The organism is uncultured Piscinibacter sp. (assembly GCF_937952055.1).
Lineage (GTDB): Bacteria > Pseudomonadota > Gammaproteobacteria > Burkholderiales > Burkholderiaceae_C > Piscinibacter.
Map to the genome: position 1 here is coordinate 57067 of NZ_CALFYO010000020.1, position 57671 is coordinate 114737.

Sequence of the window (57671 nt, forward strand, 5' to 3'; positions counted from 1 at the left end):
TTGTCGTTCGCAGCGCCGCCTAGGGGCCTCCTGACCAACGCAGCCGCTTGACGAAGTATGCGAGCTCCGTGAGCTCGTGCACTTCTTCGCTGCTCGCGACGAGCACGAACGCATCGGCATAGAAGCATGCAAAGTTGTTGCCTGGCCTGACGCTGCTGGGAAAGCCCCCCGCTCTCGTACCCTTCTGCACGTACGGCGGCTCCTCGGGCCTGCCAACTCCTAGCTGCGCGACCAACCTCAAAGCTGGTGCCGCGCCGAGACGGGTCGAGCGGTCGCCAGTTCTAAAGCAAACCCAGGTCGGCCTGCGCCTGGGCCACCTTTCGAGCGGCCGCCTCAAGCTGTGGGGTGAGGGTCACCAACTGACTAGCTGCACGTTGTCGGAACTGCTGAAGCTCGCCGGGACCAGCCACCAAGGTTCGCTCAAGCGCAATGCGCTTGGCCGCGAACTTCGCGCGCACGGCATCCCGGTCGCTCTGGGAGACGGCCGCTGCAGGGTTGAACTGAAACTGCCGCTCGCAGCTGCGTCTCCAGTCAACGACGGCGCGCGTCAGGCTCTCACCGAACCCTCGAACCTGCATGACTTGGCTCCGGCTGACGTCTGCAGCGGTCTCAATGCCAAACGAGCGCAGCGCCGCCTTGCGGGCCGGACCAACGCCAGGGATATTCGCCCGGTCGATGAAGCAAGTGTTCAGGAACCTCTCCTTCTGCCGCTCCTGGGCGGTGGCATGCAATCGACTCAGCTCGTCTTGTTCGGCGCGAGGCAGGCCCTCGAGCTCGTCTTTCATCTTGGCCAACTCCGCGCGGCGCGCATGAAACCCCTCTGGTCCAGCTTCCTTCTTGGCGCGGGCTACCAGGCGGTCGTACTCCTGCTCGGCGGCGTCCGCGAAGCTCTTTCGGGCTGCACGTTCTTCGTTGCGCTTAGCGGAGCCGGCTCCTCCTGCCATCACCCATCCCGCCCATCCCACCAGCAAGCCAAGGACCCACCCGCCAGGGGCCGCGAAGGCGATGGCCACGGCGATGGCGACCGCTACTAGCCTGTAGAACGTCACCGCGCCTTCCCCAGGAATGCCGGCCGGCAGCGGCTTCGCCGTCACAGTGAAGCTGCCCGGAGTGGGAAGATTGAGGGTCGCCGGCGGTGGCACGGCTTGAATCAGCCCCCAGACCTGAGTCAGGACAAAACCAGACGAGGTCGGCGTGAAGGTGGCACCGAGGTCGACGAAGTAGACGACGCCCTGCTTCTCCAGCGCGCACCAAGGACAGGTGCCCAAATGGTCCGGATAGACGTGCATCGCCGACGAACTGCACTTCTTGAGTCTGCTGCGGACGCTATCGAGGGCAGCCACCCACTGATGTGCCGAGGGTCGAGCCCCTGAGGCTCCTTTCTCGGTGAACGCGAGATGGAACATCGACTCCATCGCATCCGGGAGCATAGACACGGGGATGGAGCGCGGCGGCGGACTGAATCCGCGCGACTGGTTGTCCCGGGCATAGGCATACCGGAAGTGCTTGATGTCGGTCTCAAGCGCATCTCCGACGCCGTTGCGAAGCGGCACGCCGGAGTATGGATGGCGGCCACCAAACAGGACGTGGAATATCAGCAGAGCCAGTCCGAAGTTGTCGTGATTCGTCGTTCGGATGAAGCCGTCGAAGGACGACAGAGACTGCAGCTCTGGGGGCGTGAAGTGCGAGACGCCGACCTCGCACAGGTGCATCGTGCCGCGTGCGTTCACCTGGAACGAGTCGCTGTCGATGAGCACTACCTTGCTGTCGCGCCCGACCATGAAGCTGTTCTGGTTCACGTCGCCAATGACGTGACCATGACTATGGATAGTCTCAAAAGACGCGGCGACGTTCCGCGCCACGTATAGCAGGAAGTCCCAGGCCGCCTTCGGATAGTCCTGCCGGCGGTGTGCCGGGCTGTAGACCATGTGAATGGGGTCCTTGTTGGACACCTTGGGCATCAGAAACCCGATGACTGGACCACCACGGCTGGGGTGTAGCGTCTCCTGTGGCCAAGCGACGTAGTTGAGGAGCTGGGAGTCGGCGGTCGACGCCATGAAACTGAGCTTGGCCTGCTTCTTCCCGTCTGGCGCCTTGTGATACAGCTTGGCAACTTGGTTGGAGAGGGCAGGAGCTTCGAAGACCGAACCTTCGCCACCTTTGCCAAGTTCGCGTCCGATTTCCACTGCGGTACCGCGTGACGTGTACAGCGTTCTCGGCATATCCGGTTCAAGCCCTCCAGAGGGCCAACGCGAGTGTCTTGTCGTCGTCGGTACGCTCGTTTACCGGCTGACTGCCAAGGAACTTGACCAAGAGTCCCTGCAGTTGGTCTTCCTGCTCCGCGGTGGCCTTCGCCATGCCGTTGAAGAAGGGCGAGAAGAACGGCTCGTGCGGCGTATTGGTCGCCATGTTCAGCGCGAGTCGCTGGACGCCGTCAGTGAAAGCTGCAACCTTGAGCGCGCGGTCGGGATAAGACTTCGTAGCCAGCACGGTCACCGCGTCCTCGTCGGTGACGAAGTGAGTCATGTTGGCGTACTCGCCAGACATTGGTACCACGGCGACTTCAAGCCCGGCTCCGGTGTCGACGACAACGCCACCATCGCCCACCTGCAGTACCAGCGTGCCGGTCGACGTAGACAGAACACCCAGGAACGTGCAGGCAAAGTCTCTTGCTTTGAGCCTTTCAATCTCTGCGGCAGCGTAGATTCGCTCTCGAACGGCGAGAACGATGTCGGTGGCAAGGGTGTCTCCGAGCCCGAACTCACCTTGCTTGACCTTCTTCGCGATGAGTGCTGCGGCGGCCTCGATAGCCAGCTCCGCGCCCTCGCCTCCTTTGGCAGCACTGCCCGCTCCATCCGCCACGAAGAGCGATAGAAGCGGCTGGCCGTCAGCCAACTGGTCGACCTGGGCCCAGCAGCTGTCTTGGCAAGGCGTTCCGGTATGCGCGTGGGAGGTGCCTACCTCGGAGGCGTAGACAAGTCGCCAAGTCACACCGAAGCCCAGCCCTTCGGAGCCTCAAGAGGAACTTCGGTACCCGGGGTCGAGCGCGACACCGAGCGCAGAGAGCTCGAGAGCCAGCTGAAGAGCTCGCGGAACTTCAGACCCTGCAGGGATAGCGGCTCGCGCGTGCTGATTTTCCGCAGGGTATCCATGTCAGCGCCCTGAACGCCAATGGCGAAGAATGCGAACTTCTTCGAAGTTTCGCCTTCGCGGATGGCTTCCGCAGCCGTCGTCCAAGCGTCGGTCGGCTTGCCATCTGTAATGAGGAACACCCAGGGGCGGTAGTAGGAGACGCCATTGGCGCGGTAGTCGCGCTTGCGGTCTTCCACCATGGCGAGGGCCTGCAGAATTGCGGCCCCAGTCGGGGTGTCACCTTGGCACTGCAGTGTCGATGGGTAGAACGTAGACGCGCTCGTGAAGGGAATTTCTACCTTGACTGGACCGAACGTCACGATTCCAACCTCGACACGCTTCATCGCTAAGGCGTCCGCAGAAAGTTCGTCGCGGAACGTGGCGAGACCAGCGTTCAGTTCGTCCATTGGGCGCCCATTCATCGAACCTGAGACATCAAGGAGCAGGACGCACGGGCAGCGCGGCTCCGGATTGCTGGCGAAGTCGTTGGTCTCAAAGGAAATCTGTTCGCTCACGGACTCTCCCTAGTAAGTACGGGGTGTTGCTGAAAGTTTATCGGTGCAGCTCACTGCAAAGATGCTGCACTGTCTAGCAGTGACTTGAGAGCGGTTCTACTCCTCTACATGGGTGTCGTCCGCTTGCCTCGCCGGTAGTCCCACGGTGGAGTGGGCGATGGGTCACGCCAGAGCCCGATGCGATGCTGTTTCGCATCGGTCTGCGCCTCGGCGTATAGCTGGCGGTCCAGGGGCCGCTGCTCCTTGGCGTAGTTGGCGTAGTGCCAAGCTAATCCTGACGAAATCTGGGCGAGGTTGATATCTCTGCCCTCGACGAGCACCTTACCGACCAACCGGCCGTAGCGGTCTCGTTTGTGCCACTCGACGGCGACTTGCCGACGGTACGCTATGGCGGACAACCCTTCCTTGGAGCGGTGCCCGGAGGGCTGCCCCTTTTCAGGGGCGTCGATACCCGAGAGTCGAATCCTGTGCTGGACCTTCTCCGCATCCAGAACGGTCAAGGTGTCGCCGTCTTGAATACCGACAACCACGCCCACTAGGGTGCTTGCGAACGACGGGCCTGCGGCGACAAGAAAGAGCGCCGCGCAGATGCTTCGCGCCGCGGCACCGAACCCGTTCCAACGACGACAAACACTTGCGCTAGTCATCTCTCAGCGGCCTCCGAACAGCTTCTTGAGAATGTCCCAAACACTGAAGGTGGTACGTGAATACACCCGGTTGTATGCGGCCCGTTTTGGGTTGGTCAGCCAACCCCAGCCCCGAGGCGCTTTGAAGCCCAGGCTATGGCGGACAAACCTCGCCGAAGAAGTGCGTGCGGCAATCACCTTCTTCAGCGATGGCTTGCGCATTCCGAACTTCATTGCGGCCTCCTTCTGATTTGCTCTTGCCTTCTACCAACTACTGAGGAGCAACCTCACCACGGATGATGCCAAATGCTGAGATGCGGAGCAGTTCGACCTTGTTCGCCAATGCTCCCTATGAGCCTTGGAGGAGGCGCTAGCCCACCGTGGCTTTGGAATGAGATTCGAGGCATTCGATGTACGAATCGTCGATTGCTTCAAAGGAGTCTGGCGCGAGCCATGCGGCACCCCCAGCCGCGAGCGCACTCGAATACCCCCAAGACGCCACTCGTCGACATACTGCGGCGTCGCCAACCAGCCCGGCCTGAGCTCCAAGCTCTGCAATGTCGTCTGCACGGAAACTGAGCCGAGCCAGCCACCTCTCAAGGTGCTGCTTTCCCGCCAACGTGTCGGACTTGCTACGGTTGCAGCTGGGGTGGGCGAGCACAAAGTTGTGCGCAAGGTCGCGCGGGTACTGCGAGAAGGGAATGAAGTGGTCAACGTTGGCTGAGGTCAGACTCCCTCTGCAATAGAAGCAGTGCGCACCGTCAAGGCGCCGCAATCCTTCAGCCATCGTCGAAAGTGACTGCCTCGAAGTCGAGAACAAGAACTCTTCGAGGTCATCGGCTTCGCCAAGCATGCTGTGGTTGCGGCGATTGCCCTTGACGTGCGCCAACCAGTGCGCACGTGCGAGTTGCTGAATGAGTGGCTGGAAGCGACGCAGGCAGTACATGACCCCGGGCTTCAGGCGCACCCTTCCCGGCGCAGGACGGTTATACAAGAACTCGTCGGTGGCTCCCCCGAAGTTCTGGAGGTGGGTCAGCGGCAGGGCGGACACAGTGTGCGTCACTTTACTGAGGAGGGCTGGGTATGAGGAATGCCGGGCTGCGACTTGTGGAGAAGTTGCAGAAACCCGTGCTCGAAACTCCCCGATAGCCGAGATGACCGCAGCTTGTGGCCCGTTGTTCTGCACCAGCACACCTGGCTCCGAACCTACCCGTCCCTGACCGTAGGGAGTGACGTGCCTCCAGTAGAGGTCAAGGAATCGTTCTCCCAACTGCCTTGTCAGAAGCACGAGCTCGGAGCCATCGTCCCGTCCAAGCTCTACGGCAAGGTCAGCCAGCGCAATGAGCAGTGCGAACTTGTACGTGGCCGTGAAATCCCCCTCTGCAAACAAGCGTTGCAGCTTGGCGAGGAAAGCCAGCTGCGCATCAGCTGACGGAGGCGAAGTCGCCGTCACGATTCACTCTTGGTCCAGTAGTCCGCCTTCTCCGGAATCACCCAGCGCACGCCACCGCGCGGGTCTACACGGTCTCCCCTGTACCGAGGAATCAGGTGGATATGGAGGTGGAGGACCGTTTGACCGGCAGCGACGCCGTCGTTGATGCCAATGTTGAATGCATCCGGTGCGTGCTTGCGTGTCACCTCGTCCCTCGCCTTGTCCAGCAAAGAAAGAAGTCCAAGTCGCTCCGCTTCCGTGGCGTCGAAGAAGGAGGCAACGTGCCTCTTGGGGATGACAAGGCTGTGCCCGGCGGATACCGGGAAGCCGTCGAGTATCCAAACCGCGTGGTCATTCTCGGCGCAGACGCGCTCACGAGGAAGCGTGCAGAAGACGCACTGGCTCTTCGTGCTCATGCGACAACCTTACGAAACGAGGCGCGATAGTCAATCGGCTCAAGATTGAGCTGCCGGGAAACATCACCGCGCAGCATGTACAAGGCTGGCGATTGTCGAAACTGGAAAACTCGGTAGAGGAAGAACGCCTCGCCGGCCTCCTTCGAGAACTCGAGCTCGTTGCGGCTGATGATGAAGGATGAGGCGTGCGTTCCGTTGGTCGTTTTGACCTCGATGTACCGGGGCTGGCTAGGTGCGTCATAGGACAGGATGTCGTAGCCGGCCCCATCTCCTAGCCGGTCGGACACCCACTCAAGGCGTTCAAACAGTTCGCCCAGGCGAGCATCGACCAGCCGCTTGTGCTCGAAGTCGATGACCCACTCCTCGCCGGCGCGCCCGAGCTTCCTGTTGACCTCGTCACGGCTGGCGAAATCCACCTTTCTCGGCAGGCGCACGCGCGGTCCGACGAGTTCAACGGCTGCGACTGCCTCAATCGGCGGTGGGTCTACTACTACGGCGCGGTAGGTCCTCTCGGCAGGAGTCTTGACCTCTTCCAGCGAGTCGACCAGTCTGCCGACGAGCTCCGCGTTGCCGAGGACGAACGACTGCACCGCCTTTCGTAGAAGTAGCTGTGCATTGCTTCGGGGCTTGTAGCCCGAGATGTAGGGTAGCCCCAATCCAAGCAGCACAGCGCTGATGTTCTGGTGTTTTAGTTCGACGGACGCCTTACTTCGGCCTCGAAGACTCTGCCGCAGTGCCGCATTGAACTCGGTCTTCTTGTAGGTCTCCTGGTTTGCCTCGAGGCGAAGCATCTCGAAGTACGACGCTACGGTCGCCTCGACTTCCTCGGCAGACCAGTCCTCGCCGGTGCGCACGACCTCGAAGCCCAGACTCTGAAGCTTCGGGACGACCGTGGCTTCACCACCAGAAAAGTCTTCAGCCTTCAGTGGGCCATCCTGAGGAAACTGGTGGCCGTACGCTGCTCCGACGATAGCCTTGGAGTCACAGAGTTCACCGGTCCTTGGGTCTCGCACCAAAAAATCTCGCGACTTGCCGAAGCCGTAGCGCTCGAGGAACGCCGTTCGCCCGGTCGCCACGAACTCGTCCAGCGCCGCTTGCACCGCTGCCGGACTCTGGAGGTGGGACAGACTCTTAGCCAACTTGTTCTCTCAAGCGGCACCTACCGCTAGCTCTCCAGGCGCGCCCAAGCCGCAAATGCTGTTCGTTTGAATCTGTCTCATGTGCGCTTAGGGGTGGAATCTCCGGCCGGGTACTTCACCGCGTTTGCTGCGAGCTTCGCCGCTACGGCTTCGTTAAGGTCGACGCCCAGCACCGACGACAACCTGACCAAGAAGAGCAGGACGTCCGCCAGTTCGTCTCGTACTGCACGAGCCGTCCTCGGGTCCTGTCCGACTGACTTGGACTGCTCTTCGGTCAACCATTGGAAAAGCTCGACGAGCTCTCCCACCTCACCAGTGAGCGCCATCGCCAAGTTCTTCGGCGAGTGGTACTGGTTCCAGTCCCGCTCGTCGGCAAACTTCTGCAGGGCCGCCTCTAGCGCCGACACGTCGATAAATCGAGTCTCGTCATTCATGGTGGTCATTCAAGTCGGCTCTGGAAGAACTTGCGAGTGCCCTCGTCCATGAAGTGTACGTAGCAGCCCTTGATGCCCCGCGTGAAGAGCACTCGATACGTGTTTTTCACCAAGTCCACAAACCGGTCTCCGCTCTTCTTGACGACCGAGTCGAAGGAGTGCTTCTTGTCCCCCACCCAGATGTTCTTCTCCCAGTCGTACCGCAGGTCCGGTCCGAAGATGATGCCGACGTAGTCGAACTCGAAACCCTGTGCGGTGTAGACGCAACCCACCTGTTCCAGACCGCCTGGGTCCGACGCCCAGAAGTTGGACTTTGGGATGCCCGCACCGAGATGTCCTGCGTCCGGCTTGGCGTTCCAAGGCATGGCCCAAGTACCGACTTGGACGTCCTTGACCAGGCTGCCGTCGCCGTTCGGGTTAGACCAGGGCCAGCAAAAGCCTGCCACCAGTCGCGCGCTGCCTTCGGCTGCCTTCTGGCGGATGGCATACTCGAGTTCTTGGACCGAGTCCATCACTCTGAACTCGTAGACGTCCTCACGCTTCCAGAGCACGTTTGCCGTCCGGCGAATGTCCAGCGTGTTGTCGACCCAGTTGATGAAGCCATCGGAACCACTACAGCGGAACTGAGCGTCGAGCTCGTACTCGAGCAGCTTTGCTCCGGCGCGCTTGGCCGCCTCACGGATGAGGTCCGAGCTGCCAACTTCGCCTGGCCGAACAATCTGCCGGTCATCAATGAAGAAGACGCTGACCCGCGCGATGTGCACGAGCTCGTCAACTTGGGGCAGTCCTGACCAGTCGCTCGCCTTCGTGAAGCGGTCCTTGCTGCTTTCACGTATGCGATGCGCCTCGTCCAGAACCAAAGCGTCGAACTGGTTCGGAGGCAACTCACCCTTCTTGTTGACGTTGAAGTAGCCAAACTGAGCTGCTGCCCGAGTGCCGACCACTCTTCGCATGTTCTCGGTGAATGCCTTTGAGCCGGTGAGGTGCATTGTCTTCAGGCCCTCGCCCGAGAGCCGACCGAGCAGATGCAGCGCGATGACCGACTTCCCAGTGCCCGGGCCGCCGCGGACCAGAACTACCGTCTTCTTCAGCTTAGACGTCTTGGCGCCTTCCCTTACCTCAGCCAGCACCTTGGCAAAGACAACCTGTTGGCTGTCCAGCAACACATAAGCCTTCTGGTCCTGCACGACCTTTGCCGTGTGCTCCAGGAGCTTCTTGCTCGGCGCGAACTTGCTTTTGAGGACCTTTTCCAGGACGGCCTCACCGCGTCCCGCCCGGAGGTGGTCCCCCATAAAGGTGATGAGGTCATCCTGCTTGTCGCCTGTGAAGGCCGGGTACTGCTTCAGCACTGTAGAGTGCCGTGAAGCAAAGATTTCGTTCTCGGGGCTGTAGGAGAGGTTGTGCAGGAACGCGCAGGACCGTAGGCCGACCTCGCCTCGCCCGAAGACCGAGTGCATGTCCCGCAGGTACTCCTCGTACTGCCCCACCTGTCGAGAGGGGTGCAGGATGTCCTTCTTGCTGCCCGCCACCCATGTCGTCACACAGTCTTCGGCGTTCGACTCCTCGACGTCGCTCCACTGCTTGAGCTCGACGATGACGGAGTAAGGCTGCCCGCCGTCGTCATGTCCGGTGACCATGCAGTCCAGTCGCCGGCTCGACAGGGGCAACTGGTACTCGAGCAAGACGCCATGGTCGAGGAAGTCCCCCTGCTGTAGGGTGAAGGCCATCCGGAAGAGAGAGTTCTGCCAAGACTGCACCTCTTGGAGGGATGGCTTGTAGTGGAAGGCGTCGAGAAAGGCACGCTCCAGCTTGCTGGCGATGCCGTTCCTTGTGGCGTCGGAGATGAAGTCTCTCGATGTTCCGGTGTAGAGCTGCATGGGTCCAGGTGGTGTGCGCTACTCGACACGGGCGACGATAACCGGCGGAACTTGGCTGTCGAATCCGAATACCGCGAACGCCGACTGAACGTGGCTCGCATGTGGCCCCGCAAGTTCGCCAGGAGCCAAGACATGGCCGTTGGCGCCCGGCAGGTTCCACGCTACGGCTCTCATTGCGATGACGTCCGCCGAGTGTGATGACTTCTTGCCCTTCTCCTTGAAAGACACGAAGGCTTCGAACAGGCGCACATCTCTCATCAGCCCGGAGTCCAACATTCCACGGACAAGGTACGCGGCTGCGACAGTAACCTGGCAGCCTAGGCCAGCGTACCAGTATCGGTGCCCTGTCTCGTCCTTCTCCATCGAGCGACCCTCCGGGTTGCCCGCAGAATTAAAGGCGACGCTGAGTGGAGCCTCGATGACGAGATTCATGGGACGAGCGACCTCACTGCCCAGCTTGGCCAGCTCTGCCTTGAGTTCACTGAAGGTGAGTTCCCTCGGCTCTCCGTCGTGCACGAGTAGACCTCCGGTCTTCCCTTCGCGCGCGAAGCCCACATCGACGAAGACCCAGGTCCCAGTGTCGCGGCCGATGTCACCGATTGAGCCGGCTCGAAGGTGTGGCATCTCTTCGTCTCGACTCGAAGCGACGGCGCTCAGGCGACCGACCTCACGTGGATGTGCACGAAGCCTGAGGGGTCCGTGACCTCCTTGACTTCCACGTAGCTCTGCTTGCGGACCAGTTCGCTCAGCTTTGTAAAGCCATAGTTGCGTGCGTCGAACGAGGCGTTGTTCTTGCCGATGAAGGACCCAACCGCCGACAGGGTCGCCCATCCACTGTCACGAGCGGTCTCCTTGATGGCGTGGGTCAACAACTCCTTTAGGTCCGGAATGTTGGCCACTTGCAGGGGAACTGCCGCCTCGGCGGGTCGCTTGAGGACCTCGAGGAAAATGAATCGGTCGCAGGCGGCGATGAAGGCCTCCGGCGCCTTGCGTTCGCCAAGCCCTATGACCATCTTGCCCGCTTCTCTGAGCCGGGTCGCTAGGCGAGTGAAGTCACTGTCACTCGAGACTAAGCAGAAGCCGTCGACGTTACCCGCATACAGCAGGTCCATCGCGTCGATGATGAACGCCGAGTCCGTCGAGTTCTTGCCCTTCGTGTAGGCAAACTGCTGCATCGGCTGGATGGCAAGCTTGTGGAGTTGCTCCTTCCAGCCAACAAGGTTCTGAGTGGTCCAGTCGCCATACGCTCGCTTGACGGTTGCGGTGCCGTACTTGGCGACTTCCTCCAGCAGTTCCTTGGCCACCGCGGCAGAGGCGTTGTCTGCATCAATCAGAACCGCCATTCGGGTCGTCTCAGTGCTTGCCATTCCCTTGCCCTCCTCGTCTGTTCCTCGGTTCGAAGCTGCCTGCCAAGAGCTGACTGGGCGTCAACTGAACAAGAGCCGCCTTCGGATGGCTGTCGCCTGGAGACCTGCACAGTGTCCTGAACTGTACCCACGGAGGTCGCCATCTAGGGTCCCGTGCGGTCGCCCGAATACGTCGCTCCACTTCACCGCCGCCCCACAGCAAATAGTCGAGGACTTGACGCGGGGTTCGCGCTGCGTCTTCCGTGCGCGCCTCCCACAACTGTTCGGCATGAAGCCCAACCTTCAAATCCGGGGTCTGCTGAGTCTGCGACAAGCCTATTGGGCGTTCACACGCTTACCGCCGTAGTCGATGACGGCGTGAATGCCAAGCGGTTCATGCACTGCGAGCAAACGGTTCCGGGGCGAAGGGCAAGAGCCGGAAATGTCGGGCATGACTGAGCTTCTGAACTGCGACATGTCGACGGTACGTACACCGGACAGCCACCCCGTAGCCCCATTGGCCTGATTCGCTATGGTGCCACCCAGTCTCCCCAAGCCTCGTAGACCATGACCATTGCCAACGTGTCGAGTTCGCAGTACCGGCGCAGTGCCGCTGCCACCCGGTCGACCTCCAGGGCGTCAGTCTCCTCGAACTGAATCCGTGCCCATGCGGTAGTCGCTGCGCCGCCCTCGGCGAGTTGCATGTCCTCATCCGCGTCCAAGCCGTCCAGTACCTCTGGGGGCAGGTCGTCGAACACCGGCGGTAGCAGCGAATATGGGTTAACGGGAACACCGTCGACCGCCTGCCACCACTGCCAGTCCTTGAAGTTCTTGCTCTTAATGCCGTGGGCTGCGCCGTACATCGGAAGGCCGTAGCGCTCGCGCAGATACGGCGATGAGGTCAGTACTGCCGGCAGGACCTTCTTCAGCGATGAGCTGCCCTTGGTCCCAGGGTGGAAAAAGGACCTCTTGGCCAAGTCGCACAGGTCGTACATTGCCCTCGCCCCTTCGCGGCCCCCGGTCTCGCGCGTCACGCTCTCTAGGAACGTCTTCAGGTCAGCAGCGTCGGCTGGTGGCGCTGGGTCGTTCTCAAGTTCTTCAAGGATGGAACGAAGAGTTGTGTTCTCGTGAGCGGTCCACATGAAAATGGTGCCCTTGTCCCCGACCGCCTTTCTAAGCTCCCGCGTGAACTCGTAGTTCGGCGAGACTCCGCGCGCCAAGCTGAGGTACTCGTTGGCGTGCGCGACCGTTCCATCGCGGTCGACCCGGTGGTGTGAGAACTGGAAGGCGATGTTGGAGTACGGCCTCTGCCCCATGTAGAACGGAATCGCGACCCGCGCCGTCTCGAAGTCGATGAAGTGCAGCGGATAGTCCCAGGTGGCCATCTCGGCGCGCATGCGGTCGCGGTCAATGAAGAACTCGCCACCGCCCGGCCACTGCCCGCTCACCTGCATCCAGTGGCGCTGGCTGGTGCTCAGGCCGTCATCTCCTTCCTTGTAGCCGAGGTGCTCCTTGGTCACGTCGGGCAGGCGAAGGACACCTTGCTCGATGAGCGTCTCTTTCTTGCGGAAGTTCCAGATATCTAGAACGGTCCCTGCGTCCACATCTGCGCGCGACCAGCCCTTGGCGTCGTGCCAGCATTCATGAAAGCCGCTAGCCAGCGGGTCGTTTGCTTCGGCCCGGAACTCACACTTGGCGCAGTGGGCACCGATGACAGGGGGAACCTTGCGGTCGTCGGCATAGTGCGCCGCCCAGAGTGCTGCGACGTCGCCGAACGCCCCACTGATGCCTGGGGCGGAAAGCGGTTGCGCGTGCAGTTCGTCAACATAGGCGTCGACGTTCACCGCTGTCAGGATGGGCGCGCCGATGGATTCGTGGGTCGTACCAGGCCGGACCAAGATTCGTTGTCGCCCGTTGGTATCACGCTGAATCTTGAAGCACTGGTTCAGGCCGGCCACGGTACTGACCTTCGATACGTCGGCCATCATCAGGTGAGACCGGATGCGCCAGCCCGGATGAGCCTGGGCTAGCACGAAGCGCTGAAAGGCTATGTCCTGCAGGTACGGCAGCATGTCCTTGACCCAACCGCCGCGCTTGCCCTTGAAGGCGAACGGGTCCCTGCTGTCGAATGACTTGGCCTTGACCTCGATGAGTTCAATGTCTTCGCCGACCTTTCGCAGGATGTCGACTCGCACCAGGTACGGGCCGTGGCCGATGGCCGCCTCATACAGGGTCACGGCGTGCTGCTGCAGCAGCTCGGCCGTCTGCGCCAGCGCCTCGGCGTTTCCGGCTGCGGTGACCTCAATGCCGCCGGGATGCATGACCTTGGCCAGTTCACCGACCTGAAAGCCGCCCTCGGCCAGGGCAGCCAGAAACTCGTCGTCGAGCTTCTTGTTAGCGTAATGTCTGGCCTTGCCTGTGTAAAAGAGCTTGGTCGGGCACTCCAGTGCAAGGGTGAACCGGGACTTGGTCAGGTAGCGAGTACTCGGCAAGGTCAACGTCCTTCAGTCACTCAGAGCTCGAAAGCGATTGGCTATCCTCGGACCCGGTGCCGGACGTAGCCGCCAGGCGCGCCCAGCCACATCGGTCTCAAGGGCACCTCTTTCCGCAGGGCTGATGGCCTCAATACCCACATACGCCTTAAGGCAACAGACGTTTGCCTAGGACGTCCCGGCAGAGGTGGTCATCAATCACCACGAAGTCTCGGCGTCGATGACTCGCCACCGAAACCGGGGTTGGATGACCGTAGCCGGTGTGGGTGCCGGCTGAGAAGAACGCCTTCGACTGCAGGGGGTGCCGGGGCGCGACGACCTGAGCCGCACTCGCCTCGTCACCATGATGAGGAACGACGACCGCGTCGAAGCGGTCAAGCGCCATCGACACGATTGCTCTGTTGCCGTCCTCCGCCATCCGCTCGTAGACGTAGTCGCCCGGCAGAAGCCCTCTCCCTCCCTCGCAATACACAGCGGTCACCAAGCACTCACCGTTCTTGTCGCTGGCGGTCGGCTTGCTCCTGCGCACATCGAGCCAGTTCCGAGAGTTCAGGTTGAAGACATGGTCCTCTACGCCGACAACCTTGGGCTTCACCGCTGGTGCAGAAAAGGCCAATGCCGGCTCTCCTGCGGGCAGAAATACGCTTCGCACCTTGGCCAGAACGGCGGCATCCCAGTCTAGAAGTCGCCAATGGTCCGAATCCGGGTGAGAAAGAATCGCCGCTGCCTCCTCCAACTCGGAAACAAGTGGGCCCAGTTCGTTGACGAACGGCTTGCCGTCATCGTGCAGACCGGCCAGATACTGCTTGCGGCGCACCGGCGTCCCAGCGCCAGCGTCGAGGATGTAGCCCGTGCGGGACCCATGAAAGACCGAGCACATGCCCTGCCCCACATGGAACGTGGTCAGGCTGCACTGAGCCTGTTCTGCGATAGCAGGCAAGAGAGCAACAGAACTTGCCGCTGCAATCGGCGCCACCTTGGCCCCCTCGACCGGGCTGATATCCCGCACTCGGATGTAGCTTGGGTCAGCCGCCTGGAAGGCCGGGTAGGCGTAGCTGCTGGAGAACTCACGGACCACCTCATACTCAACCTTAAACCATCGGTCTCGCGGAAGCGCATCCTCTAGGTCAGTGAAATGCAGTCCGTTCCCTCGCCAATTGCCGTACATAGCCCAGAAGGGAGGTGGACCAATCTCTCCGATGTCTCGCCAGTCAATGTCAATGACAAACGTTCGGCATCCCCATGACGAGTTGTAGCTCGCACTCTCGAATGCCGACCTGTCAACGCCGATGAGTCGCACACAATTGCGGTACGGTGGATAGTCCTTGACCGCCCACAAGGACTCCAGCTGCGCAAAGAGCTGGCCTTCCGGAATGCCCCATTCCCCGTCATTCATCTCACGAGCCCCGTTTCTGCCAACTGCATGAAGCCACGGTCTGGTGCGAAGCCAGCCGACCTCGGGCCATGCATCGCATTACCTCAAGTTCGATTCTGGACAGTTGCTACGTCAGGTCGAACTCGACCCAACGTAGGCGAGGCTCGTCAGACCCTGAAGTCGCAGACCCCCATCGCACACCCTGCACGCACCCTGTCGGCGTCCGAAACGGCGCATTGCTTCCTGTCAGCCAACCGTCATCAGCCCTGACTACTCGGTCCCCGCACAGCCGCTCAAGAGCCGCGAGGATGCCGTGGTAAGGCATCTCGCCCCACTTCACCTTCTTTGCATCCGCCTCGTTGGTGGGGATGAAGGCCGACAGGTCGGGGTTCGTCATCAATTCCAGGCCCTTGTCCTGCAGCGTTGCATTCTGGCTGCCGTGGTGCCCGACCTTGTAATAGACGGTCCTTGCCAACAGGTCAGGCCCGGTGACCACAGCACCGTCCTTGAAGGTCCAAGTTGTATCCTGCCAGCTAAGCCAGTTCCCCACCTGAGCGTCCGCTGCGAAGAGAAAGACGCGCTGGGTATCCACGAACTCGAACGCAAGAACAAGACTCGTGTTGTTGGTCTTGCTGTCAAGCTGCAGCGCCAGTTCGCCGCTCGACGTCAGCCAGTCATGGTCGATTCGCCGCCAGGCCTGGTCGGTTTCGTTCGGGTCCACAAGCTTCTTGCGCCGCCTCGAGCTGACGGCAGGCGCAGCAGAGGTCATCGGGCCGAAGTAGTGGTCGCGGGCAAACGCTTGAATCGGGTTCTCCCCTGACTGGGCCCCTGGTGCCGCGAGGTCGCCAAGGTCACTGCCCGTGGAAGCCTCGAACGGTGCCGCAGCGTCCTCTACAAGGTACTCGCTGCCTTGCGCCGCCATCGCACTCGACAGCGAGTACGCGATGCGGGAACCATTCGCCTTGTCGGCAACCTTGTACATCTCGCCTGCACGCTCAAGGATGCGCAGGTAGTTCTCATCCCTTGACGGGGCCAAGACGTAGATGCGCAGGCTCGGCAGACCCTTGATGGCCAGAGGCGGTTGGGCGGGTTCGAGGTATCGGATGCCTTTGGTCGCCATCGCCTCGGCACACTTCCGAAAGGCCCGCACCCGCTCACCCTTCGCGCCGAAGCTGAAGCCCAGAAGCGAGTCCAGACCGTCTCGAAGCGCCTGCATCCCAGGACTCAAGCCTTGTGCCGAACTCAGCGCGTGACTTGCTCCTGAAAGAGCGCTCAAGGCCTGTTGCGTGAACTTGTCGAGTGCCTGCGCTTGCGGGTCCGACTCCGACTCGGTCCATGCCATCCAGAGCTCGCCGATGGTGATGTTTGCGAACCGATTCGGCCCCGGGGAGAAGGCCGAGTTGTGGTCCGTATGCTCGTGAGTCAGAACGAGGACGTCGATGTGCCCTCCCGTCGTGGTCTCGATATCCGCAACGATGGCGTCGACAATCTTGGAGCCGCCCGTGATGGACGTGTGGATACCGCAGTCGATGAGCATCCAGTACGGCTTGCCGTCGCTCTTCGTGAACCTGAGCAGATGGCAATCTCCGATGCCTTGACAGTAGTGCCGAACGGTGAAGCCTGACGGCGTAGTTTTGGCAACCATGTCAGCACCTCCCGTGACCGCTATGCAGCAGCGCAAAGGGCTCGGCCCGACTGTCGTCAAGGTATAGAGCCCTCAGCGATGACGCAGCGGGAGAACTCGCCATTCGGCGCTGTCGCTCGAGACGTGACGCGCTGCCGCTGTTCTTCACAATGGCATACCGGACCTCGCACCGCCCCGGTCGGGGGTCGAGTATCAGGGTCGCCCCACCGCGAAACCACATCTGCGGACCGTTCGGGTCCTTCGGATTAACTGGCACTCGGCGCCTCTGAAGGACGGTGGCGACCACCTCGACGTGAAAGCTTCCATCCGGTGCAACCCGTCGCGACGGTCTGATGCTCGGTACGTCAAACGTCGTCTGGCCAGCGGCCGCCTCCTTGTTGACCTCTCCCGTGATGCTGTAACGAGGCACCCCGGGTAGCAGGCCGAACTGGGCATGCACGTCTTCGCGCTCAGCGAGCAGCTTCCTCATCGCCATGAAGAACAGCCACCGGTTCTTCTCATTGAGTTGGAACACCTTCGACCGGTCAAGCGCCCGGTCCCAGCCAAAGTCGAGGTCCTTGACCAGCGGACCGAGCCAGTCGGGTTTTGGGTCTTCGAGCGTTTGCCAGGCCAACGTCTCTTCGGACACGGTTCGAACGTCGCGCGGCAGCAGGTCGCGCCTGCGGAAGGCCTCCATGAACGCCAGCCGATAGTGGTACTTGTCGTTTGCCACCAGGTCGATGTCTGCGGTGATGAGGGCCCGCAGATATTCGCCAAAGGTGATGTCGACGGCGGGACAGTAGTCCAGGGCGCGAATGCACATCCTCAGCACATGCCGCGCGGTCTTGCAGGCCTCTTCGGTGAGCCGATTGACCAGGTCAGGGTGTAGTGCGCCAGCTGGCAGTACGCCAGTGCCGTTCGTCGCGATTCGAATGAGGTCCGCCGTCCGGTTGTCGACGATGCTCAGGAAGGCCTGATAGACCGCCGACACCAGAATGGAGCCGCGCGCATGCACGTCCATCGTCTTGGCATAGCTGAGCGCGCCAATCTCCTTACCCAGGTAGTCGCGGAGCGGTCCTCCGCGCGCCGTCCCTTCGCCAAACTGCTGGGCCAGCGAGCCGAGCAACTTGGCGGCATCCAGTCTTCCGCGCGCACGCGCAATCTGAAAGCGTATCAGTTCGGGGATGGCAAAGTGCTGGAAGATGGCCACGATGTCCGCGAAGGCCTCGTGGAAGGCAGGCACATCGGGATTCGATGCCTCCTGAAACTTGCGATGCAGGCCATCCAGCAGTGCATGCGACATCTCGTGGGCAATGATGTCGCTCGACAGGCACGTGAAGACCATCGAACCGTTCGGCGTGGAGTCCTCTGGCGTCGACGTGGCCCGGAAGTACCCGAACAGCAGAGCCACCTTGTCCGGGCTGTAGTACGCGTTGTCGGTGCGCAGGGCGTGCGGATAGATGCGCAGGCGAGGAACTTCGTAGGCCTTCGGGACTGTCTTGCCGTCCTTCTCGAAGGTGCTCCAGCGGGGCGCCCACAGCACCTTGCGGCCGAGCGCTTCCTCGAAGTTGCCAATCGTCCGCATCGCAACGGCATAAACCATCTGCTGGTGGAACTCGGGGTTACCTTCCGAGGGCGGCCATCCGTCCTGGGCCAGCAGTTTGGGTTCGTTGAGGTTGACGGGGTCGTACAGCCGGTTCGAGGCTGGGTCAACGTCCACGACTTCGAGATACTCCCCAACCGGACCAGGCGCCAAGTTCTCTTCCCATGGGATGCTCAGTACGGTCTCGTTCACCGCGACCGACGCCAGCGACTTGGCGATAGACGGGTCAAGCGCGTACACACGCAGTCGGCGAGGCGGAGGCGGCAGTACCTTCGGCTTGCGCTTGACGGACCGACTGGCCACGGCAGTCGGCACGGTTCCAGCTGCGACCTGCGTCCTGCCCAGTTGCCGCTCCAGAAACACCCGTAGCGGCGCGGAGGGATTCCCGGCATCCAGAGCAGCTTCGAGGTACTTGTTGCGCGCCACCGACGTGACGTCCCCCGCCTCGACATCACAGTCCGCAACGGCAGCCTCGACCGCTCGGACGCGCTGAGCCATCTGCGTCAGCTCGAGGGACAGCATCTCAACGACGTGAACCGGCAGTCCGGGCTGCAGGCTCACGCCCCCGCCAAAGATGAGATTCAACCATCCCCAGCTGGGCTCAGCTTGCGAAGCCATCGACAAGGTTTCGGCGATGGGCGGTTGAATGGCGAGCGCTCGTTCCGCCTGCATGACGCCTTGTCCCACCTTGGCAAGGGTCTCTTCGTCATCCATGGATGCCGTCTGCTTCAGCGCGGACTCGAAGAGAGCGAACCTGGCGGCCTGAACTCGCATCCACGGCTCTGGGTACTTCTCCAGCTCGGTCCGATACTTGGCAATCCAGAGGGCCACAGCGGCCGCAATCTGTGGCGTTGCTGCCGACGTGCCCGCACCATCCATGCTGACTAGATTGCCGCAGCCGAATTCCGCCCACGGAACATTCGGGGTGTATGCCCCAAGTGCAGTGGGCATCTTGCTCTGGGGTCCGTAGTTCCCCTGCATCGTCTTCAGCTTCAGGCCCGCGTAGGCGCGGCCATCTGCCATCACGCCGCAAGCAGCAAGAACGCGTCGGTACCGGGCGGGAAAGACGATGGTCTTGGGCGTCGGCAGCTTCGCGTAGTTGTTTCCGGCGGCCGTGACCATGAACACCCCGGACTCGTAGGCCAGGTTTACGGCATCCGCCAACGCGCGGGAGGTCAACCCTCCCATGCTCATCGAGAGCACATGGGCACCGAGGTCGACGGCATGCTGAAGTCCTTGGACCATCGTTCCGGTCGAGAACCGCACCACCCAGTCGGCAATACGGATGGGAACGACCGTGGCAAACGGAGCGCCCCCTAGGTAGTCCGAGAAGCCCGGCCATGCCCCGTCAATTCGGTTGCCTGCAAGAAGCGCAAGCGTTGCAGTGCCGTGCCCTTGATTACGGAACGCAGGCAGTCCATCCGGCGTTCGGTCAGTTGCGTCGTTCGGTCGGTCCGGGTCAACGAAGTTGCGTTGGTTCGCCAAGTCGAGGTGGACCGGACGTGTCGCGTGGTCCGGGTCAAATCCCGTGTCAAGGTGTGCCACGATGACTTTCGCCAGAAGGTCCGGGGCAATCGCCTCTCGGGCGGCGGCCAGTTGCGAGTAGGCTGCCCCGAGATTCCAGGCGTTTCCATCTGGAGAGGTGGCCTTGCCGCCACTCTTGTCCTGTGGGCGGAACGTGCACGACTTCGCCAGACCCAAGGCGCCGTCAGGCCTCTCAGCGTCACCGAACCAAGACTGCTCGAAGTCTGGTTCGACAAACTCGACGCCACCGCCGGCCCCCACCCCCATGGGACCTCCGGCCTGCATCTCCTGAACCAGGCGATACGCTGCATCCCATGCGTTGTCGTCGCCAGAGGTACGAACCCGAAACCACGTCGCCGGCTGCCCGCCGTGCAGCCCCGGCCTTCGCGGGGAGCCTCCGCTCGGAGGCAGGATGAGGATGGGCTCAACCGACTGAGGGCCGAGGCTCTTCGAGAGTGCCCGGAGGGTCTTCTTGGAGTCACCGCGAACTTTGACCAGAAGACCGGTGCGCTTCATCACTTTCTCTCCCGCGTTGTTCGGCTCTCTGCCTTCCGTCGCAGCCTAGTCGAACACTTGATAGCACGCTAGTGCCATGCTGGGGCCGTAAGCTGGTCAGCAGTTCAGAGGTCTAGCGAACAAAGAGGACGTCCGACAACATCTTGGGAGAACGCGGCGTAGCCCGCGCGGACTTCTTTCTTGGGCGTTCCATTGGTGACAAGCACTGTGCGCAAAGCAGCGCGTCCGCCACAGCAAATCCGTCTAGTTTGTAGAACTCCGCTCCCGGCTGTTGAAAGTGGCGGACGTCTGCTCTACGAGCCACAGCCTTCGCGAGAGCTACGCTACCGCTGTCAACCAACCAAGCGAAGATGGCAGTGACGAAGAGTCGTGAGTTCTCGGCGACCACATGCAAACAGTCGTCGGCTTCAGACAGCCACTTCGCTCGTTGACCTTCATTCAAGCTCGCCGCCTGAAAGGCCGCGAGAACTGGAGCAAGTGCGGGGCCGGCTGCTGTCGCGTCAGGTCGCGCGGCAACGAGTCGCCGGTACAGCTCGTAGAACTGCTCTTGGTTTATTCGCGTGCCGCATAGAACTGCCGCCACACCATCCTTGGTCCCCTCGGTCTGACATCGCCATCTTGCCGCCCACTCTCTCCACGCTGGTGAGCTGGCTGGGAGCGGTCAACGTCTGCTGCACGCAGAGCCAGCGCCTTGGGCGGTCGCACGGAGCGTCGCCGACTCTATGCAGCCCGCACCCCATGTCTGCACCCCGCAAAGGAGGATGACGCGCGGCCTATGCACCCACGCCACCGCTCGATTCACACCCGAGTGCTGCGGTCGCGGTCGATATTATTACCCAACCACCACATTACAATAGCTGCAGTATTTAATATCTCGACGATGGGAGTGAAATATACATCAGCGCCCAGGCTTTTGGCAATGAATTATTCAACGATATCAACGAGATAGCTCATGCTTGAGAGATATTCGTGAATCCCTCTGCGGACACCCCAATTCGCAAGTCGAACTTGCCCTGCCAACAGCCCGAGTGAGCCGAAGATTCGCACACCCCAATACTCAAACGGAGTGTGCCCATGGCGAAACGCCAAACCGCGACACGGACCATTTCGAATGCCGGTCGCCTGCGGGTCCTGAGGGTCGTCGCCGCCATCAAGGCGATTGGCCTGGCCCCCACCGAGTCGTCGGTCGAAGCCGACGGCCTCATCGACCTGGAATACGACCCGACCATCGACCGCTTCGAAGTCCAGGCGGTGACGGTCGAGGTCACAGTCGATGGCCGGACCGTCAAATACACCCCGGACGTCCGCTACGTCCGCCGAACCGGCGTCATAGGGTTCCGCGAGTTCAAGGGGTCCATGGAGGACCTCGACACCGACACCGCCCGCAAGCTGGAAGCCGCCAACGAGCGTTTCCTGCGCGACGGCTACGAGTTCTCCGTCATGGATGCGGCGCAGCTGCGAGTGGGCTGCCGCATGGACAACCTGCGCCTGCTGCACCGCTACGCCCGTTGGCCGGCGCCGGCAGCGCTGCGCGCGCAGGTGCTCGAAGCGCTTGAGGCCCGGCCGCGCCAGACCCTGGGCGAGCTGCGCTCGTTGGTCGGCAACGCCCACCTCGGCGGCCTGTACAGGATGCTCTGGGACCGGCAGGTCGGCGTCGACCTGCTGAGCGAGCCGCTGTCGGCGTGGACGCCGGTGTGGAGGGTCGCCGCATGAAAGCATCCCTGCTGTCGTTTGTCCGGGGCGCGAAGTACAGCCTGAACGGCCAGATGGTCGAAGTCGAGAGCGTCGACCTCAAGGAAGGCACGGCCATCCTCAAGGCCCAGTACCCCAACAAGGCGTCGCTGCGCTACAGCCTTGCGGAGCTGAGCACGATGTTCTTCCGTGGCGAACTGAACCTGCCGTCCGATACCGCCGCATCGCACGAACCGACTTGGAAGGCCACGCTCAAACCGCTGACGCAAGAACAGCGCAAGCGGGTGGAGCGTCGCATCGCCTACACGAATGCCTGCACCCCGCTCTATCCGGTCGGTCCGTTGAGCCGTCGCTTGTCGACCGCCATCGCCGAGGTCGCACAGCGCCTCGGAGACAAGCGGCCACCGTCACCTCATTCAGTCTACCGCTGGATGCGCCGCTACATCCTGTCGAACTACAACACCGCCGTCTTCTTTCAGGACGCGGGCGCCATCCGGCAGCGCAAGCCCCGCGTCGACAAGGGCGTGCGCGACCTGCTGGCCGTGGAAATCGAACGTCTGCTGGGCGCCGACAAGAAGGCCACCCTCCATGGCGTCATGGACGAAGCCTTGGCCTCGGTGGCAAAGCAGCTGGGCCACATCCACTTCATCGCCAAGGACGGGAGCCAGCAGGTCGCGGCCGAATTTATCGTCGAACGGGAGCGACAACGCGCACAGGCCGCCGAGGAGGAGCAGACGAAGCGGAGGCAGACGAAGCAGGACGAGCGCAAGACGGAGGACTACCGTGCAGCAGCCTGATGCCTTCAATCCCCTGCGCGTCTCGCGCGAGACGGTGCGTCAAATCGCGCTTGGCGTCGACCGGTACCAAATCATGCGGTCGCGATGGGGCCGGTCGGTTGCCGACGCCAAGCGCAAGCCGCGCTCGGCCGGCGTGGTGACGACACGGCCGCTCGAGCGGGTCGAACTCGACCACTTCCTATGCGACGTGCACCTGGTCTGTCACAGGACCGGTGTGCCGTTGGGCCGGCCCTGGCTGACCCTGGCCGTCGACCACTACTCCGGCATGGTGGTCGGCTACCACCTGAGCTTTGCGCCGCCTTCGGCGGCCTCGGTGCTCGCGTGCCTGAGGCACTCCATCCTGCCCAAGTAGGCCCCCTCTCCACTACCCCAGAGGCCACCTATCCGGACCACCGCCCGCAGGCACGGTGGAGCCGCCGCATCGCCTGCCAGCCCCAACGTCACTCAGAAGGAGCACCCATCGTGAGCAAGAAGCTTCTCTTTACGCGCCCTGTCGTTCATATAGCGGACCGGGTCTTTCCAAATGCACCGAGAGTCCGTGCAGACGACCCGCACAACGGCTACTGCCTCACGGACTACTTTCGAGACATGTACGAACTCGCTCGAACGGCCGGGGCCAGTTTCCCGCAGCTGAAGCCACACCTCAAGCCCATGGTTGACCGCTATATCCGCGAGGTCAACTTGCACATGGCTCGGCAGTTACCGGAAAAGAAGTCCAAGACGGGCTTGGCTCCGAAGGAACCAAGCCCAGCGCTACCGTCGACAACGAGCCATCAGCAGGGTCAACCCCCGACGCGCACACCGCGTCGAAGCCCGAACGACCCATTGCGTCGCAAGGGAGGGCAGTCGTGATGGAGTCGTTCGACAAGACCGCGCTGCGCAAGGCCCTTGACGCCATCCCCTGGCTGGCCTGCGGCATTCCGGACACGCTGGTCGTTGACAACGGCCTGGACCTGGCGTCCCACGGCGTGCAGGACGCGTGCACGGCGCTAGGCATCCATCTCGTCTTCACGCCACCACGCAGCCCTTGGTACAAGGGTACCGTCGAGCGCGCCGGCGGGACCCTCAACACCCGCTTCATCCACTGGCTGCCCGGCACCACGCTGGGACAGGCGACCGCGGACCTGCAGTACGACGGCCGCGAGCACGCGACGCTCCTGGACGACCACTTCGAGCTGCTGCTCGAGCAGTACATCCGCTCGGTGCACAACCAGGCGAGGCGGCGCGGGAAGGAAGGTACCGTGGCGTGGCGCTATGCCAGCGGCATTGCCGACTGGCCAGTGCGGGTGCCCGCGTCGATGGACGAACTCGATGCGGCCTGCGCCTTGACCCGTACTGCCGTGCTGCGGCAGACGGGGCTGACCTTCCTCGGTCTGCAGTACCAGAACGACACGCTTGGGGCGCTCTGGAACCGCGTGCCGGCCGGGACCCGGTTGACCTTCAAGGTCAACCCGCTGAACCTGCAAAACATCAAGGTCCTCAAGCCGGTGACCCAGGAAATCCTGTCGGTGGACTGCGTCTCCGACTTCACCTGGCCGCGCACGCTCTCGTACCACGTGGCCGTGCGCCAGCAGGCCCGCATCATGGGGCTCAACACGGCCGACAAGGCGGGTCTGTCCGCGGCCGAGCAAGCGCTCAAGCGTGCCATCGCTGAGGCGACGGCCAGCTCCAAGAAGACCTTGCGCCACATGCAGGCCGAACTGCACCGTCAGGCCCTCGCCGCCGAAGCGCGGGAGGCACAGGCCGAGGCGACGGCCGCGGCGGCGGGTCTCGACGGCGACGACGTCGTGGGCATGGTCTTCGGGGAGGCGCCGTGACGGACACCGCTTCCGGCCTCGACCTGCCAGACGGCTCGCTGCGGCCCGTCTATCAGTTCCTGTGCGCGCTGTTCGTGGTGACGCGCCGGCATGGCGTCGCCCTGGCGGCCATGATGCGCCTCTTCAGGGCCTCGCCCTACACCGTCAGCCACCAGGGCTTCGCGCTCTTTGGCGAGTCCGGTGCCGGCAAGTCGTCGACGCTTCGTCACTTCAAGGCCCAGCTTCGTCAGGCCCTGGGGCTGTCCGAGACCGACCCCGACCCGCTGCCCTGCATCTCGGTGACCGCGACCATGACGCCGAAGGACCTGATGGTCGAGTTGCTCAAGGCCTGCGGCGACCCGGTGCCCGCCAGTGGCACCCGCGCCGAGCTGATTGCGCGCTTCAAGGTCCTGGCGCCACACGTGACTGCTATCCGCGGCATCGCCCTGGACGAGGCCCACCACGCCTTCGAGGCCAAGAACGGCAAGGACAAGGTCCAGATGGCGCTGACGCTGAAGGACGTGGTCTCGGCCTTCCCCAAGCCCATCATCGCGATGGGGCCCATGGTGCTCGAGCAATACCTCGATGCGGCCGATGGCATGCCGATGCGCTTCGAGCGGCGCGAGTTCCTGGAGGACATGCGGCTGGACCTGGCCGACGACATGTACGACCTGCGCGCGGTTCTCAAGGCAATGGACGAGGCACTACCCAGCGAGCCGGGCTGGTCGCTCGTGTCGCCGGAGATGGTCAAGCGCCTCTACCTCGCTGGCCGCGCGTCCTTCGGCCGCATCGTGACCCTAGTGCAGCGTGCTTGCCTGCACGGCCTGATGAACGGTGCCGAGCGCGTTGGTCAGGCGCACTACAGCGCGGCCTGGCTCGAGGTGGCGCCGCGCCGCCAGCGCAGTGACAAGTACGACCCCTTCAAGCTCGACATCGCCACGGTGCACGCGCTGGCCAACCAGCTGAGCTCCAAGCTGCGCGAGCGCGAGTGACTCTGACCCTGTGGCGGCCCGCGCGACGGCGTGGGCCGGTTCTCTCATGACGTCTGTCCTTCAACCCACTTCTTCCTTCGTGCGCTGCCGCGGGCTGCTGCCCGGCGAGAGCCTCGCGAGTTTTGTGCAATGGCACTGCACGCACAACGTGGTGCCGCGCCTGTCGACGATATTCGGTCTCCTCGCACGCACGGGGGGCACCCCTGTGCGCAGCCTGCATGAACTGGCGCTGAGCCCAGCCAGCGTGCGCGCTTTGGAACGGGTCACTCGGCAGCCCTCTGGTGCGCTCGGCCACCTGCAGCGCAAGGTGCTGCGCGCAGCCGTCGAGGATGGCTACGAGGACCGTCTCGTCGATGGCGCTTACGAGTGGCCGGAGTACACCCGTACCCGGCGCGTTCAGGCGGTATGCCCTGTGTGCCTTCACGAGACCGGCTACGCATTGGCTTGCTGGGAATACGTGCAGGCGCCCGTATGTTTGCGCCACGGGGTGCAGCTCGTCGACCACTGCGAGGACTGTGGCGCCCTCATCAAACTCGACCGGCCGATGCTGCTGCACTGTGAAGGCTGCGCCCGTCCGCTCGAGCGTGCCAGGTCGGCTCCCGTCGATGAGCTCCAGCTCGAAGCCGCGCGGCGGGTTCAGGCGTCCAAGTCGCTGGCCTTAGGCACGTCCAGCGAGAACCTGCCCATCGAACCCCATGACCTGAGCGGGCTGCTGCGTCTGTTGTCGCTACCCAAGCCCGGGGAACCGGTGACCTGGGGCCTCAAGGGAGACCTTGAGGCCGTTGCGGTCGAGAGGCGTCTGGGCGCACTGCGCCGGCTCGGGCAGACGTTGGTCGGCTCGCGGATTGACTCGGGGCTGCTGCGCGCCGAGGCTCTGCGCCGCTGGGTTTACGCGCCGCTTCTGCCTGCGAGCGAGCGGACTCGACTCCTGCGTGAAGCCTGCGAAGCCGTCGCACTGCCGCCGGACGTCACAGCCATGGTGTGCTGGGACCGGGAGTCAGTTCCGCTCCCGACGGCGGTGGAGTTCTTCAAGCCCGACTCGCTGCCGTGCATCGTCGACATTCAGCAACTCGGTCACCGGCTCGGCCTGTCCCGCGCGGACTTGCGCACGCTCATGGCCGAGGAGGCGGTCTCCGAGAACAAGCCGAAGGACTTCGGCTTCGACATGGATGACGTACTGCGGTTGGAGCGGGCGTTGGGCGAGATGCTCTCGCTCGACCATGCAGACCAGATGCTGGGCTGGCCGGGGTTGGCGGCAGAGCTCGTGTCAATGCGGCTTGTGGTCAGTGTGACCCACCAGTCTCAGGAGATAACCCTGCATCCACGTAGCGTGAGTCGGCTCTACGAACTCATTCAGGAGCGACTGGGGGCGACGAAGCCTGGTCCGGCAAGTGCGGCGACCCTGGCCGAAGTTGCGCGGGCACGAGGGCTGGACGCGCGCCAGGTGGCCTGGGCCCTGACTCAGGTCATTGGAGGCAGTTTGCCGGCGCAAGGGTGGGAAGCGCCATACCGACTCACCTCTGTGCGGGTGTGTGCAGAGCAGCTGAAGCCCGTGCCCGACAGTCCGGCCTCGTCATGCTGAGGTTGGTTGCCGAAGGGTCAGGAGGGACGTTCCTGGCGCCCAACAAGGTCATCGTAGAGATTCACAGCCGTGTCGGTACGCGCTTAGCCGATTACTGGATTCAAGCCCTTGACGTGTTCGGCGTTCCTCTGGAAGAAGGCTGCTTGCACCGCTACCCGCGATGGAGTGAGCCGCTCTTCGGCTTCGCGGCACGGTGCCTGGCCGCGTTGCCCGGTGGCGCCGGCCCGCTGGGCCGACTGAGCGACGATGGGGGCTATGCGAATGCGGTCATGCGCGGCGGACGAACCCTCGCGCACATGACAGGCCAGGTTCGAACACGCGAGCTCATGGGACCGCCAAGGACATGGTGCCGAACTTGGCGAGACGCGCTGTGCCGACAGGCCTATGGTTCGCCAGCGATGCCCGCCTACCCCGAGCCCACTCGCCTGCCGCGTTTCAGGTCATCGGCAGCGCGCCGCTACCGCCTCTACGACGCGCCAGTTGAAGCCCGTGACGCCCTTGGCTATGGGGTGGCGGGAGTAACGCTCTGGGACACGGAGCGATGCGGGACTCACGCTATCGGCGGTCACTGCGCCCTTTCGGAAAGAGGGGGACGACGTTGGGGGGCAGAGCCAGTTCACCATTGAGACGGGCCGTTCGGCGCTCGGCCACGATGGCGCCGGCCTCGCGTCCGGCATGGACCTCCCTGGGTGGCATGCGACGCCCAATGGGTCGCCGGCCTTCGGCGTGGTCCAGCGCCTCCATTACGTCCGTGTTCACGAGGTTCACGTAGACCTCGGCCATCTTGGTCGTCTTGTGCCCGAGAACCAGCCGGAGCTCATGCGCGTTCAGGCCGGCACGAGCGTAGAACGTAGCGCCCAGATGCCGCAGGTCCGCGAAGCGCAGCCAGTGCAAATCAGCCTTGTCGCGGACACCCTCCCATGCGAGCTTGACGGCGTTCTTGCTCATGGAGAACACATACGGCGTGCCATTCCTTGGCACCGACCTCAGCAGTTGCACGGCGCGTTGCGACAGGGGCAGCGTCACTTCCCGCCCCTTGGCCCAGACGTGCACCTCCCGCGTCGCGAGGCTGACCTTGTCCCATTCGAGTTTCAGCAGCGAACCGCGTCTCATCGTGCTGACCAGCGCCAGTTCGACCATGGGCCAGAACTGGGGGTTGTCGCACTCGGTCAAGGCCTGGACGAGGCGCTCCTCTTGGTCCGGGGTGAGCCGCACGAAACGGTGAGTCGACTGACCGAGGGCGATGCCGACCACGGGATTGCGATAGCCCTCCCAATGCCACTCGCGGATGGCGACATTGAATGCGGCCTTGAGCAGGGCCAGTTCCTTTTGCACCGTGCTCGGGCTCAGGCCCTCGGCCTTCATCGTCGTGGCCAGCGTGCGCAGCTGGCTGGTCGTGAGGTCTGCACATCGCGTGGAGCCGATGGCGCGTATCAGCTCGTAGGTGCGGGTTCGTCGATAGCGACGCTTGCGCAGGTGCTCTTGCCAGCCGGTTGGCATGTTCTCGCCAATCGGCGACCCTTTGGGTACGAGACAGAGCGCCTCGTCCCTGAGCTCGCACGCGAGGGGCGGCAGCCCGGCGCCGATGAGGTAATGGTTGATGCGGGTGAGTTCCGCGTCTCGGCCGCCTTTGACCAGGGTGAACTCGTGCGCGTAGCGCAAGAGCACGTCGGCCACGCGCGCCACTTCAGGCCCTCCCAGTTCTGGTTGTGTCATGCCCGCCCCATTTCTGTATGCCATGGACGCCGGAATCTACGAGGTCGTCAGCGCAAGCCTGCGACTCGAGGTCGAATGCCCGAGGCGAAAACACAGGTAGGTATATGCGCATGTTTGCGGACGCGCTGACTACGCTGACCGGACGGTGGCCCAAGGCGCTCAGGCCTGAATCGTCGTTTCAGCAAGGCGCTGCGCCCGATGTGCGCGACCCGGTTTCTCGTGCGAGCCAGGGGCTCCCGCTGTCCTGCGCGCAGGCTGGGCGACGTGCAAATACGGCCGCGACGCGGCTCGCTTACCAGTCCTTGGGAACGCCGTACGGGTCCTTCGGGAAGCTGAGCTTTGCCTTCACTGCCATCTCGCGGGGAATGAGCACCAGGCTCCGTGCGTCGCGAAGCCCTGCGACGACCTCTGCCTCCAGTCGCGCCAAGCGTTCAGCGACGACGTCCGACCCAGAGGTCGACGTCCGGCTGCTGTGCGAATGCTGGGGCGAGATGGTCATGCCGCGGCATCATAGAGCGCGGCCAAGCGGCCGGCACAGTGCGACCCGCTCTGATGTTGACGCCCGTACCTGCACGAAGCCTCGGCGCCAGCGGCTGCGGCGACGAGAGCACACCCAGCGAGCCTGCGCGCGTGGTACGGGAGGCAATGGGAGACTGCTGGCACTTGAGCGCCTGGGCGGCAGCGGACCCCGTGGCGACTACGTCTGGCTGTCGGCTGTCCCGCTGCCAAGGCCGAACTGTCCGGTCAGCACCGTCAGCAACCGGTCCTGGGCGGCCGGGTCCAGAAGCCCCTTGCAGCCGTCGACGGCCACAAGGTGGTGGCGGGACTCGTCCGTGGTCCACAGGATGGTGTCGTCGTCCACCGCTAGCCATGCCGCTGGCCGCAGCCACTGCGCATGCAACCGAACGATGTCGGACTTGTTCAGGCGCCAGTAGTCCTGGTTGCTCAAGGGATGCTGTCTCGGTCCGCGCTGCAAGCGCGTCGTGAGGTCCTCGTAGGTATAGCCGAGGACCCGGCTCGCCAACGAAGGGCCAAGCGCCTCGAGGACGGTCGGCAGCCCCTTGGCCCAAGGTTGCGTCGACGTCAGGACGATGCGCGCCTGGGGCCACGCCCGGAGCGCGCGTTCCAGCACCGGCACCGCCTCGTAGGGCCGATGGCCGTCGTCCCACGGGGAGCGTCCCTCAATCAACTCGTAGAGCGACGCACTGGGGTGCAGCACGCCCGACACCCCGAGGTACACCACCTGCAGCGTGTCCGGGGCCAGGCCACCGTACAGACCGGGCCGATTGAGCTGGAGGTCCTCGCCGCGCGCGCGACTCGGTGCATGGGCCGCGAGCGGCTCTGGACTGTGGTTGGCCGACCAGGTGTTCAAGGGTTCCTCCATGGGCGACGGGTCACCAGCGGCCCGGGTGCTCGTCCAGGTAGCGGCGCGCCGCCTCGATGTGGGCGGGGGTCAGGAACGGCCAGCTCTTCACCAGGCGTTCCCAGTCCTCGCCGGCATCGACGCACGCCAGCAGCGTGCGGATGGGCAGACGCGACCCGGCGAAGACCGGCACGCCGCGCATGACCCCCGGGTCGGCATGGATGGCCGGCAGCGGCGGCTCGTTCATGGCGCGTTCCCTCCGGCAAGGCGCGTCTCGGCTGGCTCGACGACCTGTCCGTTGACGAACACGCATCCGTCCTTGACCTCGATGAGGACCGGCCCGAACCGGCCCTCCCAGAGATAGCGTTGGACACCTTCGGAGGCCAGCGGCAGGTCGGCCTGGGCCGACGGTGCTTGGCGGGTGAGGATTTCGGGCAGTAGCGGGGCGTTCACGGCGACGAGGGCTCCGCAGACCTCGCCGCTGCCGGCGGGTCTACGAGGAAGGGTTGTGTTGGGGTTTCAAAGCCAGCGCAGCAGGCGGCGCGCCCAGCTGGGCACCCGGTCGGGTTTGGGCTGATAGTGCTGGCGGTAGACGGATGGATGCATGTCTGACTCCCGAGGCAGTGAGACTGTACGGCCATACAGCACTGGCTGCAATACCAGCTTTTGCATCACCAATCGGTCTCGATAGCCCCTCCCCTACGGCCCGAATCTGCCTGGCGTCTATGGAAAGCTAAACGACCGCACAATAACTATAGAGGACCAATATAGTTATTTCATGACAATATCTTAGAAGCGCTTTCTAATGCTAAACATCATGTGTTGAGGGCGCCAGGTCCACGCTCTGTTCGACCCCCGCGGGGCCGTGCGCTACCGCTCCTCGGGGCTTCTCCAGCGCCTCAGCAATGCCAGAGGGTCGGGCTCGCCGATGAGCGCACGTGCCTTCTCCAGCCGGTCGGCAACCAACGGCCGTTCGGTCTCGTCCAGTCCCGCAAGAGCCTCCTCCATCGCGGCAAAGTAGCTGCGGATGCCCTGAGCTTCGTTCCACGCCGCAATGGCGGCCAAGAGGTCCTTGCGGGCGTCCTGGCGCGCCTGGGCGCGGCGGGCGCGCTCGGCCTCTTGGCGCTGCCGCTTCCATTGAGCCTCCCAGGCAATGCGTTCGGCTTCCGCTTTCCTGTCTGCCTCTGCGTTGCGCGTGGCCAGTTCGGGGCCGGCACTCTCGAGCTCACGCACCACCTGGGGAATCATCCCGACGAGCTCGCCGGGCTTACGCTCGCGCCATTGCTGGGTCCACGGGACCCGCGAGCGGGGCGAGTAGGCCTGCAGGCACAGGCGTCCCGATGCGTGATAGCGGTGCGTGCGCCAGTGGACCGGCTCTTTGTAGCGGCGCAGCTGGGCGGGGCTCAGACTGCGCACCGGAAGGTAGCCGCGGTCGACGTAGACCATCTCGACGTTCTCGGTGACCTCAAACAACGTCAGCCCGATGGGCACCGCGCCGATGTAGACCAGCGTCAGCCGGTCCGGTACCCATGGACGCTCGCAGTACGTGCCCTTGGGCGTCGGCTCGCGTGAGACGACCTCCGCGCGTTGCATGTGCTGGTACGCATTCGGGGGTGCGAAGGTGACTCGATGCCCCTTGGCCTCCAGCGTCTGGAACAGCTGGTTGGCCGCATCCAGGGCCCCATCCAGCGCGGCTTCGGACACCACGATGTCGACCAGCATCCGCTTGAAGGGCCTCAGCAAGCCGTCCTCGTGGCTGCTGCGGGTTTTCAGGAAGAACGGACGGACGCCGGCGACCAGCTCGTGCGGCTTGTCGCGTACCAGCTTTCTGCGCAGGCGCGAGCCGGGCACGCTCTTGTCGGATTCGGGGACCGCGACGGCACGGGGCCGGTGGGTCCCGATGGTGCTGCCGAGGGTCCAGGATTCCACATCCCCAGGAAGCGCCGGCGGCAATGACGGCCGCTCCTGCGCCTTGCCGACTTCGAGCTGCGCCCAGTAGCCCCGTGGAGGCCGAGGCACCCGCAGTTCAGTGCAAACCCGGGCCATGTAGCTAGAGGACACGCCGAGCCGCTCAGCGATGTGCAGCATGGGCTCTTTCCAGACCAGCTCGTAGAGCTGCTCGCGCGAGAGTGGCACCTCGGCCTTTGGGCCGTCGCGCGCCTGCGGCGGGGCGGATTCAGCAACGCTTTCGGTCATGGCCTCCAGCTTTCGGGTCCTTTGCGCCCAAAAGAATAGCGCGGCAGCATGCTGAAACGTGCTTCCGGGCGGCGCACGCAATCAGCCGGCAGGCACCAGCATCATCAAAGGCCAGTGGAATCCGGCGGCGACTCAGGCGCGTTGACCTTCGGCGTCTGGGGCGTTAGAACTGCTCTCCATGGCCGAACCCAAGCCCTTGACCCCTGACGAGCTGGAACGCCTGTTGGCTGACCTCGATGAGGGTGCCTACGACGATTTGCTCGTCCCGCCGGGCGACCAGGCGGCTCCGACGGGCAAGTTCGCCGACGTCAAGCCGTTCGACGTTCGCGCCTGGGCCGAGCGGCGGGGCATCAAGCTTCCCAGCCGCTGACCACTTTGGAGCGTAGCGACCTGCCGCGTGAGGCGGCGGCAGCTTCGGGACTGAACAGCGACGGCGGTCACCGTGCCCAAGCTGGGCACCGACCACTTGGACCTGGCCCGTTGACGTGAAGAACCCAACTTGCGCAGCGCATCCACGATGCCGCAGAAATGTCTCTGTAAATCAACGACTTACGGCGTTGCAGCCTTTAGCTTGCCATCAGGCCCGGGTTGCGACTCTTAGCTTGTGAGGCCCAATGTGGGCCCGCGTAAGTCGTTGATTAGTAAGGGGCGCCGTCAGCGGGATGAGCTTGTGACGACACTGAGAGAACGGCGTGATAGTCAGCGAACAACAAGTTCGAGACCGCGGCCCCTCTCCGTCGCAACATGATCGAAACCTGCTGCGTGAGCAGAAGAGTTCGACTTTGTTGTTCAAGCAGCATATTCAGAATCTTCTGCAGGCTCTGGCCGAGGGTCGCACTCAAGGCCTCCAGCAACTGGGCCATCATCTCCAAGTGAACCATTGAGGCCTCGTCGACAAAGAGCAAGTCGACATCCAGCGGATTCTCTGCGTCGTGTCGGAAGCGTCGAGTCCCGGGCTGCGTACCGAGCAGCGAGTGCAGCGTTCGCGCAGAACCGAGCGAACTGGCCCAGCGTTCCAGCCCAAGCGATGCAGCGAGAGGATCGCCCAAGCCCTGAAGTGCGTTGCTGATGGACTGCCGAAGCCGCGCCGCAGCCTTTCCAGTGGGCGCGGCCATCGCCACGCGCATAGGCTGCGGTCCTGTGTGCAATGTCTGCAACAGGACCAGCAGGCGCGCTGCCGTATACGTCTTTCCGGTGCCCGGACCGCCCGTTATCAAGGTCAGGCGGCCACGGAGGGCCAGAGCGCAGGCGATCTTCTGCCAATCGAGCCCCTCGGTGGCCGGCCTTGGCTCAAAGAGGCGGTCCAGCAGAGCGCGCGCCACGCCCTTGTTGATTTCGTCGGAGAGTCCAACCGCACGTGTACGAATCTGCGCTGCCACGCGCGATTCATAGCGCCAGTAGCGTCGCAGGTAGAGCAACCCGCCTGACTCCACCAGGGGCGACGCGCCCGTTTCGTCGACCGGTTCCAGCTCGACTGCCGCAGCGTCGCGCCATTCGTGATGCCGCGCCACGGCATCTATGGGCCAACAGCCTAGTGCGGCACGCAGTTCTTCAACCGATTCAGGTGGCCAGGACAGAAGAACGTGCGGGTCAGCCAAAACATCCGCGATCGGCAGTCCGCTGTGGCCACGGCCTTCCAGGTGCGCGGCCAACGCCGCGGCCAGTAGAAGGCTCGCCGGCGTGTCGGCATCCAGTTCGTGAATGAAGCGCGCGAATGCCGCGTCCAGCCGGCGCAACCAGCCGGCATCGCGCCAGCCGTCGAGCCGCTGCAGTATCTCGGTGGGCGTCATGCGGCCTCCCCCGTCGTCGCGCAGGCGCCGGACGGCAGCACCCCATCCAGTTCGTTCAGCACGGCCAACGGCGGCGCCATGTGGCAGCAGCCGGCGGTATGGCTGTGCACGCCGCGCAGGAACAGGTAAATCGCACCGCCCAGGTGATGCTCAGGCGCATAGGCCGCACCCAAGCGAGTACGCAGCAGCCTGTGCAGGGCCAGCAGGTAGATGGCAGCCTGCACGTCGTAGCGGTGCTCGAGCATGGCAGCCTCCATCGCTTCCTGCGTGTAGTCGGCATCGCGCGATCCCAAAGTGTTCGATTTGTAGTCCAGCACCCAATAGCGGCCTTCGTGCTCGAACACCAGATCGGCGAAACCCATCAGCATGCCCTTGAGCTCACGCTCGGGCAGCGTGGGCCGGAGCCGGCCCGCCTGCAGGTGCCGCCGGCACAGGCTGTCGATCAGGCCTGCCTGCAGTCCGTCGCTGGGAAACCAGAACTCCATCTCGGGTGCGAGCGTGCTCAGCGCCGCGAGCGGCACCCCCAGCGCCGGCAGCGGGGTCGTACAGACCCGACGCATCCAGGCCACGACATCGTCGGCACGATGGCCCCAACCCTGCCGCTCACAGCGCCTGACTAACGCGCGCTGCAGGTCGTCCGACCCGTCCAGCGCGAATCGCTCCGCCGCTAGCCACTCCAGCTGGTCGTGCAAGAAGTTACCGGCCAGGGCACCGCGGGGGAAGCGATGCCAGGCCTGGCCGCCCGGCTTGCCGGGCACAGCAGCGGCTACAACTTCGCTGGGTTCATCGTCACGGACGACGCGCGCCGGCACCGAACCCGACCCGGCCGGCCCCCATGCCGCGTCGCGCACCAGCGCCGAGTAGCTGCTGATGGCCCACTCGCGGTCGAACTGCGCGGTGAAGACCGGAGGCTGCGCCAGGGCCGGCAGTGTTTCGCGCCGCTGCAGTGCCGTGACAGACGGCAGCGGCAGCCCCTCGGCCGCCGGCACCTGCTCAACAACGACGCCCTGGCTCGCGGTGGCGAAGGCCAGCACGCCGTGGATGCGCTGCTCCGGCGGCTGCGGGGCGGCGCCCGAGAGCAGATAGCCGATGGCGCTGCGGTGCCAGACATAGGACTTGCCGGGGCCCACCTGCAGGCCGGACAGTCCGACCCACAGCGCATGCCGTGCGCGGGTCAGCGCGACGTAGAGCAGTCGCAGCTCTTCGCGCTGCCTCTCGGTCTCAGCCACGATCAGCTGGGTCGGGGTCGGCGACAGCACCAGGCTGCGGCCACCCTGACCGCCGGGCCCACCGTCCGTTTCGCCCCCGGAAGGCAGCAGCAACACGGCGTCCTTTGCGCTCTCGCCAGCCGTGATCAGCTCGCGGAAGTGCGCCGCGAAGGGCAGGAACACCAGGGGGTACTCCAGGCCCTTGGACTTGTGCACAGTGACCACCTTCACCAGGTCGGCCTCGCTTTCCAGGCGCAGCACAGCGTCGTCGCTGCCATTCAGGCCCTCGGCAGCTTCGGCGACCCGGCCACGATAAAGCGCGACCTTCAGCGCACTCGCGGCGACACTTAGCTAGGTGGACCACGAGCCGTTGCAAGGAGGCAACGACGGAATCTTCAGAACTTGTTGCGCCCTGGGACGCGCGGCAGAAGATTTTGACTATGTTGTCGTGTCGACTCGTCGCAGCAAAATCGAAACGAGGCCAAAAAAGTCCTTCAAAATCAACGGTTTCGAAGTTCAGACTTTGTTGTCACCTGACTGTGATGCACGCCACGTGATCGGCGTCGCATGAACCAAACAAGAACGGGCCCCTGGGGGCCCGTTCTTCTTGCATCTGGCGGAGTCGGAGGGATTCGAACCCTCGATGCAGGTTTTGCCCGCATACTCCCTTAGCAGGGGAGCACCTTCGGCCACTCGGTCACGACTCCGGCGAAGTCCCGCATTCTAGCCGCGAACGCGGCCGTTCTCGACTTCAGGCCGAGGCCTGATCGAGATCGAACGCCTTGTGCAAGGCACGCACGGCGAGCTCCATGTACTTCTCGTCGATTACCACGCTGGTCTTGATCTCGCTGGTGGTGATCATCTGGATGTTGATGCCCTCCTCGCTGAGCGAGCGGAACATCTTGCTCGCCACGCCAACGTGCGAGCGCATGCCGATGCCGACGATGCTGACCTTGCAGATCTTCGGGTCGCCGGTCACTTCGGCCGCGCCCGTCTTCGGCACCACGGCCGACTTCAGCAGGTCGAGTGTGCGCTGGTAGTCGTTGCGGTGGACGGTGAACGAGAAGTCGGTCTTGCCGTCGTGCGACACGTTCTGGATGATGACGTCGACGTCGATGTTGGCATCGGCCACCGGCCCGAGGATCTGGAAGGCGATGCCGGGCTTGTCGGGCACGCCCAGCAGGCTGATCTTGGCTTCGTCGCGGTTGAATGCGATGCCGGACACGACGGCTTGTTCCATCTTCTCGTCTTCCTCAAAGGTAATCAGCGTGCCCGAGCGGGCCTCTTCCTCGATGGCGATGTCCCAGGGCGTGAAGCTCGAGAGCACGCGCATCGGCACGCGGTACTTGCCGGCGAACTCCACGGAACGGATCTGCAGCACTTTCGAACCGAGGCTGGCCATCTCCAGCATCTCCTCGAAGCTGATGGTGTGCAGCCGGCGCGCCTCGGGGACGATGCGCGGATCGGTGGTGTAGACGCCGTCGACGTCGGTGTAGATGAGGCACTCGTCGGCCTTCAGTGCCGCCGCCACGGCGACTGCCGAGGTGTCGGAGCCACCGCGGCCGAGCGTGGTGATGTTGCCCTCCTCGTCGACACCCTGGAAGCCGGTGATGATGACCACCTTGCCAGCCTCGAGGTCGGCGCGCACGCGCTGGTCGTCGATGCTCTGTATGCGCGCTTTCGTGTAGGCGCTGTCCGTGGCGATCGGCACCTGCCATCCGGCATAGCTGACCGCCGCCATGCCCTCGGCCTGCAACGCAATCGCGAGCAGACCGACCGAAACCTGCTCGCCGGTGGAGGCGATCATGTCGAGTTCGCGCTGCAGTTCGGGCGAGGTCGCCGCGGGCGACAGCTCCTTGGCCAGCGCCAGCAGGCGGTTGGTCTCGCCGCTCATGGCCGACGGCACGACCACCATCTGGTGCCCTGCCCGCGCCCACTTGGCGACACGCTTGGCGACGTTGCGGATGCGCTCGGTCGAGCCCATCGACGTGCCGCCGTACTTGTGAACGATGAGTGCCATGGAGAGACTGGATCGCGGTGATTGCTCGAAGGGGGTCACGCCGCGCTCGTGAACCGCGCATTCTATCCGGGCGGTTCGCCCTCCCAGCTCAGCTCGACCAGCGCCTGTCCGGGCAGGCCGATCACACGGGCGTCGAGGCCGAGGCCGGGCACGTAGACGAGTTGGCCGCCGCTGAAGAGAAGTGGCCCTTCGCGCTCCCAGGCAGGAACGCCCATCGCCTGGTACTGCTTCTTCAGGCTTCGCGGAGGACGCCCCACGCCTGCCTGGAACTGCTCGCCGCCCGCGCGCCCGCGCAGGTCGACTCGGGCCAGCCAGGCCAGCGGCACGCCGCCCTCCCTCACACGACGCACGCTCAGCACGCCGCCCCAGCCCGGCAGGACATGGCGGCCAGCACGGCGGATACACAAGCTGGCCTCGCGAGCGGTCTCGGAGCGCGACGACGCTCCGTCCGGCCACCAGCTCAGACACCCTCGGTAGATGCGCAACCAACCGCCCTCGGCCGGCCACGCGCCCTGCCCGGCATGCGGCAACTCCTCCATGAGGCGCGTGACGAGGCTGGCAGCAGCCGGACGCCCGAGTTGCGCGCGCAGCCAATGGCGCAGCGCGTTGGCTCGCCGCGCGGGGCTCGCCCCCGCCCAGCGCGCGACGGCGAGACCATGCACATCGGCCATCTCGGCGAGGTCGATCGCCGCCAGTTCGTCGAGGCAGACCGTCGCCTGCTGCGCCCAGGCCGCGGTGTCGGCCAGCGCCACCATGGCGTGCGGAAAGGCCGACTCGAGGGCCGGCCATACCTGCAGGCGCAGCCGGTTGCGCGTGAAGCGCGGGTCAGCGTTGCTCTCGTCGTCGATGTGGCGCAGCCGATGTCGGCGCACATAGGCCGCAATCGCCTGCGGTTCCTGGTCGAGCCAGGGTCGAACCCAGTGGATGCCGTCGCGCTCGGTTTCGCGCGGCATGCCGGCCAGCCCCGCGACGCCGCCGCCACGCAGGGCCTGGATCAGCACGGTCTCGGCCTGGTCCAGGCAGTGGTGCGCGAGCAGCACGGTGTCGGCACCCTGCTCCATCGCCATCTGGCGCAACGCGCGGTAGCGATGCTTGCGCGCCCAGGCTTCGATGCTCTCGTTTCGTTCGGGGCAGCCCTGCAGGCGAGCGACCAGCAGCCTGACCTCGAAGCCACGGCGGGACCAGCGTCGGCACTGGCTCTGGCAATGTGCCAACCAGGCGTCCGCATTCGGACTCAGCCCGTGATGCACGTGCAAGGCCAGCACCTCGAGGCCCAGCGGCTGCGCCGCCACGAGCGTGGCATGCAGCAGCGCCGTGGAGTCTCGCCCGCCGCTCCACGCGACGGCGATGCGTTCCCGATCCACCGCGGCTGCGGCCGAGTGCCTCAGCGCTCCTTGCTGTCGGTGTAGCGGCCGTAGGCCTGCAGCCGCTCGTAGCGTCGCTGCAGCAATTCCTTGGGCTTCAGGTCGCTGACCTGGCGCAATGCGTCGTTCAGCGCACGCTTGAGGAACGAGGCCATCTGCTTGTGGTCGCGATGCGCGCCGCCAACCGGCTCGTTGACGATCTTGTCGACCAGTTGCAGCGCCTTCAGTCGATGCGCGGTCACCCCCAGCGCCTCGGCGGCATCCGACGCACGTTCGGAGGTCTTCCACAGAATCGACGCGCAGCCTTCGGGCGAGATCACCGAGTAGATCGAGTACTGCAGCATCAGCGTCTGGTCGCCCACGCTGATGGCCAGCGCGCCGCCCGAGCCGCCCTCGCCGATGATGGTGCAGATGATCGGCACCTCGAGCTGCGCCATCTCGAAGATGTTGCGCCCGATCGCCTCGGACTGACCCCGCTCTTCGGCGCCGATGCCCGGATAGGCGCCAGGCGTGTCGACGAAGGTGAACACCGGCAGGCCGAACTTCTCGGCCAGCTTCATCAGCCTCAGCGCCTTGCGGTAGCCCTCGGGGCGCGACATGCCGAAGTTGCGCTGAGCGCGCTCTTTCGTGTCGCGGCCCTTCTGGTGGCCGAGCACCATGCAGGGCTGGCCGTTGAAGCGCGCCAGACCGCCGACGATGGAGAGGTCGTCGGCAAAATGGCGATCGCCGTGCAGTTCCTGGAAGTCGGTGAAGATCTCGGCCACGTAGTCCAGCGTGTAGGGGCGCTGCGGGTGGCGCGCGATCTGCGTCACCTGCCAGGGTGTCAGGCTGGAGTAGATGTCCTTGGTCAGCTGCAGGCTCTTCTTGCTCAGGCGGTCGATCTCTTCCGAGATGTCGACGGCCGACTCGCTCTGCACGTAGCGAAGTTCCTCGATCTTGGACTCGAGTTCAGCGACCGGCTGCTCGAACTCCAGGAAATGACGTTTGCTCATGGGTGGGTTTCCTCCGCCTCGTGCGGCTGTTCCCTGCGACGGGTCAGTAGTCTACCGGCAGCGGGTCGAGGCTACGCCAGATGTACCAGGTGGCCACCGATCGGAACGGCGCCCAGGCGTCGCCGACCTCTCGAGCTTCGGCGCGCGAGACCGGTTCGCCGCTGAAGTAGTTCAGGCTGATGCCCTTGAGCAGGCCGAGATCGTCCAGCGGCAACACGTTCGGGCGCATCAGGTGGAAGATGAGGAACATCTCGGCCGTCCAGCGGCCGATGCCACGGATGGCGACGAGTTCCTCGATGATCGCCTCGTCGTCCATCTGCTGCCATTGCCTGACATGGACGCTGCCGGATTCGAAATGCTGCGCCAGGTCCAACAGGTACTCGACCTTGCGCGCCGACAGACCGGCGGCGCGCGCGTCATCGACCGCGAGTTCGAGCACCGAGGCCGGCTTGAGCCGGGTGCTCGGCTCGGGCATCAGCGCGACGAAGCGTTCCCAGACCGACTGCGCGGCCTTCACCGAGATCTGCTGGCCGACGATCGAGCGTGCCAGCGTGGTGAAGGCGTCGCCGCGACTCTGCAGACGCCCTTCGCCGAACTGCGGGATGAGCTTGCGCATCACCCGGTCGCGACGCGACAGGTGGCGGCACGCGTCATCCCAGTAGTCGGGGGTGGTCCCCGCCTTGGCCGGCGCCACGGGGTCAGCCCTTCACCCAGGTGGTGCCCTGCGGCGTGTCCTTCAGGACGATGCCCTCGGCGGCCAGTTCCTGGCGAATTCGGTCGGCCAGCGCGAAGTCGCGCGCCGCCTTGGCCTGCGCGCGCGCGGTGATCCGCGCGGCGATGGCCTCTTCGTCCACACCGCTGCCAGCTTGCAGGAAACTGCGCGGCGGCTGTTGCAGGATGCCCAGCGTGGCGGCCAGGGCCTTGAGCAAGGCGGCCGTCTGCGCCGAGCGCGTGCGGTTGACATCGCCGGCCAGGTCGAACAGCACGGCAAAGGCCAGCGGCGTGTTGAAGTCGTCGTTCATCGCAGCGCGGAAGGCGGCCGCTTGCGGCTGGTTCCAGTCGACTTCAGCCGCTGGCGCCGGGTCGATGCCGTCAAGTGCGGTGTACAGCCGTCGCAGCGCGCTGCGCGCGTCGTCGAGGTTCGCGTCGCTGAAGTTGAACGGGCTGCGGTAGTGCGTGCGCAGCATGAAGAAGCGCAGCGTCTCGCCGTCGTAATGCTTGAGCACGTCGCGGATGGTGAAGAAATTGCCCAGCGACTTCGACATCTTCACGTTGTCGACATTGAGGAAGCCGTTGTGCATCCACACGTTGACGAACTTCGTGCCGTTGGCGCCCTCGCTCTGCGCGATCTCGTTCTCGTGGTGCGGGAAGATCAGGTCGAGCCCGCCGCCATGGATGTCGAAGTGCTCGCCGAGCAATGTGCAGCCCATCGCGGAGCACTCGATGTGCCAGCCCGGACGGCCGCTGCCGAAAGGGCTGGCCCACTTGGCGTCCTGCGGTTCGCTGTCCTTCGCAGATTTCCACAGCACGAAGTCCAGCGGATCCTCCTTGCCGTCGAGCACGGCCACGCGCTCCCCGGCGCGCAACTGGTCGATCGACTTGCCCGACAACTTGCCGTAGCCGGGGAACTTGCGCACCGAATAGTTCACGTCGCCATTGCCGGCACGGTAGGCAAGGCCCTTGGTTTCGAGCGTGGCGATCATCTCCAGCATCTGTGGCACGTACTCGGTGGCACGCGGCTCGTGCGTCGGAGGCAGGACGCCCAGCTTGCCGATGTCCTCGTGCATCGCCGCCGTCATCTCGGCGGTGAGTTGGCGGATCGGGATGCCGCGCTCGACGGCGCGCTTGATGATCTTGTCGTCGATGTCGGTGATGTTGCGCACGTAGGTGACCTGGTAGCCGAGCGTGCGCAACCAGCGAAAGACCATGTCGAACACGAGCAGGAAGCGCGCGTGGCCGACATGGCACAGGTCGTAGATCGTCATGCCGCACACGTACATGCGCACGTGGTTCGGCTCGATCGGCGTGAAGGTCTCGATGTCCCGCGAAAGGGTGTTGTGAATGCGCAGCGTCATGGGCCGATCGGCGGGGAAATCGCGGGGCTCGAGACAGCGCCATCCGCGGCTGCCTCGACGGCCCCACGACGCGTCCGGTCGAGGGGCCTGAACTAGAATCGAATCAGTATAGCGGGACGGCCCGGACGATCGTGTCGAGGCAAACCGCAATGTCCGCCCACCCCCCCTGCCCCCGCATCGTCGAATGAGGATCCTGCGTTCCTGGCTGATCTGCCTCGTGTTCGCCGGCGGCGCCGCATGGGCCGACGAGGCCGCAGAGGTGCAGCGGCTGCATGCCGCCGGCCAGACCGCCGAGGCCCTGCAGCGCGCCGAGAGGTACCTTGACACGCAGCCCAAGGACGCGACGATGCGCTTCCTCGTCGGCGTGATGCTCGCGGAAACGCAGCGCAGCACCGAGGCGCGCACGGTCTTCGAACGGCTCGTCGAGGACTATCCCGAACTGCCCGAACCCTACAACAACCTCGCCGCCCTGAAGGCGGCCGCAGGCGATTACGACGGTGCCAAGGCCGCGCTCGACCAGGCCCTGCGCGCCAATCCTTCGCTGGCCGCTGCCCACGAAAACCTCGGCGACGTGCAAGTGATGCTGGCGATGCGCGCCTACGGTCGCGCCCTGCTTCTCGAGCCGAACAGCCGCAGCCTGCCGGGCAAGCTCGCCCTGGTGCGTCAGCTGCTGCAGGCACCGGCCCGCACGACGCCCTGAGATCCAACCATCCCACCCAGGAGATCTGCCACATGATGTTCCGCCGAATCGGTCCTGCCCTGCTCGCCGCCACGTTGGCCCTGGGCACCCACCTCGCCGCGCAGGCGCAGACGGTCAAGCTCGCCACCAGTGCCGGCGACATCGTGCTCGAGCTCGACGCCGCCAAGGCGCCGAAGACGGTGGCCAACTTCATCGACTACGTGAAGGCAGGCCACTACGACGGCACCATCTTCCACCGCGTCATCCCAAACTTCATGATCCAGGGCGGCGGCATGACCGCCGAGATGAAGGAGAAAGCCACGCGCGCACCGATTCCGCTGGAAAGCCGCAATGGCCTGGACAACAGGCGCGGCACGGTGGCAATGGCGCGAACCATGGACCCGAACTCGGCCACCGCGCAGTTCTTCATCAACGTACAGGACAACGACTTCCTCAACGCTGCGCAGTCGCGCGACGGCAACGGCTACGCGGTGTTCGGCAAGGTCGTCGCCGGCATGGAAGTGGTCGACAAGATTCGCGCTGTGCCCACCGGCAACAAGGGGCCGTATCAGAACGTGCCGCTGCAGCCCGTCACCATCAACAAGGCCACCGTGGAGAAATGACATGAGCACCAAAGTTCAACTGCAGACGAGCAAGGGCGACATCACGATCGAGCTCGACGATGCCAAGGCGCCGGTCACCGTCGCCAACTTCGTCGAGTACGTGAAGGCCGGCCACTACGACGGCACGGTGTTCCACCGTGTCATTCCCGGTTTCATGATCCAGGGTGGCGGCTTCGAGCCCGGCATGCGCCAGAAGGCAACCCGGGCGCCGATCGAGAACGAGTCGCACAACGGCCTGACCAACGACCACTACACGATCGCCATGGCACGCACCTCGGCGCCGCACTCGGCCAGTGCGCAGTTCTTCATCAACGCCACCGACAACGGCTTCCTCAACAAGGCGCAGTCGCAGGACGGCTGGGGATATGCGGTGTTCGGCAAGGTCGTCGCCGGCGCCGAGGTGGTCGACGCCATCGAGAAGGTGAAGACAGGCCGCAGCGGCGGCCATGGCGACGTGCCGCTGGAGGACGTGCTCATCCAGCGCGCGACCGTGCTCGCCTGAGGCGGCTTCGCTGACGATGACGCATCCGCCGCCGCTGCCGGGCTTCTGGGAGCTGGACGCGCCGGCGGACTGGACGGCGATCGACTTCATCAGCGACCTGCATCTCGCGCCCGACACGCCACGAACCTTCGAGGCCTGGGCGACCTACCTGCGCGAAACGCCGGCATCGGCGGTATTCATCCTCGGCGACCTGTTCGAGGTGTGGGTCGGCGACGACGCCCGCCATGCGGGCTTCGAGGCACGCTGCGCCGATGCACTGGCGGAGGCGGCCACGCGCATCACCGTCGCCTTCATGTGCGGCAACCGCGACTTCCTCGTCGGCGGCGAGTTGCTGCGCGAGTGCGGGGTGCGTGCGCTGTCCGACCCGACGGTGCTCGTCGCCTTCGGTGAGCGCCTGCTGCTCGCGCATGGCGATGCGCTCTGCCTCGACGACCACGAGTACCAGGCGTTCCGCCGGCAGGTGCGCTCGAGCGCCTGGCAGCGCGACTTTCTTGCCAAACCGCTGGCGGAGCGGCAGCGACTGGCCCGCGCCATGCGCGACCACAGCGAACAGCGCAAGCGCACCGCGACGAACGAAGCCTGGGTCGACATCGACAAGGCCACCGCCGTGCGCTGGATGCACGAGGCCGGCACGCCTACGCTGGTCCATGGCCACACGCACCGTCCGGCACACGAGGACCTCGCGCCCGGTTTCGTGCGCGAGGTGCTGAGCGACTGGGACTGCGACAGCGCCGAACCGCCTCGCGCCGAGGTGCTGCGCCTCAAGCGTGCGGGGCTCGACCGCATCCCGCTGGCAAGATGATCGCCGGCTGGTGGCGCCGGCGGCGCGAAGCCCGGACCCTCGAGCGGCGAGCCATCCCCGATGCGCTCTGGCAGCTCACGCTGGCGCGATTTCCCTTTCTGGCCACCCGCTCGGCGGGCGACCTGCAGCGCCTTCGCGAACTGTCCACCCTCTTCCTCGCCGACAAGGAATTCGCCGGCATGCAGGGACTGGAGATCGACGACGGCATGGCGGTCGCGATCGCTTCGCAGGCCTGCCTGCCCATTCTGCGGCTCGGACTTGCGCAGTACGACGGCTTCAAGGGCATCGTCGTGCACCCCGACGTCGTGGTGGCACGCCGCGAGGTGATGGACGAGGACGGGATCGTGCACCACTACGACGAGGAACTCTCCGGCGAGGCGATGGAAGGCGGCCCGGTGATGCTGTCGTGGCGCGACGTGGCCGACGCCGGCGACAGCGCGGCCTGGGGCTACAACGTCGTGGTCCACGAGTTTGCCCATGTGCTCGACATGCGCGACGGGGCCGCCGACGGCGTGCCGCTGCTGCCCGACCGCGCGGCGCGGGCCCGCTGGCTGGGCGTGCTCGAGCCGGAATGGTCGGCGTTCTGCGCGCGCATCGATGCCGGCGAGCAGACCGCGATCGATCCCTACGGCGCGGAGGCGATCGACGAGTTCTTCGCCGTGGCCTCGGAGTTGTTCTTCGTCGACGCCGCGTCGCTGCAGGCCGAACATCCCGCGCTATACGACCTGCTCGCCGCCTACTACCGCCAGGACCCGGCCGGCGCGCCGAAATGACGAAGGGGCCCGAAGGCCCCTTCGTTCACCGTCAGAATCGCATCAGGCGGTCGCCGGCTCCGCTTTCGGCTTGTCGCTCTTCTTCGGCGGCGAGATGTCGAGCACCGGCTTGCCGTCGGGGTCGATATCCACCGTCAGGCGACCGCCGTCGACCAGGCGCCCGAACAGAAGCTCGTCGGCCAGCGCGCGGCGAATGGTGTCCTGGATGAGCCGCTGCATCGGCCGCGCTCCCATCAGCGGGTCGAAGCCCTTCTTGGCCAGGTGCTTGCGCAAGCCGTCGGTGAAGGTGACCTCGACCTTCTTCTCGGCCAGCTGACTCTCGAGCTGCAGCAGGAACTTGTCGACCACGCGCAGGATGATCTCCTCGTCCAGCGCGCGGAAGCTCACGATCGCGTCGAGGCGGTTGCGGAACTCGGGGGTGAACAGGCGCTTGATGTCGCCCATTTCGTCGCCCTGCTCGCGCGCGCTCGTGAAGCCGATGGTCGCCTTGTTCATCGTCTCGGCGCCGGCGTTCGTCGTCATGATGATGATGACGTTGCGGAAGTCGGCCTTGCGCCCGTTGTTGTCGGTCAAGGTGCCATGGTCCATGACCTGCAGCAGCACGTTGAAGACGTCCGGATGCGCCTTCTCGATCTCGTCGAGAAGCAGCACGGCATGGGGCTTCTTGCTGATCGCCTCGGTCAGCAAGCCGCCCTGGTCGAAGCCCACATAGCCCGGCGGCGCGCCGATCAGGCGACTCACCGCATGGCGCTCCATGTACTCCGACATGTCGAAGCGGATCAGCTCGATGCCGAGGATGTAGGCGAGCTGGCGCGCCACCTCGGTCTTGCCCACGCCAGTCGGACCCGAGAAGAGGAACGAACCGATCGGCTTGTCCGGGCGTCCCAGCCCCGAGCGCGCCATCTTGATGGCCGAGGCCAGCGCCTCGATTGCCGGCTCCTGGCCGAACACCACGCTGTTCAGGTCGCGGTCCAGGCTCTTGAGCTTGCTGCGATCGTCGCTGGACACGCTGGTCGGCGGGATGCGCGCGATCTTTGCCACGATGTCCTCGACCTCGGCGCGCGTGATCGTCTTCTTCTGCTTGCTCTTGGGCAGGATGCGCTGTGCGGCACCGGCCTCGTCGATCACGTCGATCGCCTTGTCGGGCAGGTGGCGGTCGTTGATGAACTTCGCCGACAGCTCGGCCGCAGCTTGCAGCGCGCCGAGCGCGTACTTGACGCTGTGGTGCTCCTCGAAGCGCGACTTCAGGCCCTTGAGGATCTCGACTGTCTGCTCGACGGACGGCTCGACCACGTCGATCTTCTGGAAACGTCGCGACAGCGCCGCGTCCTTCTCGAAGATGCCGCGGTACTCGGTGAAGGTGGTCGCACCGATGCACTTCATCGAGCCGGAGCTGAGCGCCGGCTTGAGCAGGTTGCTCGCATCCAGCGTGCCGCCCGAGGCGGCGCCGGCGCCGATCAGGGTGTGGATCTCGTCGATGAAGAGGATCGCGTTCGGCTGATCCTTCAGGTGCTTGAGCACCCCCTTGAGTCGCTGCTCGAAATCGCCCCGGTACTTGGTGCCGGCGAGCAGGGCGCCCATGTCGAGCGCGTAGACCACCGACTGCGCCAGCACTTCCGGCACATCGTTCTGCGTGATGCGCCAGGCCAGACCCTCGGCGATGGCGGTCTTGCCCACGCCGGCCTCGCCCACCAACAGCGGGTTGTTCTTGCGCCGGCGGCAGAGGATCTGGATGACGCGCTCGACCTCGTGCTCGCGGCCGATCAGCGGGTCGATCTTGCCTTCGCGCGCGAGCTGGTTGAGGTTCTGCGTGAACTGGTCGATCGGCGAGCCCTTGCCCTCGCCCTCTTCCTTCTCGCCCTCGTTGCCGGCGCTGCCCTCGCTGGGCTTGGCCGGTTCCGGCGGATCGCTCTTCTTGATGCCATGGGCGATGAAGTTGACCACGTCCAGGCGGGTCACGCCCTGCTGGTGCAGGTAGTAGACGGCATGGGAATCCTTCTCGCCGAAGATCGCCACCAGCACGTTTGCGCCGGTCACTTCCTTCTTGCCGCTGCCGGTGGACTGCACGTGCATGATCGCGCGCTGGATCACGCGCTGGAAGCCCAGCGTGGGCTGCGTATCGACCTCGTCGGTGCCGCCCACGGTGGGGGTGTTCTCCTTGATGAAGCCGGCGAGGCTCTTGCGCAGATCGTCCACGTTGGCCGAGCAGGCGCGCAGCACCTCCGCGGCCGAGGGGTTGTCGAGCAGTGCCATCAGCAGGTGTTCCACCGTGATGAACTCATGGCGCTGCTGGCGCGCCTCGACGAACGCCATGTGCAGGCTGACTTCGAGTTCCTGGGCAATCATGCGGCCTCCATAATGCACTGCAAAGGGTGACCGCCGCGCCGAGCGGCAGCCAGCACCAGTTCAACCTTGGTCGCGGCAACGTCCTTGGAGTAGACGCCGCAGACGCCTCGACCCTCATGGTGAATCTTCAGCATGATCTGGGTCGCGGTTTCGAGGTCGCGTTTGAAGTATTCCTGAAGCACCATGACGACGAACTCCATCGGCGTGTAGTCGTCATTCAGCATCACCACCTGGTACATGCGAGGCGGCTGGGTGCGCTGCGTCCGGCGTTCGGCGACGACCGCTCCCTGCCCGTCGTCGGGCAAGCCCTTGCCGGGAGGCACGGGCGGGATTGGCGGGGTGTCGTCGGGCATGAAAACATTCTATCGAGTTGACCGTGGTCCCGGTCAGTGCAGCGGATATTGCACCATTCGTGCCAATCACAAGGGTGCGAAATGGCACCCAAAGTCCGGCTGCTCGCGGCGCGTCCGGGCCCGGTGGCAACCGTGCCGCCGCAGCTTCCTTGACACGTCGGCGAGCCGCATTCGAGAATCCCGGCTGCTTTGAGGAGAGCAGCCATGCTGATCGGCACCGTGAAGTGGTTCAATGACGCCAAGGGCTTCGGTTTCATCGAACCCGAGGGCGGCGGCGAGGATGTCTTCGCGCACTTCTCGGCCATCCAGATGGAAGGTTTTCGCACCCTGAAGCAGGGCAGCAAGGTGCGCTTCGAGCTCGTTCAGGGCCCGAAGGGTCAGCTGGCGCAGAACATCCGGCCTGTCGACATGGCCGAGCGTCAGGTGAACGCTGTCGGCGTGACGGTTTCTGACGACTGAACGCGTCGCGTCGGCAACTCGGGGCCCGCGCTGCGGGCCCCGTTCGTTTGCGGGGCAGGAAGCGTCACGCCTAGCGCGTGACCGTGAAGGCCTTGGGCAGCACGCCACCGGAGCCAACCCGGACGTCCCAGACGGGGTTGCGCCCGGGGTTCTTCTTCTTCGGCACCGTCACCGTCGCGGTGATCGTGTCCAGCGACTCGGTGTCAGTCACCAGTTGCACGTTGCTCGCCACCGGGCGCACGCCCTGGCCGCCCTCGAAGCTGATCGGCATGCCGGCCGCGAAGCCGTAGCCCGTCAGCGTGACCTGCACGGTCGTGCCCAGGCTGGCGGAATTCGGCGTGATCGACGTCACGGTCGAGCAGCTGCCGCTGAAGTCGAGCACCGTCACCATGCTGGGCTTCTTGATATCGAGCAGGACACACGAGGCGTTGTCGGACTTGTCGCTCTCGACGATGTTCGCTTTCGGATCGATGTCGATCTTCAGCTGGTAGATGCCATCGGCGTTGTCGGTGAAGTCGATCTCCTGGCCGCTCAGGTGAGCGCCGTAGGTGTCGCCCCAGCCGACCGACATGCCCTGGACGAAACGTCCGCAGCTGCTGTACACCGCCGACGCCGGCGCGCCCGGCAGCGCGCTGTTGACCTTGGTGTTGTCCATCACGCAGAAGGTCGTCTTCGCGCCGATGCGCTGCGAGCCCCCGGGTGCGTTGACCGGCTGCAGGGTGTACAGCGCGTAGTCGTCGAAATGGATGTGGTCGTGGCCGGGGTGGTATTCGAACCAGCCGGCGTCGTGCAGGAACGCGCTGCCGTCGCTGAGGTAGATGCGCTGGCTGACCTTCTGCCTGCCGGATCCGGTGTCCACCGCCCCTGCCACGAGTTCGAGCGGACCGGTGCCGCTGTTCCAGCTGGTGGTGGCGAAGCGCAGCGTGGTGGTGCCGTCGCTGCTCGAAACCAGCGAGATGTTGCCGGCGGGCCAGGCTTTCAGGTTCGGCGGCAGGTCCACCACGGTCTGCGCCAGGACGGCACCCGATGTGGCCAGGCCGAGGGTGAGACTGCCGATCAGGCGGGTGAGCGGGTTCATCGCGTGGGTTCTCCAGGGTTCCGAGGCGCCCGCGGAGGCACGCTGGCCTCCGCGGGGCGGCGTCGCAAGTGCGGCGGTACGCCTACTACTTGCAATCCGGGTCCGTCTTCGTATCGCACGGCGGGGGAGGAGGAGGTGTCACCCCGCAGGTGAAGTCCGACAGCACCAGCCTGCCCGGCAGGTTGGTCGACGCGCCCAGCAAGGAGCCCGAGGCCGTGCAGTAGAAGTGCTGGTTTGACTTGTTGACTGTCGACGCACTGACCGTGCAGCTGTTGCCGGAGGACCAGGTCGCATTCAGTGTCCCCGGGCCGGCCCCGCCGGTCTGGTTGTTGACGAAGTGCCAGGTCCCCGTCGACGCGCCGCAGGACTGCCCGCTCAGGTTGCTGAGGTCCGCCGCCGAGGCCGACACCGCCAACACACCCAGCACCAGGGCCACGGGTGCCGCCAAGTAACGCTTCTTCATGCTCTTCTCTCCAGGTGGTGACCTGAATCGGGCCAGCTTTCGCGGCGGTCATTGCCGAGCCACCATGCCGATCCGAGGCCTTCGACAGCACACGCTGCTGCCAAGCGCTTTGCGGCGGCTCCGATGGTTCGATCAACCCTGCGTGGCCGACAGCAAACGCATGCACGATGGCATCGCGCGTCCGGACACGACATTCCACGAAAGAGGAACTCCCCCCCGTCCGCGGGGCACGGCCATGCCTTGCGCGACGCGCGGCACGTGGCGCATGTAACGGGACAGGGGGTGCCGCGGCATCGGGCCGCGGCCAGGTTCAGCCGAGGGCCGCCGCACCGGGGGCGCCGTGGGAGACGCCATGCAGGGCCACCTGGCTGCGGCGGCGCACGCCGAGTTTGCCGAAGACACTCTGCAGGTGCTTCTTCACCGTGTCTTCCATGATGCCGAGCCGGCGCGCGATCTCCTTGTTCGTGCAACCCTGGCGCAGGTGCGCCACGATCTCGGCCTCGCGCGGTGTGAGCGCATGGGGCCCTTCGCTGCCGGCGACGCCGGTGCCGTCACGATCGATGCGCACCGGTTCAGGCCAATCCACGTTCGCACGCTCGCGCAGCGCCTGCAAGAGAACGGCACGCGGCATCCAGAGTTCGCCGCGCCGCACCGCGTCGATCGCCCGCGGCCCCGCCGTGGGCAATTGCGCATCGAGCAGGTAGCCGTGGAAGCGATGGTCGAGCATGCAGTCGACGAGCGCGGCGCTGGGCCGTTCGCACATCAGCAGGACGCGCAGGCCGGGCAACTGGCGGTGGACCTGGCGCAGCACATGCCGCCCCAGCGCCGCCACGAACGGCCAATCGAGCAGCAGCACATCGGGCCGGCGCTCCAGCAGCGCCGGCAGCAGGGCCGTGGCGTCGAGGATCGGCGCGCCGGCGGTTCGGATCCCGGATCGCGTCGTCAGCACCGGGAGCAAGGTGGCGAGCAATCCGATGCGCCGCGTGGCGATCAGCACTGAGGCGGGCTGCGGCACCGAGTCTCCGGCGCCGGGCGCCGGGTAAGGACAGTTGCCCGCCGCGTCGCAGCTCCAGCAATCTGCCCCGCAGGGGGTCTGCGTCGACGCCAGCAGCGCCTGCGCCAGGTCGTCGAGCGCGTCGCCCACGGGCTGTCCGGTCGGTGGCCTGCGCGCACCAGCCCAGAACTCACGCAGCAGCGAGGTCACGTCGAGCGCCTTGCCGGACACCACCATCAGCATCACCACCTCGGGTGTGACCGCGCCGCCATGCCCCCGCCCCGCTTCGAGCGGTGCGTCATCCTGGCAATGCCCCGGCAAGGCCGGGTAGGCATATCGCAGTTCCATCGAGCCCTTTGTGACCGAAGGCAAACGGACCGAAATTAGCGGTTCGCCCATTTACCGTCGATCCCCTTGAACCGGGGGCGGGTGGACCCTGCCCCCCCAGGATTCAAGCAGGACTACGGCTGCGGTGCTCGCGCGCCCGCGGGGCGCAGCTTCACCGCCCGAAGAATGCCGCGCAGGATGTCGATGGGCGGTGGCGGACAGCCCGGCACCGCCACGTCCACCGGGATCACGTTGGCCACCTTGCCGCAGCTCGCGTAGCTCTCGCCGAAGATGCCGCCGTCGCATCCGCAGTCACCCACCGCGACCACCAGTTTGGGCTCCGGTATCGCCTCCCAGGTTCGGCGCAACGCCTCCTGCATGTGGCGCGACACCGGCCCGGTGACGAGCAGCATGTCCGCGTGGCGTGGGCTGGCGACGAACTTGATGCCCAGCCCCTCGAGGTTGTAGTAGGGGTTGTTGAGTGCGTGGATCTCCAGCTCGCAGCCGTTGCAGGAGCCGGCATCGACCTCGCGGATCGTCAGCGCTTGGCCGAGGATGGCCAGCAGGTCGTCGTGGATGCGCCGCACTTCGGCGAGTTCGGCGTCGTCCAGCCTCGGCGGCGCTTCGGTCAGGAGGCCGGTGCGGGTGATCTGGCGCAGGATCTGCCACATGGTCGGGTTCCGTCAGGCTCAGAGGTCGTGCCCCGAGTAGCTCAGGTTGAACGACTTGTTGATGAGCGGGAAGTCCGGGACGATGTTGCCGATCACGGCGTGCTCGAGCACGGGCCAGTTCTGCCAGGAGGGGTCGTGGCAGTGGCAGCGCACGATGCGGCCGTCGTCGCCCAGGTGCAAGGCCACCAGCACCTCGCCGCGCCATCCCTCGACCCACCCTGTGCCCTGCGCCGCCCGCGGCGGCACCCTCACCTCGCTCGCCAGATCGCCGTCGGGCAGGCTGCCGCACAGTTCGCGGATCAGGCGCAGCGACTCGAACAGCTCGTCGAAACGCAGGGCCACGCGCGCGGCGACGTCGCCGCCCTGTTGCGTCGCCTGCGTCGCCCCCAGGCGGCCGTACGGCTGCCAGCCAAGGTCGCAGCGCAGATCGCCCGCCTGCCCGCTGGCACGGCCGGCCATGCCGGTCAGGCCGAGGCGCGCCGCCAATTCCGGCGTCACCCGCCCGGTGGTCATGAAGCGGTCCTGCAGGCCGGCGTGCTCGTCGTAGATCTGGCGCAGGCGGTGCACATCGCGCTCGACCTCGTCGCACTGTCGCAGCATGGCGTCGCGCCGCGTCGGTACCAGGTCGTGCGCCACGCCCCCCGGCACGATGGCGTCCATCATCAGTCGATGCCCGAAGGAATCCTTCGACAGGCGCTGCCAGTCCTCGCGCAGGCGCGAGAACTGCGCCAGCCCGAAGGCCAGCGCCGCGTCGTTGCCCAGCGCGCCGAGGTCACCGAGGTGGTTGGCCACGCGCTCACGCTCGAGCAGCAGCGCACGCAGCCACTGGGCACGTTCGGGCGCCGGCACATCGCAGGCGGACTCCAGGGCCATGCAATAGGCCCAGGCATAGGCCACGGTGGAGTCACCCGACACGCGCCCCGCCAGCCGGTGCGCCTGCAGCGGCGTCAGTTCGGTGAAGCGACGCTCGATCCCCTTGTGCGTGTAGCCCAGCCGCTCCTCCAGTCGCAGCACCTTCTCGCCGACCACCGAGAAACGGAAATGTCCCGGTTCGATGATGCCGGCATGCACCGGCCCCACCGGAATCTCGTGCACGCCGTCGCCCTCGACCCTCACGAAGGGGTAGTCGCGGGGCAAGGTGCCGGCGTCTGCGCCCTCGGGCCGAGCGCGGGCCGCCAGCGGGGGCAGGCTGCCGCGCCACAGGCCGTGGTCCAGCCAGGGACGCTGGTCCCGGGCGGCATCGGCATGCAGGCCGCTCAGGTCGGCCATCGCGCGTTGCATGCGCGTCGCGCCGGCGAAGAGCTCCGACAGGTCCGGGAAGCCTTGCGCCGGCCCGGCCAGGGGCAGCGTCACGCACAGCAGGCCGTCCGGCGAGGCCAGGGCCGCGCACGCGGCCAACGCCCCCTCCTGGTCGTGGCGGTCGACGCCCCACATCGACACCAGCCGGCCACCCGGTCGTGCGTGCTCGCGCGCCACCGCCAGCCAGCCCTCGCGGTCCACGTCCGCATGCCAGATCGGCAGCGGCGCCGGCACACGACGACGCTCGAGATGCAGGTCCGACAGCGCCATCGCTCAGTGCCCCAGCATGGCCGCCGCCTGGCGGTACCACGCATCGAGATACGGCGGGACGTACAGCCCCAGCATCAGGCCGAGCGCCAGGTGCACGAACACCGGAATCAGCGCCGGTGGGTGGGCCAATGGCTTCAGGGTGGTCTCGCCGAACACCATGGGCTGGACGCGGCTGAACACCGACGCGAACGCCAGACCGAGTGCGACCAGCAGGAACGGCGTGGCCCAGGGCTGGTCGCGCATCGCCGTGGTGACGATCAGGAACTCGCTGGCGAACACCCCGAACGGCGGCATGCCCAGGATCGCCAGCGCGCCCAGCATCAGGCCCCAGCCGACGGTCGGGCTGACGCGGATCAGGCCGCGGATCTCGTCCATGATCTGCGATCCCGCCTTCTGCGTGGCGTGGCCGACGGCGAAGAAGATCGCCGACTTGACCAAGGAGTGCACGGTCATGTGCAGCAGCCCGGCGTAAGTGGCGATCGGACCGCCCATGCCGAAGGCGAAGGTCATCATGCCCATGTGCTCGATCGACGAGTAGGCGAACATGCGCTTGACGTCGCGCTGGCGGATGATGAAGAACACCGCCGCCACCACCGACAGCAGGCCAAAGCCCATCATCAGCCGCCCTGACAGCAGGCTGCTGTCCAGCGCACCGTCGGTCAGCATCTTGCAGCGCAGCACGGCGTACAGCGCCACGTTGAGCAACAGTCCTGAAAGCACGGCCGACACCGGGGTCGGACCTTCGGCATGCGCATCCGGCAGCCAGTTGTGCACCGGGACCAGCCCCACCTTGGTGCCGTAGCCGATGAAGAGGAACGCGAAGGCCAGCGTGATGATGTGGGGGTCGAGCTGTCCCTTGACCGCGTCGAGGTGGGTCCACAGCAGCGCCCCGCCCTCGGGCCCGATCACCTGCTCGGCCGCCATGTACAGCAGCACCGTGCCGAACAGCGCCTGCGCGATGCCCACACCGCACAGGATGAAGTACTTCCAGGCAGCCTCCAGGCTGGCGGCGGTGCGGTAGACGCTGACCAGCAGCACGGTGGTCAGCGTGGCCGCCTCCATCGCCACCCAGACGATGCCGAGGTTGTTGGTGGTCAGCGCCAGCAGCATCGTGAAGCTGAACAGCTGGTACATGCTGTGGTACAGGCGCAGCCGCGGCGGCGTCATCTTGCCGTGGTCGCGCTCCACCCGCATGTAGGGCCGGGAGAAGATCGAGGTGGTCAGCCCGACGAACGCGGTCAGCGCGACGAGGAACACATTCAGCGCATCGATGTAGAACTCGCTGTTCCACACCAGCATCGGCCCATGGTCGATCACCTGCACGGTCAGCACGCAGGCGGCGAGGAAGGTGCCGGTGCTGAAGGCCACATTGACGTCGCGGGCGTGGTCGCGATGACCCACGAGGCCGAGCACCAACCCGCCGACGAGCGGGATGCCGAGCAGGAAGGCCAGTGCGTTCAACTCAGTCGTCCTTGAGCTTTTCGAGGTGGCGGATGTCCAGGCTGTCGAACTGCTCGCGGATCTGGAACATGAACACGCCCAGGATCAGCACGCCGATCAGGACGTCCAGCGCAATGCCCAGTTCGACCACCATCGGCATGCCGTACGTCGCCGAGGTGGCGGCGAAGAACAGGCCGTTCTCCATCGCCAGGAAGCCGATCACCTGCGGCACTGCCTTGGTCCGGGTGATCATCATCAGGAAGGACAGCAGCACGCAGGCCAGCGCGATCCCCAGCGTGCCGCTGGCGAGCTTCGCGGACAACTGCGAAATCGGGATTGCCAGGTTGAAGGAGAAGATCACGACGCCGATGCCGATCAGCATGGTGGTCGGGATGTTGATCAGCGTCTCCACGTCCCAGCGGATCTGCAACCGGTCGATCACGCGGTGCAGCAGCCAGGGAATCAGCAGCACCTTCAGCGCGAAGGTCACGCCGGCGGACAGGTAGAGGTGCGGCTGGTCGGTCACGACCCCCACCACCGCGGTGGCCAGCACCAGCGTCGCGCCCTGCATCGTGAACAGGTGGATCAGCGACAGGACGCGGCGCTGCGAGATCATGGCGAACGCCAGGATCAGCAGCAGCGCGCCGAGCAGGTTGACGAACTGGGTGAGCAGCGCGGTCATGTCAGCTCGCCAGCAGCAGGTGGACCAGCATGCCGATCACCGCCAGCAGGAAGGCCGTGGCCAGGAACTCGGGCACGCGGAAGATGCGCATCTTGGCCGACAGCGCCTCCAGCAGCGCCAGCAGCACGCCGCCGATGGCCAACTTGAACAGCAGCGCGGGCAGTGCCAGCAGCATGGCCAGCGGTGCCTGCGCGTCGGCCACGCCCCAGGGGAAGAACAGCGCCAGCCCGATGCACGAATAAGCGAACAGCTTGAGGCTGGCCGCCCATTCGAGCAGCGCCAGGTGGCGACCCGAATACTCGAGGATCAGCGCCTCGTGGATCATCGTCAGCTCGAGGTGCGTGGCCGGGTTGTCCACCGGCACGCGCGCGTTCTCGGCCAGCGACACCATGGTGAAGGCCACGCCCGCAAAGGCCAAACCGGGATAGATCGCCAGTTCGCGGCGCGCCAGCGTCTGCACGATCGTCGTCAGCGAGGTCGACTGCGAGATCAGCGATGCCGAGAACAGCACCATCAGCAGCGCCGGCTCGGCGAGGAAGCCGATCAGCATCTCGCGTCGCGCGCCCAGCGTGCCGAACGAGGTGCCCACGTCCATCGCCGCCAGCGAGATGAACACGCGTGCCAGCGCGAACAGTCCCACCAGCGCGATGGCGTCGGCCGCCGGCGCGAGCGGCAGGTCGGTCGACAGGGTCGGGATGATGGCGCAGGCCAGCACCATGCAGCCGAACACCACGTATGGGGCGGTGCGAAACAGGCGCGAGGCGTCGTCTGCCAGCACCGATTCCTTGTTGAACAGCTTGTGCAGCATGCGGTAGGGCTGCCACAGGCTCGGCGCCGACCTGTTCTGCAGCCAGGCTCGCCACTGGTTGATCCAGCCGGTCAACAACGGCGCCAGCGCGATCGCCAGCACGATCTCCAGCAGTTGGGAGAGGAAGCCGCTCAGGCTCATCGCATCACCGCGAGCAGCGTCGCCACCAGCGTGACGAAGCTGTACAGCAGGTACACCGAGATGCGCCCCTGCTGCATCAGCGACGCCAGCCGCGCGAGGTACTGCGCGAGCGCGGCGATCGGCAGATACAGCCAACGCCAGAAGTGATCCTCGACCGTGACGCGGTAGCGCGGCCACTCGTCGAAGGGCGTGGGCAGGTCGCGGCGCATCAGGAAGAACGGTTCGAAGATCTGCCGGATCGGCTGGCCGAAGCCTTCGGCCGTGTCCTGCATGCGCGCCGTGCCCCAGGGGAAGCCGCAGGCCCATGGCAGGCTGCGCCGCAGACGCCCGTGGTACAGCACGCGCACCAGCACGAAGGCAAGCGCGAAGCTGGCCAGGATGCCGAGCAGGAAGATCACCGGCCCGTAGCTGGCCTGCTCCAGGCTGCTGGGGGCCAGCAGCCAGCCGCTGGCGGCCACCTGCTCGGCCAGCCCCGCACCGACGAGTTGGCGCGTCACCGGATCGAGCAGCCCGATGAACTGGACCGGCAGCAGGCCCAGCGCGATGCAGCCCGCCACCAGCCAGACCATGCCGGTGCGCTCGAAGCGCCCGGCGTCGTGGGCCTGCGAGAGCTTGTCCTCACGCGGCTGGCCCAGGAAGATGACACCGAAGAACTTCACCATCGTGTAGCCGGCCAGCGCCGCGACCAGCGCGATCAGCGCGGCCACCACCGGGATCAGCATGGTCAGCAGCGGCACCGGCAGACCCGGACTGAACAGGAAGCTCTGCAGCAGCAACCATTCGGAGACGAATCCCCCCAGGGGCGGCAGCCCCGCGCTGGCCAGCACCCCCAGCAGCATGAGCCAGCCGACCCAGGGCATGGTGCGGATCAGCCCGCCCAGCTTGCCCAGGCTGCGCTCGGAGGTGGCGTGCAGCACGCTGCCGGTGCCCAGGAACAGCAGGCTCTTGAAGAACGCGTGGCTGGCCACGTGGTAGAGCATCGCGGTCAAGGCCAGCGCCGCCATCGGCTGCATGCCGTAGCCGAAGAAGATCAGCCCCAGACCCATGCCGACGAACAGCAGCCCCATGTTCTCGATCGACGAATAGGCCAGCAGCCGCTTCATGTCGGTCTGCACCGCAGCGAAGACGACGCCGTACAGCGCAGTGGCCAACCCCAGGGCGAGCAGCAGCGCGCCCCACCACCAGATCTGCACATGCAGCAGGTCGAAGGCCACGCGCAACATGCCGTAGATGGCCGTGTTGAGCATCACCCCGCTCATCAGCGCCGACACCGGCGACGGCGCGGCAGGGTGCGCTTCGGGGAGCCACACATGCAGCGGCAGGATGC

The 57671-nt window shown here is 65.1% G+C and carries 54 protein-coding genes and 1 tRNA gene (2 of these 55 only partly in view); 14 read left to right on the top strand and 41 right to left on the bottom strand.

Features of this window, described 5'->3' with window-relative positions; all coding sequences use genetic code 11:
- A protein-coding gene (locus tag Q0599_RS11085) for a WYL domain-containing protein (protein WP_298829437.1) crosses the window boundary here: on the top strand, positions 1–23 show its final stretch. 823 nt of this gene lie to the left of the window's left edge; the window shows 23 of its 846 coding nt (coding positions 824–846); its start codon lies beyond the left edge, outside the window; it ends in the stop codon at positions 21–23.
- 258 nt (positions 24–281) lie between these two features.
- Here the strand turns inward: Q0599_RS11085 and Q0599_RS11090 are convergent, their stop codons facing one another.
- The 16 genes from Q0599_RS11090 to Q0599_RS11165 all read right to left on the bottom strand — a co-directional run bounded on the left by Q0599_RS11090 (position 282) and on the right by Q0599_RS11165 (position 20051).
- On the bottom strand, positions 282–2186 hold the full coding sequence (locus tag Q0599_RS11090) for a helix-hairpin-helix domain-containing protein (RefSeq protein WP_298829439.1): 1905 nt from the start codon (positions 2184–2186) through the stop codon (positions 282–284).
- Between the two features lie 43 nt (positions 2187–2229).
- On the bottom strand, positions 2230–2991 hold the full coding sequence (locus Q0599_RS11095; RefSeq protein ID WP_298829441.1) for a PP2C family serine/threonine-protein phosphatase: 762 nt from the start codon (positions 2989–2991) through the stop codon (positions 2230–2232).
- The gene (locus Q0599_RS11100; protein WP_298829443.1) at positions 2988–3647 is read right to left on the bottom strand and encodes a VWA domain-containing protein; all 660 of its coding nucleotides are present in this window, start codon (positions 3645–3647) and stop codon (positions 2988–2990) included. Before Q0599_RS11100 ends, Q0599_RS11095 begins: the two co-directional genes overlap by 4 nt.
- A gap of 104 nt (positions 3648–3751) precedes the next feature.
- Positions 3752–4147, bottom strand: coding sequence for a thermonuclease family protein (locus Q0599_RS11105; RefSeq protein ID WP_298829445.1), 396 nt, complete (start codon positions 4145–4147; stop codon positions 3752–3754).
- Positions 4148–4297: 150 nt separating this feature from the next.
- Positions 4298–4507, bottom strand: coding sequence for a hypothetical protein (locus Q0599_RS11110; RefSeq protein WP_298829447.1), 210 nt, complete (start codon positions 4505–4507; stop codon positions 4298–4300).
- A gap of 136 nt (positions 4508–4643) precedes the next feature.
- A complete protein-coding gene (locus Q0599_RS11115) occupies positions 4644–5726 on the bottom strand; it encodes an HNH endonuclease (RefSeq protein ID WP_298829448.1) in 1083 nt (360 codons plus the stop codon).
- The gene (locus tag Q0599_RS11120) at positions 5723–6121 is read right to left on the bottom strand and encodes an HIT family protein (RefSeq protein WP_298829449.1); all 399 of its coding nucleotides are present in this window, start codon (positions 6119–6121) and stop codon (positions 5723–5725) included. The genes Q0599_RS11115 and Q0599_RS11120 overlap by 4 nt, the downstream gene beginning before the upstream one ends.
- Positions 6118–7260, bottom strand: coding sequence for a DUF3883 domain-containing protein (locus Q0599_RS11125; RefSeq protein WP_298829451.1), 1143 nt, complete (start codon positions 7258–7260; stop codon positions 6118–6120). Before Q0599_RS11125 ends, Q0599_RS11120 begins: the two co-directional genes overlap by 4 nt.
- Before the next feature lie 77 nt (positions 7261–7337).
- Positions 7338–7694: a nucleotide pyrophosphohydrolase gene (locus Q0599_RS11130; RefSeq protein WP_298829453.1), complete on the bottom strand. Its 357-nt coding sequence runs from the start codon at positions 7692–7694 to the stop codon at positions 7338–7340.
- A gap of 5 nt (positions 7695–7699) precedes the next feature.
- Positions 7700–9571 (bottom strand): DUF2075 domain-containing protein, encoded by a 1872-nt coding sequence (locus tag Q0599_RS11135; protein WP_298829454.1) that lies wholly within the window; start codon positions 9569–9571, stop codon positions 7700–7702.
- Positions 9572–9589: 18 nt separating this feature from the next.
- A complete protein-coding gene (locus tag Q0599_RS11140) occupies positions 9590–10195 on the bottom strand; it encodes a hypothetical protein (RefSeq protein ID WP_298829455.1) in 606 nt (201 codons plus the stop codon).
- A gap of 29 nt (positions 10196–10224) precedes the next feature.
- Positions 10225–10914: an NYN domain-containing protein gene (locus tag Q0599_RS11145; RefSeq protein WP_298829456.1), complete on the bottom strand. Its 690-nt coding sequence runs from the start codon at positions 10912–10914 to the stop codon at positions 10225–10227.
- 533 nt (positions 10915–11447) lie between these two features.
- A complete protein-coding gene (locus tag Q0599_RS11150) occupies positions 11448–13409 on the bottom strand; it encodes a DUF2779 domain-containing protein (RefSeq protein ID WP_298829457.1) in 1962 nt (653 codons plus the stop codon).
- Positions 13410–13557: 148 nt separating this feature from the next.
- The gene (locus tag Q0599_RS11155; RefSeq protein WP_298829458.1) at positions 13558–14487 is read right to left on the bottom strand and encodes a hypothetical protein; all 930 of its coding nucleotides are present in this window, start codon (positions 14485–14487) and stop codon (positions 13558–13560) included.
- Positions 14488–14911: 424 nt separating this feature from the next.
- Complete coding sequence (locus tag Q0599_RS11160; RefSeq protein ID WP_298829459.1) at positions 14912–16429, bottom strand: hypothetical protein; 1518 nt, start codon at positions 16427–16429, stop codon at positions 14912–14914.
- A gap of 1 nt (position 16430) precedes the next feature.
- Positions 16431–20051 carry a S8 family serine peptidase gene (locus tag Q0599_RS11165; protein WP_298829460.1) on the bottom strand — a complete coding sequence of 1207 codons (3621 nt, stop codon included), beginning with the start codon at positions 20049–20051 and terminating at the stop codon, positions 16431–16433.
- A 1074-nt stretch (positions 20052–21125) separates the two neighbouring features.
- Between Q0599_RS11165 and Q0599_RS11170 the strand changes: the two genes are divergently transcribed.
- The 6 genes from Q0599_RS11170 (at position 21126) to Q0599_RS11195 (ending at position 26910) form a co-directional block, all read left to right on the top strand.
- Entirely contained in the window at positions 21126–21764 is a 639-nt protein-coding gene (locus Q0599_RS11170; RefSeq protein WP_298829461.1) for a hypothetical protein, read from the top strand.
- Entirely contained in the window at positions 21761–22540 is a 780-nt protein-coding gene (locus Q0599_RS11175; protein ID WP_298829462.1) for a hypothetical protein, read from the top strand. Before Q0599_RS11170 ends, Q0599_RS11175 begins: the two co-directional genes overlap by 4 nt.
- Positions 22527–22892 (top strand): hypothetical protein, encoded by a 366-nt coding sequence (locus Q0599_RS11180; RefSeq protein WP_298829463.1) that lies wholly within the window; start codon positions 22527–22529, stop codon positions 22890–22892. Before Q0599_RS11175 ends, Q0599_RS11180 begins: the two co-directional genes overlap by 14 nt.
- A 496-nt stretch (positions 22893–23388) precedes the next feature.
- The gene (locus tag Q0599_RS11185; RefSeq protein WP_298829464.1) at positions 23389–24357 is read left to right on the top strand and encodes a hypothetical protein; all 969 of its coding nucleotides are present in this window, start codon (positions 23389–23391) and stop codon (positions 24355–24357) included.
- Positions 24354–25328 carry an ATP-binding protein gene (locus Q0599_RS11190; protein WP_298829465.1) on the top strand — a complete coding sequence of 325 codons (975 nt, stop codon included), beginning with the start codon at positions 24354–24356 and terminating at the stop codon, positions 25326–25328. Before Q0599_RS11185 ends, Q0599_RS11190 begins: the two co-directional genes overlap by 4 nt.
- A gap of 46 nt (positions 25329–25374) precedes the next feature.
- Positions 25375–26910, top strand: coding sequence for a TniQ family protein (locus tag Q0599_RS11195; protein WP_298829466.1), 1536 nt, complete (start codon positions 25375–25377; stop codon positions 26908–26910).
- Between the two features lie 555 nt (positions 26911–27465).
- On the opposite strand, the gene xerC is transcribed toward Q0599_RS11195, so the two are convergent.
- The 6 genes from xerC to Q0599_RS11225 form a co-directional block, all read right to left on the bottom strand.
- Positions 27466–28587: a site-specific integrase gene (gene xerC / locus Q0599_RS11200; protein WP_298829467.1), complete on the bottom strand. Its 1122-nt coding sequence runs from the start codon at positions 28585–28587 to the stop codon at positions 27466–27468.
- Positions 28588–28918: 331 nt separating this feature from the next.
- Positions 28919–29125 carry a hypothetical protein gene (locus Q0599_RS11205; RefSeq protein WP_298829468.1) on the bottom strand — a complete coding sequence of 69 codons (207 nt, stop codon included), beginning with the start codon at positions 29123–29125 and terminating at the stop codon, positions 28919–28921.
- A gap of 198 nt (positions 29126–29323) precedes the next feature.
- Entirely contained in the window at positions 29324–29998 is a 675-nt protein-coding gene (locus Q0599_RS11210; protein ID WP_298829469.1) for an HAD domain-containing protein, read from the bottom strand.
- A gap of 22 nt (positions 29999–30020) precedes the next feature.
- Positions 30021–30236: a DUF433 domain-containing protein gene (locus Q0599_RS11215; RefSeq protein WP_298829471.1), complete on the bottom strand. Its 216-nt coding sequence runs from the start codon at positions 30234–30236 to the stop codon at positions 30021–30023.
- On the bottom strand, positions 30233–30442 hold the full coding sequence (locus Q0599_RS11220; protein ID WP_298829473.1) for a hypothetical protein: 210 nt from the start codon (positions 30440–30442) through the stop codon (positions 30233–30235). The genes Q0599_RS11215 and Q0599_RS11220 overlap by 4 nt, the downstream gene beginning before the upstream one ends.
- Before the next feature lie 417 nt (positions 30443–30859).
- Positions 30860–32185 carry a hypothetical protein gene (locus Q0599_RS11225; RefSeq protein ID WP_298829475.1) on the bottom strand — a complete coding sequence of 442 codons (1326 nt, stop codon included), beginning with the start codon at positions 32183–32185 and terminating at the stop codon, positions 30860–30862.
- Positions 32186–32363: 178 nt separating this feature from the next.
- On the opposite strand from Q0599_RS11225, the gene Q0599_RS11230 reads away from it, so the two are divergent.
- Entirely contained in the window at positions 32364–32555 is a 192-nt protein-coding gene (locus Q0599_RS11230) for a hypothetical protein (protein ID WP_298829478.1), read from the top strand.
- A 268-nt stretch (positions 32556–32823) separates the two neighbouring features.
- On the opposite strand, the gene Q0599_RS11235 is transcribed toward Q0599_RS11230, so the two are convergent.
- The 8 genes from Q0599_RS11235 to cysS all read right to left on the bottom strand — a co-directional run bounded on the left by Q0599_RS11235 (position 32824) and on the right by cysS (position 41634).
- Positions 32824–33975: an AAA family ATPase gene (locus tag Q0599_RS11235; RefSeq protein WP_298829479.1), complete on the bottom strand. Its 1152-nt coding sequence runs from the start codon at positions 33973–33975 to the stop codon at positions 32824–32826.
- Positions 33972–35444, bottom strand: coding sequence for a 3'-5' exonuclease (locus tag Q0599_RS11240; RefSeq protein WP_298829480.1), 1473 nt, complete (start codon positions 35442–35444; stop codon positions 33972–33974). Before Q0599_RS11240 ends, Q0599_RS11235 begins: the two co-directional genes overlap by 4 nt.
- A 353-nt stretch (positions 35445–35797) precedes the next feature.
- Positions 35798–35890, bottom strand: a tRNA-Ser gene (locus Q0599_RS11245).
- A 44-nt stretch (positions 35891–35934) separates the two neighbouring features.
- Positions 35935–37203, bottom strand: a complete 1269-nt coding sequence (locus tag Q0599_RS11250) for an aspartate kinase (RefSeq protein WP_298829482.1) — start codon at positions 37201–37203, stop codon at positions 35935–35937.
- A 62-nt stretch (positions 37204–37265) separates the two neighbouring features.
- The gene (gene tilS, locus Q0599_RS11255; protein ID WP_298829483.1) at positions 37266–38567 is read right to left on the bottom strand and encodes a tRNA lysidine(34) synthetase TilS; all 1302 of its coding nucleotides are present in this window, start codon (positions 38565–38567) and stop codon (positions 37266–37268) included.
- A gap of 20 nt (positions 38568–38587) precedes the next feature.
- A complete protein-coding gene (locus Q0599_RS11260; protein ID WP_298829484.1) occupies positions 38588–39559 on the bottom strand; it encodes an acetyl-CoA carboxylase carboxyltransferase subunit alpha in 972 nt (323 codons plus the stop codon).
- Between the two features lie 43 nt (positions 39560–39602).
- Entirely contained in the window at positions 39603–40253 is a 651-nt protein-coding gene (locus tag Q0599_RS11265) for a DNA-3-methyladenine glycosylase (RefSeq protein ID WP_298829485.1), read from the bottom strand.
- Between the two features lie 4 nt (positions 40254–40257).
- A complete protein-coding gene (gene cysS / locus Q0599_RS11270; protein ID WP_298829486.1) occupies positions 40258–41634 on the bottom strand; it encodes a cysteine--tRNA ligase in 1377 nt (458 codons plus the stop codon).
- A 184-nt stretch (positions 41635–41818) separates the two neighbouring features.
- Here cysS and Q0599_RS11275 point away from each other — a divergent pair, with 184 nt between their 5' ends.
- Genes Q0599_RS11275 through Q0599_RS11295 form a run of 5 tightly spaced genes read left to right on the top strand, consistent with a single transcriptional unit; the run spans position 41819 to position 45013 of the window.
- Positions 41819–42334 carry a tetratricopeptide repeat protein gene (locus Q0599_RS11275; protein ID WP_298829488.1) on the top strand — a complete coding sequence of 172 codons (516 nt, stop codon included), beginning with the start codon at positions 41819–41821 and terminating at the stop codon, positions 42332–42334.
- Positions 42335–42366: 32 nt separating this feature from the next.
- Positions 42367–42936 (top strand): peptidylprolyl isomerase, encoded by a 570-nt coding sequence (locus Q0599_RS11280; RefSeq protein WP_298829490.1) that lies wholly within the window; start codon positions 42367–42369, stop codon positions 42934–42936.
- A gap of 1 nt (position 42937) precedes the next feature.
- The gene (locus Q0599_RS11285) at positions 42938–43438 is read left to right on the top strand and encodes a peptidylprolyl isomerase (protein WP_298829492.1); all 501 of its coding nucleotides are present in this window, start codon (positions 42938–42940) and stop codon (positions 43436–43438) included.
- A 16-nt stretch (positions 43439–43454) separates the two neighbouring features.
- Positions 43455–44240 (top strand): UDP-2,3-diacylglucosamine diphosphatase, encoded by a 786-nt coding sequence (locus Q0599_RS11290; protein ID WP_298829495.1) that lies wholly within the window; start codon positions 43455–43457, stop codon positions 44238–44240.
- The gene (locus Q0599_RS11295) at positions 44237–45013 is read left to right on the top strand and encodes a zinc-dependent peptidase (protein ID WP_298829497.1); all 777 of its coding nucleotides are present in this window, start codon (positions 44237–44239) and stop codon (positions 45011–45013) included. The genes Q0599_RS11290 and Q0599_RS11295 overlap by 4 nt, the downstream gene beginning before the upstream one ends.
- Positions 45014–45055: 42 nt before the next feature.
- Here the strand turns inward: Q0599_RS11295 and clpA are convergent, their stop codons facing one another.
- Positions 45056–47359 carry an ATP-dependent Clp protease ATP-binding subunit ClpA gene (clpA, locus tag Q0599_RS11300; protein ID WP_298829499.1) on the bottom strand — a complete coding sequence of 768 codons (2304 nt, stop codon included), beginning with the start codon at positions 47357–47359 and terminating at the stop codon, positions 45056–45058.
- A complete protein-coding gene (clpS, locus tag Q0599_RS11305) occupies positions 47356–47712 on the bottom strand; it encodes an ATP-dependent Clp protease adapter ClpS (RefSeq protein ID WP_298829503.1) in 357 nt (118 codons plus the stop codon). The genes clpA and clpS overlap by 4 nt, the downstream gene beginning before the upstream one ends.
- 204 nt (positions 47713–47916) lie before the next feature.
- On the opposite strand from clpS, the gene Q0599_RS11310 reads away from it, so the two are divergent.
- Complete coding sequence (locus tag Q0599_RS11310) at positions 47917–48171, top strand: cold shock domain-containing protein (protein ID WP_298829505.1); 255 nt, start codon at positions 47917–47919, stop codon at positions 48169–48171.
- Between the two features lie 70 nt (positions 48172–48241).
- Here Q0599_RS11310 and Q0599_RS11315 read toward each other — a convergent pair whose 3' ends face one another.
- From Q0599_RS11315 to hyfB, 9 genes are all read right to left on the bottom strand, one after another.
- Complete coding sequence (locus Q0599_RS11315) at positions 48242–49249, bottom strand: lysyl oxidase family protein (protein WP_298829507.1); 1008 nt, start codon at positions 49247–49249, stop codon at positions 48242–48244.
- A gap of 85 nt (positions 49250–49334) precedes the next feature.
- Positions 49335–49712, bottom strand: a complete 378-nt coding sequence (locus tag Q0599_RS11320; RefSeq protein WP_298829509.1) for a hypothetical protein — start codon at positions 49710–49712, stop codon at positions 49335–49337.
- Between the two features lie 310 nt (positions 49713–50022).
- A complete protein-coding gene (locus Q0599_RS11325) occupies positions 50023–51054 on the bottom strand; it encodes a response regulator transcription factor (protein ID WP_298829511.1) in 1032 nt (343 codons plus the stop codon).
- Between the two features lie 113 nt (positions 51055–51167).
- Complete coding sequence (locus tag Q0599_RS11330) at positions 51168–51704, bottom strand: NADH-quinone oxidoreductase subunit B family protein (RefSeq protein WP_298829513.1); 537 nt, start codon at positions 51702–51704, stop codon at positions 51168–51170.
- An 18-nt stretch (positions 51705–51722) separates the two neighbouring features.
- Positions 51723–53273, bottom strand: coding sequence for an NADH-quinone oxidoreductase subunit C (locus Q0599_RS11335; protein WP_298829515.1), 1551 nt, complete (start codon positions 53271–53273; stop codon positions 51723–51725).
- 3 nt (positions 53274–53276) lie between these two features.
- Entirely contained in the window at positions 53277–54734 is a 1458-nt protein-coding gene (locus Q0599_RS11340) for a hydrogenase 4 subunit F (protein WP_298829518.1), read from the bottom strand.
- Position 54735: 1 nt separating this feature from the next.
- Positions 54736–55395: a formate hydrogenlyase gene (locus tag Q0599_RS11345; RefSeq protein WP_298829520.1), complete on the bottom strand. Its 660-nt coding sequence runs from the start codon at positions 55393–55395 to the stop codon at positions 54736–54738.
- 1 nt (position 55396) lies between these two features.
- Entirely contained in the window at positions 55397–56344 is a 948-nt protein-coding gene (locus Q0599_RS11350) for an NADH-quinone oxidoreductase subunit H (protein WP_298829521.1), read from the bottom strand.
- Positions 56341–57671 carry the 3' portion of a hydrogenase 4 subunit B gene (hyfB, locus tag Q0599_RS11355; protein ID WP_298830436.1) on the bottom strand. It continues 694 nt past the right edge of the window, so 1331 of the gene's 2025 nt are visible here — the last part of the coding sequence; its start codon lies beyond the right edge, outside the window; it ends in the stop codon at positions 56341–56343. The genes Q0599_RS11350 and hyfB overlap by 4 nt, the downstream gene beginning before the upstream one ends.

What these genes read in the sequence shown, in the direction of transcription:
- Q0599_RS11290 (WP_298829495.1), top strand. Translation starts at nt 43,455, where the DNA reads ATGACGCATCCGCCGCCGCTGCCGGGCTTCTGGGAGCTGGACGCGCCG.
- Q0599_RS11295 (WP_298829497.1), top strand. Translation starts at nt 44,237, where the DNA reads ATGATCGCCGGCTGGTGGCGCCGGCGGCGCGAAGCCCGGACCCTCGAG.
- Q0599_RS11275 (WP_298829488.1), top strand. Translation starts at nt 41,819, where the DNA reads ATGAGGATCCTGCGTTCCTGGCTGATCTGCCTCGTGTTCGCCGGCGGC.
- Q0599_RS11235 (WP_298829479.1), bottom strand. Translation starts at nt 33,975, where the DNA reads ATGACGCCCACCGAGATACTGCAGCGGCTCGACGGCTGGCGCGATGCC.
- Q0599_RS11315 (WP_298829507.1), bottom strand. Translation starts at nt 49,249, where the DNA reads ATGAACCCGCTCACCCGCCTGATCGGCAGTCTCACCCTCGGCCTGGCC.
- Q0599_RS11110 (WP_298829447.1), bottom strand. Translation starts at nt 4,507, where the DNA reads ATGAAGTTCGGAATGCGCAAGCCATCGCTGAAGAAGGTGATTGCCGCA.
- Q0599_RS11225 (WP_298829475.1), bottom strand. Translation starts at nt 32,185, where the DNA reads ATGACCGAAAGCGTTGCTGAATCCGCCCCGCCGCAGGCGCGCGACGGC.
- Q0599_RS11230 (WP_298829478.1), top strand. Translation starts at nt 32,364, where the DNA reads ATGGCCGAACCCAAGCCCTTGACCCCTGACGAGCTGGAACGCCTGTTG.
- Q0599_RS11205 (WP_298829468.1), bottom strand. Translation starts at nt 29,125, where the DNA reads ATGACCATCTCGCCCCAGCATTCGCACAGCAGCCGGACGTCGACCTCT.
- Q0599_RS11165 (WP_298829460.1), bottom strand. Translation starts at nt 20,051, where the DNA reads ATGAAGCGCACCGGTCTTCTGGTCAAAGTTCGCGGTGACTCCAAGAAG.
- Q0599_RS11310 (WP_298829505.1), top strand. Translation starts at nt 47,917, where the DNA reads ATGCTGATCGGCACCGTGAAGTGGTTCAATGACGCCAAGGGCTTCGGT.
- Q0599_RS11350 (WP_298829521.1), bottom strand. Translation starts at nt 56,344, where the DNA reads ATGAGCCTGAGCGGCTTCCTCTCCCAACTGCTGGAGATCGTGCTGGCG.
- Q0599_RS11325 (WP_298829511.1), bottom strand. Translation starts at nt 51,054, where the DNA reads ATGGAACTGCGATATGCCTACCCGGCCTTGCCGGGGCATTGCCAGGAT.
- cysS (WP_298829486.1), bottom strand. Translation starts at nt 41,634, where the DNA reads ATGACGCTGCGCATTCACAACACCCTTTCGCGGGACATCGAGACCTTC.
- Q0599_RS11135 (WP_298829454.1), bottom strand. Translation starts at nt 9,571, where the DNA reads ATGCAGCTCTACACCGGAACATCGAGAGACTTCATCTCCGACGCCACA.
- Q0599_RS11260 (WP_298829484.1), bottom strand. Translation starts at nt 39,559, where the DNA reads ATGAGCAAACGTCATTTCCTGGAGTTCGAGCAGCCGGTCGCTGAACTC.
- Q0599_RS11120 (WP_298829449.1), bottom strand. Translation starts at nt 6,121, where the DNA reads ATGAGCACGAAGAGCCAGTGCGTCTTCTGCACGCTTCCTCGTGAGCGC.
- Q0599_RS11175 (WP_298829462.1), top strand. Translation starts at nt 21,761, where the DNA reads ATGAAAGCATCCCTGCTGTCGTTTGTCCGGGGCGCGAAGTACAGCCTG.
- Q0599_RS11145 (WP_298829456.1), bottom strand. Translation starts at nt 10,914, where the DNA reads ATGGCGGTTCTGATTGATGCAGACAACGCCTCTGCCGCGGTGGCCAAG.
- Q0599_RS11335 (WP_298829515.1), bottom strand. Translation starts at nt 53,273, where the DNA reads ATGGCGCTGTCGGACCTGCATCTCGAGCGTCGTCGTGTGCCGGCGCCG.
- clpA (WP_298829499.1), bottom strand. Translation starts at nt 47,359, where the DNA reads ATGATTGCCCAGGAACTCGAAGTCAGCCTGCACATGGCGTTCGTCGAG.
- Q0599_RS11280 (WP_298829490.1), top strand. Translation starts at nt 42,367, where the DNA reads ATGATGTTCCGCCGAATCGGTCCTGCCCTGCTCGCCGCCACGTTGGCC.
- Q0599_RS11130 (WP_298829453.1), bottom strand. Translation starts at nt 7,694, where the DNA reads ATGAATGACGAGACTCGATTTATCGACGTGTCGGCGCTAGAGGCGGCC.
- Q0599_RS11320 (WP_298829509.1), bottom strand. Translation starts at nt 49,712, where the DNA reads ATGAAGAAGCGTTACTTGGCGGCACCCGTGGCCCTGGTGCTGGGTGTG.
- Q0599_RS11195 (WP_298829466.1), top strand. Translation starts at nt 25,375, where the DNA reads ATGACGTCTGTCCTTCAACCCACTTCTTCCTTCGTGCGCTGCCGCGGG.
- Q0599_RS11250 (WP_298829482.1), bottom strand. Translation starts at nt 37,203, where the DNA reads ATGGCACTCATCGTTCACAAGTACGGCGGCACGTCGATGGGCTCGACC.
- clpS (WP_298829503.1), bottom strand. Translation starts at nt 47,712, where the DNA reads ATGCCCGACGACACCCCGCCAATCCCGCCCGTGCCTCCCGGCAAGGGC.
- Q0599_RS11285 (WP_298829492.1), top strand. Translation starts at nt 42,938, where the DNA reads ATGAGCACCAAAGTTCAACTGCAGACGAGCAAGGGCGACATCACGATC.
- Q0599_RS11140 (WP_298829455.1), bottom strand. Translation starts at nt 10,195, where the DNA reads ATGCCACACCTTCGAGCCGGCTCAATCGGTGACATCGGCCGCGACACT.
- Q0599_RS11330 (WP_298829513.1), bottom strand. Translation starts at nt 51,704, where the DNA reads ATGTGGCAGATCCTGCGCCAGATCACCCGCACCGGCCTCCTGACCGAA.
- Q0599_RS11160 (WP_298829459.1), bottom strand. Translation starts at nt 16,429, where the DNA reads ATGGTTGCCAAAACTACGCCGTCAGGCTTCACCGTTCGGCACTACTGT.
- Q0599_RS11215 (WP_298829471.1), bottom strand. Translation starts at nt 30,236, where the DNA reads ATGAACGAGCCGCCGCTGCCGGCCATCCATGCCGACCCGGGGGTCATG.
- Q0599_RS11170 (WP_298829461.1), top strand. Translation starts at nt 21,126, where the DNA reads ATGGCGAAACGCCAAACCGCGACACGGACCATTTCGAATGCCGGTCGC.
- Q0599_RS11345 (WP_298829520.1), bottom strand. Translation starts at nt 55,395, where the DNA reads ATGACCGCGCTGCTCACCCAGTTCGTCAACCTGCTCGGCGCGCTGCTG.